This window comes from Pseudomonas sp. AAC, from assembly GCF_000725445.1.
GTDB classification, from domain to species: Bacteria; Pseudomonadota; Gammaproteobacteria; order Pseudomonadales; family Pseudomonadaceae; genus Pseudomonas; species Pseudomonas citronellolis.
The window spans coordinates 282,657-339,642 of the sequence record NZ_KL647095.1 but is presented as its reverse complement, the minus strand read 5'-3'; the positions used below and the strand labels follow the sequence as shown (position 1 = coordinate 339,642).

At 66.6% G+C, this 56,986-nt stretch carries 48 protein-coding genes, 1 pseudogene and 1 riboswitch (2 of these 50 only partly in view); of the genes and pseudogenes, 13 read left to right on the top strand and 36 right to left on the bottom strand.

Features of this window, described 5'->3' with window-relative positions; all coding sequences use genetic code 11:
- The 5 genes from FG99_RS07135 to FG99_RS07115 all read right to left on the bottom strand — a co-directional run.
- A protein-coding gene (locus FG99_RS07135; RefSeq protein WP_043268432.1) for an ABC transporter ATP-binding protein crosses the window boundary here: on the bottom strand, positions 1-519 show its 5' portion. The gene continues 258 nt to the left of window position 1, outside the view; the window shows 519 of its 777 coding nt (coding positions 1-519); the start codon lies at positions 517-519; its stop codon lies off the left edge, out of view.
- Positions 519-1,325: an ABC transporter permease gene (locus FG99_RS07130; protein WP_009613685.1), complete on the bottom strand. Its 807-nt coding sequence runs from the start codon at positions 1,323-1,325 to the stop codon at positions 519-521. The genes FG99_RS07135 and FG99_RS07130 overlap by 1 nt, the downstream gene beginning before the upstream one ends.
- A 58-nt stretch (positions 1,326-1,383) precedes the next feature.
- A complete protein-coding gene (locus FG99_RS07125; RefSeq protein ID WP_043268430.1) occupies positions 1,384-2,391 on the bottom strand; it encodes an ABC transporter substrate-binding protein in 1,008 nt (335 codons plus the stop codon).
- A 131-nt stretch (positions 2,392-2,522) separates the two neighbouring features.
- Complete coding sequence (locus FG99_RS07120) at positions 2,523-2,930, bottom strand: acyl-CoA thioesterase (RefSeq protein WP_009613689.1); 408 nt, start codon at positions 2,928-2,930, stop codon at positions 2,523-2,525.
- 117 nt (positions 2,931-3,047) lie between these two features.
- Positions 3,048-3,956, bottom strand: coding sequence for a LysR family transcriptional regulator (locus tag FG99_RS07115; RefSeq protein WP_043268428.1), 909 nt, complete (start codon positions 3,954-3,956; stop codon positions 3,048-3,050).
- Positions 3,957-4,170: 214 nt separating this feature from the next.
- Between FG99_RS07115 and FG99_RS07110 the strand changes: the two genes are divergently transcribed.
- The 6 genes from FG99_RS07110 (at position 4,171) to FG99_RS07085 (ending at position 12,663) form a co-directional block, all read left to right on the top strand.
- A complete protein-coding gene (locus tag FG99_RS07110) occupies positions 4,171-5,352 on the top strand; it encodes an acyl-CoA dehydrogenase (RefSeq protein WP_009613692.1) in 1,182 nt (393 codons plus the stop codon).
- Positions 5,353-5,448: 96 nt separating this feature from the next.
- Positions 5,449-6,672 (top strand): CaiB/BaiF CoA transferase family protein, encoded by a 1,224-nt coding sequence (locus FG99_RS07105; RefSeq protein ID WP_043268426.1) that lies wholly within the window; start codon positions 5,449-5,451, stop codon positions 6,670-6,672.
- Between the two features lie 149 nt (positions 6,673-6,821).
- Positions 6,822-6,925, top strand: a riboswitch (S-adenosyl-L-homocysteine riboswitch).
- 22 nt (positions 6,926-6,947) lie between these two features.
- Entirely contained in the window at positions 6,948-8,357 is a 1,410-nt protein-coding gene (ahcY, locus tag FG99_RS07100) for an adenosylhomocysteinase (RefSeq protein ID WP_009613696.1), read from the top strand.
- An 84-nt stretch (positions 8,358-8,441) separates the two neighbouring features.
- The gene (gene metF / locus FG99_RS07095; RefSeq protein ID WP_043268424.1) at positions 8,442-9,287 is read left to right on the top strand and encodes a methylenetetrahydrofolate reductase [NAD(P)H]; all 846 of its coding nucleotides are present in this window, start codon (positions 8,442-8,444) and stop codon (positions 9,285-9,287) included.
- A gap of 69 nt (positions 9,288-9,356) precedes the next feature.
- Positions 9,357-10,421, top strand: a complete 1,065-nt coding sequence (locus FG99_RS07090) for a hypothetical protein (RefSeq protein WP_043268422.1) — start codon at positions 9,357-9,359, stop codon at positions 10,419-10,421.
- A gap of 247 nt (positions 10,422-10,668) precedes the next feature.
- Complete coding sequence (locus FG99_RS07085; protein WP_043268420.1) at positions 10,669-12,663, top strand: RNA helicase RhlE2; 1,995 nt, start codon at positions 10,669-10,671, stop codon at positions 12,661-12,663.
- A gap of 63 nt (positions 12,664-12,726) precedes the next feature.
- Here the strand turns inward: FG99_RS07085 and FG99_RS07080 are convergent, their stop codons facing one another.
- The 8 genes from FG99_RS07080 to pip all read right to left on the bottom strand — a co-directional run bounded on the left by FG99_RS07080 (position 12,727) and on the right by pip (position 23,164).
- Complete coding sequence (locus FG99_RS07080) at positions 12,727-14,037, bottom strand: IS4 family transposase (RefSeq protein WP_043268243.1); 1,311 nt, start codon at positions 14,035-14,037, stop codon at positions 12,727-12,729.
- Between the two features lie 557 nt (positions 14,038-14,594).
- On the bottom strand, positions 14,595-15,329 hold the full coding sequence (locus FG99_RS07075; protein ID WP_043268418.1) for an amino acid ABC transporter ATP-binding protein: 735 nt from the start codon (positions 15,327-15,329) through the stop codon (positions 14,595-14,597).
- Positions 15,322-16,284 carry an amino acid ABC transporter permease gene (locus FG99_RS07070; protein WP_009613709.1) on the bottom strand — a complete coding sequence of 321 codons (963 nt, stop codon included), beginning with the start codon at positions 16,282-16,284 and terminating at the stop codon, positions 15,322-15,324. Before FG99_RS07070 ends, FG99_RS07075 begins: the two co-directional genes overlap by 8 nt.
- A 72-nt stretch (positions 16,285-16,356) precedes the next feature.
- The gene (locus tag FG99_RS07065) at positions 16,357-17,154 is read right to left on the bottom strand and encodes a transporter substrate-binding domain-containing protein (RefSeq protein ID WP_043268415.1); all 798 of its coding nucleotides are present in this window, start codon (positions 17,152-17,154) and stop codon (positions 16,357-16,359) included.
- Positions 17,155-17,390: 236 nt separating this feature from the next.
- Positions 17,391-19,976, bottom strand: a complete 2,586-nt coding sequence (mdoH, locus tag FG99_RS07060) for a glucans biosynthesis glucosyltransferase MdoH (protein WP_043268413.1) — start codon at positions 19,974-19,976, stop codon at positions 17,391-17,393.
- Positions 19,969-21,543, bottom strand: a complete 1,575-nt coding sequence (locus tag FG99_RS07055; protein WP_009613713.1) for a glucan biosynthesis protein G — start codon at positions 21,541-21,543, stop codon at positions 19,969-19,971. The genes mdoH and FG99_RS07055 overlap by 8 nt, the downstream gene beginning before the upstream one ends.
- A 215-nt stretch (positions 21,544-21,758) precedes the next feature.
- On the bottom strand, positions 21,759-22,196 hold the full coding sequence (gene dtd, locus FG99_RS07050; protein ID WP_043268411.1) for a D-aminoacyl-tRNA deacylase: 438 nt from the start codon (positions 22,194-22,196) through the stop codon (positions 21,759-21,761).
- Positions 22,193-23,164: a prolyl aminopeptidase gene (pip, locus tag FG99_RS07045; RefSeq protein WP_043268409.1), complete on the bottom strand. Its 972-nt coding sequence runs from the start codon at positions 23,162-23,164 to the stop codon at positions 22,193-22,195. Before pip ends, dtd begins: the two co-directional genes overlap by 4 nt.
- A gap of 111 nt (positions 23,165-23,275) precedes the next feature.
- On the opposite strand from pip, the gene FG99_RS07040 reads away from it, so the two are divergent.
- The 4 genes from FG99_RS07040 to FG99_RS07025 all read left to right on the top strand — a co-directional run bounded on the left by FG99_RS07040 (position 23,276) and on the right by FG99_RS07025 (position 25,211).
- Positions 23,276-23,710 carry a hypothetical protein gene (locus FG99_RS07040; RefSeq protein ID WP_043268407.1) on the top strand — a complete coding sequence of 145 codons (435 nt, stop codon included), beginning with the start codon at positions 23,276-23,278 and terminating at the stop codon, positions 23,708-23,710.
- Positions 23,707-24,180 (top strand): NUDIX domain-containing protein, encoded by a 474-nt coding sequence (locus FG99_RS07035; RefSeq protein ID WP_009613717.1) that lies wholly within the window; start codon positions 23,707-23,709, stop codon positions 24,178-24,180. The genes FG99_RS07040 and FG99_RS07035 overlap by 4 nt, the downstream gene beginning before the upstream one ends.
- Positions 24,177-24,686 (top strand): M23 family metallopeptidase, encoded by a 510-nt coding sequence (locus tag FG99_RS07030; RefSeq protein WP_009613719.1) that lies wholly within the window; start codon positions 24,177-24,179, stop codon positions 24,684-24,686. The genes FG99_RS07035 and FG99_RS07030 overlap by 4 nt, the downstream gene beginning before the upstream one ends.
- Before the next feature lie 93 nt (positions 24,687-24,779).
- Positions 24,780-25,211, top strand: a complete 432-nt coding sequence (locus tag FG99_RS07025) for a hypothetical protein (RefSeq protein ID WP_043268405.1) — start codon at positions 24,780-24,782, stop codon at positions 25,209-25,211.
- 893 nt (positions 25,212-26,104) lie between these two features.
- On the opposite strand, the gene hutG is transcribed toward FG99_RS07025, so the two are convergent.
- The 8 genes from hutG to hutU form a co-directional block, all read right to left on the bottom strand.
- Positions 26,105-26,908, bottom strand: coding sequence for an N-formylglutamate deformylase (gene hutG / locus FG99_RS07020; RefSeq protein ID WP_043268404.1), 804 nt, complete (start codon positions 26,906-26,908; stop codon positions 26,105-26,107).
- A complete protein-coding gene (gene hutI / locus FG99_RS07015) occupies positions 26,901-28,109 on the bottom strand; it encodes an imidazolonepropionase (protein WP_043268402.1) in 1,209 nt (402 codons plus the stop codon). Before hutI ends, hutG begins: the two co-directional genes overlap by 8 nt.
- Positions 28,106-29,638 (bottom strand): histidine ammonia-lyase, encoded by a 1,533-nt coding sequence (hutH, locus tag FG99_RS07010; protein ID WP_043268399.1) that lies wholly within the window; start codon positions 29,636-29,638, stop codon positions 28,106-28,108. The genes hutI and hutH (FG99_RS07010) overlap by 4 nt, the downstream gene beginning before the upstream one ends.
- Before the next feature lie 13 nt (positions 29,639-29,651).
- Entirely contained in the window at positions 29,652-30,467 is an 816-nt protein-coding gene (locus tag FG99_RS07005) for a quaternary amine ABC transporter ATP-binding protein (protein WP_051878578.1), read from the bottom strand.
- Positions 30,464-31,318 carry an ABC transporter permease gene (locus tag FG99_RS07000; RefSeq protein WP_043268397.1) on the bottom strand — a complete coding sequence of 285 codons (855 nt, stop codon included), beginning with the start codon at positions 31,316-31,318 and terminating at the stop codon, positions 30,464-30,466. The genes FG99_RS07005 and FG99_RS07000 overlap by 4 nt, the downstream gene beginning before the upstream one ends.
- 62 nt (positions 31,319-31,380) lie before the next feature.
- Positions 31,381-32,349, bottom strand: a complete 969-nt coding sequence (locus FG99_RS06995) for an ABC transporter substrate-binding protein (protein ID WP_043268395.1) — start codon at positions 32,347-32,349, stop codon at positions 31,381-31,383.
- 74 nt (positions 32,350-32,423) lie between these two features.
- Entirely contained in the window at positions 32,424-33,839 is a 1,416-nt protein-coding gene (locus FG99_RS06990; RefSeq protein ID WP_043268393.1) for a purine-cytosine permease family protein, read from the bottom strand.
- 137 nt (positions 33,840-33,976) lie between these two features.
- Positions 33,977-35,653 carry a urocanate hydratase gene (gene hutU, locus FG99_RS06985; protein ID WP_043268391.1) on the bottom strand — a complete coding sequence of 559 codons (1,677 nt, stop codon included), beginning with the start codon at positions 35,651-35,653 and terminating at the stop codon, positions 33,977-33,979.
- A gap of 535 nt (positions 35,654-36,188) precedes the next feature.
- Here hutU and hutH (FG99_RS06980) point away from each other — a divergent pair.
- A complete protein-coding gene (gene hutH, locus FG99_RS06980) occupies positions 36,189-37,718 on the top strand; it encodes a histidine ammonia-lyase (RefSeq protein WP_043268389.1) in 1,530 nt (509 codons plus the stop codon).
- A gap of 235 nt (positions 37,719-37,953) precedes the next feature.
- On the opposite strand, the gene FG99_RS06975 is transcribed toward hutH (FG99_RS06980), so the two are convergent.
- Positions 37,954-38,541 (bottom strand): HutD/Ves family protein, encoded by a 588-nt coding sequence (locus FG99_RS06975; protein ID WP_043268387.1) that lies wholly within the window; start codon positions 38,539-38,541, stop codon positions 37,954-37,956.
- Positions 38,538-39,248: a histidine utilization repressor gene (gene hutC, locus FG99_RS06970; RefSeq protein WP_051878704.1), complete on the bottom strand. Its 711-nt coding sequence runs from the start codon at positions 39,246-39,248 to the stop codon at positions 38,538-38,540. Before hutC ends, FG99_RS06975 begins: the two co-directional genes overlap by 4 nt.
- A 257-nt stretch (positions 39,249-39,505) precedes the next feature.
- On the opposite strand from hutC, the gene FG99_RS06965 reads away from it, so the two are divergent.
- A complete protein-coding gene (locus tag FG99_RS06965) occupies positions 39,506-40,870 on the top strand; it encodes a formimidoylglutamate deiminase (protein WP_043268384.1) in 1,365 nt (454 codons plus the stop codon).
- 279 nt (positions 40,871-41,149) lie between these two features.
- Here the strand turns inward: FG99_RS06965 and FG99_RS06960 are convergent, their stop codons facing one another.
- The 8 genes from FG99_RS06960 to FG99_RS32625 form a co-directional block, all read right to left on the bottom strand.
- The gene (locus tag FG99_RS06960; protein ID WP_043268382.1) at positions 41,150-41,710 is read right to left on the bottom strand and encodes a lipocalin family protein; all 561 of its coding nucleotides are present in this window, start codon (positions 41,708-41,710) and stop codon (positions 41,150-41,152) included.
- A 1-nt stretch (position 41,711) separates the two neighbouring features.
- A complete protein-coding gene (gene bamE, locus FG99_RS06955) occupies positions 41,712-41,966 on the bottom strand; it encodes an outer membrane protein assembly factor BamE domain-containing protein (protein WP_009613753.1) in 255 nt (84 codons plus the stop codon).
- Between the two features lie 69 nt (positions 41,967-42,035).
- On the bottom strand, positions 42,036-42,644 hold the full coding sequence (locus FG99_RS06950) for a DUF924 family protein (RefSeq protein ID WP_043268380.1): 609 nt from the start codon (positions 42,642-42,644) through the stop codon (positions 42,036-42,038).
- Positions 42,644-43,654, bottom strand: a complete 1,011-nt coding sequence (locus FG99_RS06945) for a class 1 fructose-bisphosphatase (RefSeq protein ID WP_043268378.1) — start codon at positions 43,652-43,654, stop codon at positions 42,644-42,646. Before FG99_RS06945 ends, FG99_RS06950 begins: the two co-directional genes overlap by 1 nt.
- A gap of 188 nt (positions 43,655-43,842) precedes the next feature.
- Entirely contained in the window at positions 43,843-45,756 is a 1,914-nt protein-coding gene (gene estP, locus FG99_RS06940) for an esterase EstP (protein WP_043268377.1), read from the bottom strand.
- Positions 45,757-45,890: 134 nt separating this feature from the next.
- Entirely contained in the window at positions 45,891-47,255 is a 1,365-nt protein-coding gene (locus FG99_RS06935) for a DUF3999 domain-containing protein (protein ID WP_043268375.1), read from the bottom strand.
- Positions 47,252-50,857: a DUF2339 domain-containing protein gene (locus FG99_RS06930; protein ID WP_043268374.1), complete on the bottom strand. Its 3,606-nt coding sequence runs from the start codon at positions 50,855-50,857 to the stop codon at positions 47,252-47,254. The genes FG99_RS06935 and FG99_RS06930 overlap by 4 nt, the downstream gene beginning before the upstream one ends.
- Positions 50,836-51,060, bottom strand: coding sequence for a hypothetical protein (locus FG99_RS32625; RefSeq protein ID WP_156060052.1), 225 nt, complete (start codon positions 51,058-51,060; stop codon positions 50,836-50,838). The genes FG99_RS06930 and FG99_RS32625 overlap by 22 nt, the downstream gene beginning before the upstream one ends.
- 324 nt (positions 51,061-51,384) lie before the next feature.
- Between FG99_RS32625 and FG99_RS06925 the strand changes: the two genes are divergently transcribed.
- The gene (locus FG99_RS06925) at positions 51,385-51,603 is read left to right on the top strand and encodes a hypothetical protein (RefSeq protein ID WP_043268372.1); all 219 of its coding nucleotides are present in this window, start codon (positions 51,385-51,387) and stop codon (positions 51,601-51,603) included.
- Positions 51,604-51,715: 112 nt separating this feature from the next.
- Here FG99_RS06925 and FG99_RS06920 read toward each other — a convergent pair whose 3' ends face one another.
- The 5 genes and pseudogenes from FG99_RS06920 to FG99_RS06915 form a co-directional block, all read right to left on the bottom strand.
- Entirely contained in the window at positions 51,716-52,108 is a 393-nt protein-coding gene (locus FG99_RS06920; protein WP_024128065.1) for a DUF2846 domain-containing protein, read from the bottom strand.
- A 356-nt stretch (positions 52,109-52,464) separates the two neighbouring features.
- The gene (locus FG99_RS31955; RefSeq protein WP_141766018.1) at positions 52,465-52,812 is read right to left on the bottom strand and encodes a hypothetical protein; all 348 of its coding nucleotides are present in this window, start codon (positions 52,810-52,812) and stop codon (positions 52,465-52,467) included.
- A 217-nt stretch (positions 52,813-53,029) separates the two neighbouring features.
- Positions 53,030-53,350, bottom strand: a complete 321-nt coding sequence (gene imm45 / locus FG99_RS31130) for an Imm45 family immunity protein (RefSeq protein ID WP_081884587.1) — start codon at positions 53,348-53,350, stop codon at positions 53,030-53,032.
- Positions 53,351-54,315: 965 nt separating this feature from the next.
- Complete coding sequence (locus FG99_RS31120) at positions 54,316-54,804, bottom strand: pentapeptide repeat-containing protein (RefSeq protein WP_081884585.1); 489 nt, start codon at positions 54,802-54,804, stop codon at positions 54,316-54,318.
- A gap of 977 nt (positions 54,805-55,781) precedes the next feature.
- Positions 55,782-56,986: pseudogene (locus tag FG99_RS06915) on the bottom strand (filamentous hemagglutinin N-terminal domain-containing protein) (its annotated part continues 5,740 nt past the right edge of the window); the annotation flags it as partial.

Here is a 56,986-nt window from a genome sequence, read left to right as displayed (position 1 = left end):
CATCTGGTGGCGGGTCATGGCGTCCAGGGCGCCGAAGGGCTCGTCCATCAGCAGGATCTTCGGCCGGTAGGACAGCGCCCGGGCGATCGCCACGCGCTGCTTCATGCCGCCGGAAAGCTCGGTGGGATAGGCGTCGGCGAACTTCTCCAGCTTCACCAGCTGCAGGTGCTCGGCGGCGATCTCGCGGCACTCGGCGCGGGAGCGGCCGGCGGCCTTGAGGGCGAACTCGACGTTCTGCCGCGCGGTCAGCCAGGGCAGCAGGGTGTAGGCCTGGAACACCACGCCGCGGTCCAGGCCGGGGCCGGCGATGGGCACGCCGTCGACCTTGACGCTGCCGCTGTCGAAGTCCTCGAGCCCCGCAGCGATGGACAGCAGGGTGCTCTTGCCGCAGCCAGAGGTGCCGACGATGGAGACGAACTCGTTGTCCGCCAGGGTCAGGTCGATGTTGCGCAGCACCTCGCGGCGCTCTCTGCCGACCGCGAAGCTCTTGTTCAGGCCGGAAATCTCCAGGGTCGCCATCAGCCGCGCCTCCGGTTGTAGCGGAACAGGACGCGCTCGGCGGCGCGCATGGCCTGGTCGGTGACCAGCCCCAGCAGGCCGAGCAGCAGGATGTAGCCGATGATGGTGTCGGTCTGGAAGAAGCGCTGCGACACCACGATGCGGTAGCCCAGGCCCGAGGTGGCGGCCACCAGCTCGGCCAGCACCAGCCAGGTCCAGGCCCAGCCGAGGCTGATGCGCAGGGCGTCCCAGATGCCCGGCAGGGCGCTGGGTAGGACGATCTTCAGGAGGATGCGCCGGTCGGGCATGCCCAGGGTCCGGCCGAGGCCGACGAAGTCCGGCGGCACGCGCTTGATGGCGTCCATCACCATCAGCACCTGCTGGAAGAAGGTGCCGATCCAGATGATGAGGAATTTCTGGAAGTCGCTGGTGCCGGCCCAGAGGATGCTCAGCGGCACGAAGGCCACCACCGGCATGTAGCGCACGAAGTCCACCAGCGGTTCGGTGGCGGCCTTCCAGAAGCCGTAGCAGCCGGCGAACACGCCGATGACGATGGACATCGCCGAGGAAATCGCGAAGGCCACCAGGATGCGGTAGACGCTGACCTTCAGGTCGGCCCAGAGGGTGCCGTCGGCGGCCAGCCTGAGCATGCGCGCCCAGACGTCGCCGGGCGCCGGCAGGAAGATCTTCGGCACCGCGCCGCTGGCGCCGGCCGCCCACCAGGCCAGGGCCAGCAGGACGAATACGCCGCCGCCGATCAGCAGCAGGTGGGTGCGCGCCAGCGGCTTGCCGATGACGAACAGCGGGGAGGGTTTACGGGCGTTCATGCGAGGCTCGGGGTAACGGGGAAAACGCGCCGACCCTGCGGCCGGCGCGCGGGGTGCGTCAGAGCGCCTCGGCGAAGCGCGTGTCGACGGCCTGCTCCGGTGTCACCGGCTGCTGGATGATGCCGGCTTCGCTGGCGGCCTTCTGGATGTGCGCGAAGGAGTCCTTGACGAAGGCGCCCTTCAGCTCGGCCTTGTTCTCGCCCAGGGAATAGAAGCGCACGCCGTCGAAGGCGCTCTGCAGCTCCGCCGGCTCGGCGCCGACGCCCTTGGCAATGGCCGCGCGGCCTTCGGCGGTGTGGGCCTGGTAGTGCTTCAGGCCGGCTTCCCAACTCTTGAGCAGGGCCAGCACCTGGCCGGGGCGCTGCTTGAGCACCTCGTCGCGGACCACGAACACGTCGCTGATGATGCCCGGGTCGTCCGAGCCCTTGTACAGCAGGTTGACCTTCGGGTTCTGCTGCCTGGCGGCGCTCAGGTAGGGCTCGTAGGTCACCGCCGCCGGCACCTGGCCTGCGATCAGCGCGGAACCGGCGTTGGCCGCCGGCATCGGCACCGGCTGCACATCGGCCAGGCTCAGGCCGGCCTTGCGCAGGGCGCTGTGCAGGAGGATGTCGCTGGTGGTGCCCTCTTCATAGGCGACCTGCTTGCCCTTGAGGTCCTTCAGCGTCTTGATCGAGGGGTCGACGATCAGCGCGTCGGCGCTGGTGCTCTGGTCCAGCAGCAGGACGATCTTCACCGGCAGGCCGGCGGCGACCATGGCCATGGCGGTGTGGGTGGCGAGGTTGCCGCCGTCGATCTGGCCGCTGGCCAGGGCGGCGTTCATGTCCTTGTCTTCGGTGAAGTTGACCAGCTCGACCTTGTCCAGGCCGTTGGCCTTGAAGGCCCCGGCCTGCTCGGCGACGTACCACTGGCCGTAGCCCAGCCAGGGCTGCATGCCCATCTTGAAGGTGCCGGCCTCGGGCTTGAGGTCGGCCTTGGGCTCGGCGGCCTGGGCGGCGCCGCCCAGCAGGACGGCGCAGCAGGTGGCCGCGACGAGGCGGCGCAGCGTGGATGCGATGGGCGCTTGCATGGTGTCTCCCCGGTCTTTTTCTGTGGTGGTACGACGGGGGAGCGGTGGCCCGCACCCGCCGTGGGCGGGCACAGGCTCACACGAAACCGCGCGGATGCAAAGCCTGGATGCGTCGCTGCGGGCCCGCAGGCTCAGGGCTCGAGGTCGTCCCCGTCCTTGAACTGGTCCTTGATGTAGGTGATCTCGGTCTTGCCGTGGGGCGCCGGCAGGCCGTCCGGGCCCATGTTGACGAAGACCATCTTGTCGATGGTGAGGATGCTCTTGCGGGTGATCTTGTTGCGCACGTGGCAGGTCAGGGTGATCGAGGTGCGGCCGAAGTCGGTGGCGGTGATGCCCATCTCGATGATGTCGCCGGTGCGCGCCGAGCTGACGAAGTTGATCTCGGAGATGAACTTGGTGACCACGCGCTGGTTGCCCAGCTGGACGATGGCGTAGATGGCCGCTTCTTCGTCTATCCACTTCAGCAGGCTGCCGCCGAACAGCGAGCCGTTGGGGTTGAGGTCTTCGGGTTTTACCCATTTGCGGGTGTGGAAATTCATGGTGACTCCTTGCTGGTTGCGCCTTGTGAGCGCGATGCCTTGTCGGCAAGTTGACGGGCCGAGCCCCGCCGGCTGCGCAATTATCGCGCGGATCGCCGCTGCGCGTCCTGCCTGGAGTCAGCCCAGGCCGGCCTCCTCGCGGTAGATGCGCGCCTGCTCCACCAGCCAGTCGCGGAAGGCGCGGACGATGGCGGATTCCACCTTGCGCTCGGGAATCATCAGGTAATAGGCATGCTCGCTCAAATAGGCATGTTGCATCGCCACGATCAGCCGGCCCTCGGCCAGCTCGCGCTGGATCAGCATCGGCGGGATCAGCGCCACACCCATGCCCTGCTCGGCCGCCTGGGCGAGCATGGAGAACAGCTCGTAGCGGGTGCCGCTCATGTCGTGGGCGACGCTCATGCCCAGGGAGCCGAACCACTGGCGCCAGGCATAGGGCCGGGTGGTCTGCTGCATCAGCGGCAGCGCGGCGATCGCCTCGGCGCTGAGGCTGGCGCGGCCTTCGAGCAGCTCGGGGCTGCACACCGGCACCGGGTTCTCGCGCATGAGGAAGTGCTTGACCGTGCCGGACCAGGCGCCGTCGCCGAAGTACAGCGCGCAGTCGAAGTCGGTGTCGGCGAAGAGGAAGGGCCGGGTGCGGTTGGTCAGGTTCACCGTGACTTCCGGGTACAGCCCCTTGAAGGCCTTGAGCCGCGGCAGCAGCCATTGGGTGGCGAAGGTCGGCACCACCGCCAGCTCGATGCTGCCGCCGCCCTGCTGGCCCATCACCGCCAGGGTGTCGCGCTCCACTGCGTCCAGCCGCGCGGCGATGCGCCGGCTGTAGCCCAGCCCCGCCTCGGTGAGCTTGACGCCGCGCCGCGAACGGCGGAACAGTTCGACGCCGAGGAACGCCTCCAGCCCGGCGATCTGCCGGCAGATGGCGCTCTGCGTCAGCGACAGTTCCTCGGCGGCCTTGGTGAAGCTCTCGTGGCGCGCCGCCGACTCGAAGCTGACCAGCGCCGCGGTGGTGGGGATCTTGCGCCGCATCGAATGCCTCTTGGGAATCTCGTGATCCGCGAAGCCCGGGAAACAGGCCATTCAAACATTCGTTTCATGGGGCCCGGGCGGTCACGGAGTGAGAAAATAGCACAACAGCGTGCGAATTAGTCGGTTGCCGCACCGGTCGGCGGCTGACTAGGATCGACCGCACTGCGTCCGCCTAAACTGGTCGGACACCCTGTCACTGCCCCGAGGTAACCCGATGGCCACCAAAGCAAGCTTCAACTGGGAAGACCCGCTGCTGCTGGATCAGCAACTCACCGAAGAAGAGCGCATGGTTCGCGACAGCGCCCAGCAGTTCGCCCAGGACAAGCTGGCCCCGCGCGTGCTGGAGGCCTTCCGCCATGAGCAGACCGACCCGGCGATCTTCCGCGAGATGGGCGAGACCGGCCTGCTCGGCGCGACCATCCCCGCCGAGTACGGCGGCAGCGGCCTGAACTACGTGTGCTACGGCCTGATCGCCCGCGAGGTCGAGCGCGTCGACTCCGGCTACCGCTCGATGATGAGCGTGCAGTCGTCCCTGGTCATGGTGCCGATCTACGAGTTCGGCAACGAAGCCACCAAGCAGAAGTACCTGCCGAAACTGGCCAGCGGCGAATACATCGGCTGCTTCGGCCTGACCGAGCCGAACCACGGCTCCGACCCGGGCTCGATGATCACCCGCGCCAAGAAGGTCGACGGCGGCTACCGCCTGTCCGGCGCCAAGATGTGGATCACCAACAGCCCGATCGCCGACGTCTTCGTGGTCTGGGCCAAGGACGACGAAGGCCAGATCCGCGGCTTCGTCCTGGAGAAAGGCTGGGAAGGCCTGAGCGCCCCGGCCATCCACGGCAAGGTCGGCCTGCGCGCCTCCATCACCGGCGAGATCGTGATGGACAACGTGTTCGTCCCCGAAGAGAACGCCTTCCCCGAAGTGCGCGGCCTGCGCGGCCCGTTCACCTGCCTGAACTCGGCCCGCTACGGCATCTCCTGGGGCGCCCTGGGCGCGGCCGAGGCCTGCTGGCACACCGCCCGCCAGTACACCCTGGACCGCAAGCAGTTCGGCCGCCCGCTGGCCGCCAACCAGCTGATCCAGAAGAAACTGGCCGACATGCAGACCGAAATCACCCTCGCCCTGCAAGGCTGCCTGCGCCTGGGCCGGATGAAGGACGAAGGCACCGCCGCGGTGGAAATCACCTCGATCATGAAGCGCAACAGCTGCGGCAAGGCCCTGGACATCGCCCGCATGGCCCGCGACATGCTCGGCGGCAACGGCATCTCCGACGAGTTCGGCGTGGCCCGCCACCTGGTCAACCTGGAAGTGGTGAACACCTATGAAGGTACCCACGACGTCCACGCGCTGATCCTCGGCCGCGCGCAGACTGGCATCCAGGCTTTCTTCTAAGACGAGCCATAAGCTGGAAGCCCGAAGCTGGAAGCCTCTCCGGCGCGGGCTTCCGGCTTCAAGCTTCCCGCTTCCAGCTCCTCTGCGAGGTCATCCATGTCCGGCGCCCTGTCCCATATCCGCGTTCTCGACCTTTCCCGCGTCCTGGCCGGCCCCTGGGCCGGGCAGATCCTCGCCGACCTCGGCGCCGAAGTGATCAAGATCGAACGCCCCGGCAGCGGCGACGACACCCGCGCCTGGGGCCCGCCGTTCCTCAAGGACGCCGAGGGCCGCGACACCAGCGAGGCGGCCTACTACCTGTCGGCCAACCGCAACAAGAAATCCCTCACCATCGATTTCACCCAGCCCGAAGGCCAGCGCCTGGTGCGCGAGCTGGCGGCCAAGGCCGACATCGTGCTGGAGAACTTCAAGGTCGGCGGGCTGAAAAGCTACGGGCTGGACTACGAGTCGCTCAAGCAGCTCAACCCGAAGCTGATCTACTGCTCCATCACCGGCTTCGGCCAGACCGGCCCCTACGCCAAGCGCGCCGGCTACGACTTCATGATCCAGGGCCTGGGCGGCCTGATGAGCATCACCGGGCGCTCCGACAGCGAAGAAGGCGCCGGCCCGGTGAAGGTCGGCGTGGCGCTGACCGACATCCTCACCGGCCTGTACTCGTCCACCGCCATCCTCGCCGCCCTCGCCCACCGCGACGTCAGCGGCATCGGCCAGCACATCGACATGGCCCTGCTCGACGTGCAGGTGGCCTGCCTGGCCAACCAGACGCTGAACTACCTGACCACCGGCATCCCGCCGCGCCGGCTGGGCAACGCCCACCCGAACATCGTGCCCTACCAGGACTTCCCCACCGCCGACGGCGACATGATCCTCACCGTCGGCAACGACGGGCAGTTCCGCAAGTTCTGCGAACTGGCCGGGCACCCGGAATGGGCCGACGACGAACGCTTCGCCAGCAACAAGGCGCGGGTCGCCCACCGCGACGTGCTGATCCCGCTGATCCGCCAGGCCACGGTGATGCGCACCACCGCGCAGTGGATCACCGCGCTGGAGCAGGCCGGCGTGCCCTGCGGGCCGATCAACGACCTGGCCCAGGTGTTCGCCGACCCGCAGGTGATCGCCCGCGGCCTGCGCGTGGACCTGCCGCACCCGCTGGCCGGCAGCGTGCCCCAGGTGGCCAGCCCGATCCGCCTGTCGCAGACCCCCGTCGAGTACCGCAACGCCCCACCGACCCTCGGCCAGCACACCGAGCAGATCCTCGAGAACGTGCTCGGCCTGGACGCCGCCGCCATCGGCAAGCTGCGCGAGCAGGGCGTGATCTGAACCCGTGCGCCGCCGCGCCAGGGTATTCACGGCCCCTGGCGCGGCGCGGGCGGGCCCGGCGGACGACGGAAAACCTTTGGCTTGCCGCCCGGCATCGCTATAATCCGCAGGCTTCACCGGCCGGCTCCGCTCCGGCCGTTCCCGCCACCCGTTCCGAGGGGCGCTGCAGCAAGCCAAGGCTTGTCAGGCTCGGACGGGGCGCGTCCCGGTCGGCGTCCGCCGGCCGTTAACGCATCAACGGCGCCCATTCGCAGACAACGAATGGAGAGTTACGCATGAGCGCTGTCATGACGCCTGCCGGTTTCACCGACTATAAAGTCGCCGACATTTCCCTGGCCGCCTGGGGCCGCCGCGAGCTGATCATCGCCGAGTCCGAGATGCCGGCACTGATGGGCCTGCGCCGCAAGTACGCCGCCAGCCAGCCGCTCAAGGGCGCCAAGATCCTCGGCTGCATCCACATGACCATCCAGACCGGCGTGCTCATCGAGACCCTGGTCGCCCTCGGCGCCGAAGTGCGCTGGTCGTCCTGCAACATCTTCTCCACCCAGGACCAGGCCGCCGCCGCCATCGCCGCCGCCGGCATCCCGGTGTTCGCCTGGAAGGGCGAGACCGAGCAGGAATACGAGTGGTGCATCGAGCAGACCATCCTCAAGGATGGCCAGCCGTGGGACGCCAACATGGTGCTGGATGACGGCGGTGACCTGACCGAGATCCTGCACAAGAAATACCCGGCGATGCTGGAGAAGATCCACGGCATCACCGAAGAGACCACCACCGGCGTGCACCGCCTGCTCGACATGCTCAAGGCCGGCACCCTGAAAGTCCCGGCGATCAACGTCAACGACTCGGTGACCAAGAGCAAGAACGACAACAAGTACGGCTGCCGCCACAGCCTCAACGACGCCATCAAGCGCGGCACCGACCACCTGCTGTCCGGCAAGCAGGCCCTGGTGATCGGCTACGGCGACGTGGGCAAGGGCTCGGCGCAATCGCTGCGCCAGGAAGGCATGATCGTCAAGGTCTCGGAAGTCGACCCGATCTGCGCCATGCAGGCCTGCATGGACGGCTTCGAAGTCGTCTCGCCCTACAAGAACGGCCTGAACGACGGCACCGAGGCCAGCGTCGACGCCGCCCTGCTGGGCAAGATCGACCTGATCGTCACCACCACCGGCAACGTCAACGTCTGTGACGCCGGCATGCTCAAGGCCCTGAAGAAGCGCGCCGTGGTCTGCAACATCGGCCACTTCGACAACGAGATCGACACCGCCTTCATGCGCAAGACCTGGGCCTGGGAAGAGGTCAAGCCGCAGGTGCACAAGATCCACCGCACCGGCAAGGACGGCTTCGATCCGCACAACGACGACTACCTGATCCTGCTCGCCGAGGGCCGCCTGGTGAACCTGGGCAACGCCACCGGCCACCCGAGCCGCATCATGGACGGTTCCTTCGCCAACCAGGTGCTGGCGCAGATCCACCTGTTCGAGCGCAAGTTCGCCGACCAGCCGGCCGCCGAGAAGGCCAAGCGCCTGACCGTCGAAGTGCTGCCGAAGAAGCTCGACGAGGAAGTCGCCCTGGAGATGGTCCGCGGCTTCGGCGGCGTGGTCACCCAACTGACGCCGAAACAGGCCGAGTACATCGGCGTGACCGTCGAAGGTCCGTTCAAGCCCGATACTTACCGCTACTAAGCCGAAAGCCGGAAGCTGGAAGCTGGAAGCCCTGGCGGCTCCGCTTCCAGCCTCAGGCTTCAAGCTTCAAGCTTGGAAAAAGCCATGTCCCAAGATCGCCGCTTCAGCTTCGAGTTCTTCCCCGCCAAGACCGAAGCCGGGCATGAAAAACTGCTGGCCACCGCGCGCCAGCTGGCCGGCTACAAGCCGGACTTCTTCTCCTGCACCTACGGCGCCGGCGGTTCCACCCGCGACCGCACCCTGGTCACCGTCCTGCAGCTGGACGGCGAGGTGAACGTCCCCACCGCGCCGCACCTGTCCTGCGTCGGCGACACCAAGGCCGAGCTGCACGCCCTGCTCGCCCACTACAAGGACGCCGGCATCCGCCGCATCGTCGCCCTGCGCGGCGACCTGCCCTCGGGCATGGGCATGGCCAGCGGCGAGCTGCGCTACGCCAACGAGCTGGTGGAGTTCATCCGCGCCGAGACCGGCGACCACTTCCACATCGAGGTCGCTGCCTACCCGGAAGTACATCCGCAGGCACGCAATTCCGAGCACGATCTGGCCAATTTCGTACGCAAGGTCAAGGCCGGTGCTGACAGTGCAATCACGCAGTATTTCTTCAACGCCGACAGCTATTTCCACTTCGTCGAGCGTGCACAGAAGTTGGGCGTCGACATCCCGATCGTCCCGGGCATCATGCCGATCACCAACTACTCTAAGCTGGCGCGTTTCTCGGACGCCTGTGGCGCCGAAATCCCCCGCTGGATCCGCAAGCAGCTGGAAGCCTATGGCGACGACATCGCCAGCATCCAGTCCTTCGGCGAGCAGGTGATCACCGAGATGTGCGAACGTCTGCTGGACGGCGGCGCCCCCGGGCTGCATTTCTACACGCTGAACCAGGCCGACCCCAGCCTGGCACTGTGGAAAAACCTGAAGCTGCCCCGCTAGCGCAACGGCGTTCCGCCGCCCGCCACGGGCGGCGGTTCACCGACCAGGACGCTAGAGGTTGCACATGGCATGGCACATGCCCCCTCTCTGATCTACCTCGTGTACGGTCGCCAGACCTACCATCAGGAAGCCCTGTTCAGCATCGCCAGCGCCATCGCCCGGGCACGGGAAACGCCGCAGCTGCGCCTGGACATCCAGGTCGTCACCGATGACGGCGCCCCCTACGCCGGGCTGCCGGTGCGGGTGCGCCACATCGACGCAGGCACCCTGGCCGGCTGGTACGGGCCGCACGGCTATCACTTCCGCGCCAAGCACGTGGCCCTGCGCCAGGCGCTCGACGAACTGCCCGCCGCCGTGCTGATCGACACCGACACCTTCTTCCGCGTATCGCCGGCCCGGCTGTTCGCCCAGGTGCGGCCCGGCGCCCTGCTGTGCAACGCCGTGCGGCACCGGCTTGGCGACTCGCAGGCGCCCGTCTACCGCCAGTTGATCGAGCCCCTGAAGGCCCGCGGGCTGGCCGACGAACGGACGCCGCTGATCAATTCCGGGGTGATCGGGCTGGCCCGCAAAGACGCCGCCGTACTCGACCGTTCGTTGGAATTGATGGATGACCTCTACCCAATTGCCCGCGCAGCCTATAATCTTGAAGAGTTCGTTCTGGCGATTGCGGCCTACAGACAACTGGAACCGGTCGGCTGTACCGACCTCATCCACCATTATTGGAGCCGCAAGCAGTTGTTCCGGGCGAAAGTCCAGGCCTGGCTGCACAAGCACCGAACGTCCCTTCTCAGCCCCCTGGCTCTCGACGACACCCAACTGGTGACCGACCGCCTGCCGCGTCCACCACGTGCCGCGCGCCTGTTGTACAAGCTGAGAACACTGCCGTTGCCGGTCCCGATGCGCCAGTTCAGCCTGGAGCTGTTCTACGGGTGCCACGACTACGACAACGAGTTCGACCGGGCCTGCGGCCCCGTCTGGTGGGAAAAGGCCGTGACCAATGTCATCGCGCGCCATCCCGACCAGCCGGTGCAAGAGCAGCTCGGTGAATGGCTGAACCAAAAGGTGTTGCGCCATCTCCTCGGCCCAAGGCTCGAGGAGATACGCCGGCACCTACGCCAGCAGGACCTGCTCTGAACGGCAGGCCAGCGCTGGCAGCGCCTCTGCCCTTCCGGGGCCGGGCGCAACCCCAGGCCGGCGGCCCTTGCCGCCGGCCCCCGGAGGAGCCCGCGAGGGCCCCTGCCAGTAGCTCGGCCATGGGTGCATACGCAGCGCCCCGCGCCGTCCCTCTTCCCGCCACGGGAACGAGGGTACAGAGGAGTTCGAAGAACTTGGTGACTTCACATTCGCCGGCCAGCCGCCGGCTCATATAGGAATACCCCGCATGTCCTTTTCCTCCCTCGGTCTCTCCGAGGCGCTGGCCCGCGCAGTAGAGGCGGCGGGCTACAGCCAGCCCACCCCTGTCCAGGAGCGGGCGATTCCCGCCGTATTGCAAGGTCGCGACCTGATGGTCGCGGCCCAGACCGGCACCGGCAAGACCGGTGGCTTCGCCCTTCCGGTGCTCGAGCGGCTGTTCCCCGAAGGCCATCCCGACCGTGAACACCGCCACGGCCCGCGCCAGGCGCGCGTGCTGGTGCTGACGCCGACCCGCGAGCTGGCCGCCCAGGTCCACGACAGCTTCAAGGTCTATGCCCGCGACCTGCCCCTGAAGAGCGCCTGCATCTTCGGCGGCGTCGGCATGAATCCCCAGGTCCAGGCCATGTCCAAGGGCGTCGACGTGCTGGTGGCCTGCCCCGGCCGCCTGCTCGACCTGATCGGCCAGGGCAGCGTCGACCTCTCCCGCGTGGAAATCCTGGTCCTCGACGAAGCCGACCGCATGCTCGACATGGGCTTCATCCACGACGTCAAGAAGGTCCTCGCCAAGCTGCCGCCCAAGCGCCAGAACCTGCTGTTCTCGGCGACCTTCTCGAAAGACATCACCGACCTCGCCAACAAGCTGCTGCACAACCCCGAGCGCATCGAGGTCACCCCGCCGAACACCACCGTCGAGCGCATCGAACAGCGCGTGTTCCGCATCCCCTCGGTACAGAAGCGCGCCCTGCTGGCGCACCTGGTGACCGTGGGCGCCTGGGAGCAGGTGCTGGTCTTCACTCGCACCAAGCACGGCGCCAACCGCCTCGCCGAATACCTGAGCAAACACGGCCTGCCGGCCGCCGCGATCCACGGCAACAAGAGCCAGAACGCGCGCACCAAGGCCCTGGCCGACTTCAAGACCAACGACGTGCGCATCCTGGTGGCCACCGACATCGCCGCCCGCGGCCTGGACATCGACCAGTTGCCCCACGTGGTCAACTACGAGCTGCCCAACGTCGAGGAAGACTACGTCCACCGCATCGGCCGCACCGGCCGTGCCGGGCGCAGCGGCGAGGCCATCTCGCTGGTGGCCCCGGACGAAGAGAAGCTGCTCAAGGCCATCGAGCGCCTGACCAGGCAACAGATTCCCGCCGGCGACACCCAGGGCTTCGACCCCGAGGCGGTGCTGCCGGAAGTGGCCCTGCCCGAGCCCAAGGAACAGCCCCAGCGCCAGCCACGCAAGGACAAGGCCAAGCGCGAGCGCAAGCCCAGGGACAAGGAGCCGCAGCAGGCGCAACCCGCCGCCGAGGCAGCCCATGCCGACGCCGGCGCCGAGCAGGGCGACAAGCCGGCCGGTAAGCGCCGCCGCCGTGGCGGTCGCGGCAAGAAGAAGGGCGAGGCCCAGGCCCAGGGCGAGCAGCAGGCCCCGCGCGGCGACGCCCAACCCAAGCAGCCCAGGCAACCCAAGCCGGCGGCGCAGGGCCAGAACCGCGATCCCGAGGAATTCCTCGACGACGACTACGACAACTTCGGCAACCGCGCCGACTACGTCAGCCCCTTCCCGGACAAGGACGTGCAACGCGGCCAACGCCGTCGCGGCGGCCAGCCCCAGGGCCAGGGCCAGGCGTCCCAGGGCCAGCGTGCCCGCGGCCAGGGCCAAGCTCAGGCTCAGGGCCAAGGCCAGAAGCAGGGCAAGCCGGGTCAGAAGGGCACCGGCCAGGGCGGCCAGGGCGCCCGCGGCAAGAACGCCAACGGCCAGGCCCGCGGCGGCCAGGGCGGCAACGCCCAGGGCAAGCAGCGCGCCGCCCGCAAGCGCGGCGGCAAGGGCCAACCCTCGCTGATGAGCGATGCGCCGCTGCGCGAGCCGAGCGAGTACGGCGCCGCCAAGCCGACCCGCCAGCCGGTGGTGATCAACAAGCGCGACCTGGTCCGCGGCGACCGCTTCCCCACCGCCGAGCAACTGGAAGAACTGGAACCGCGCCGCGACAAGGGCGAACGCCCGGCGCTGCTGACGCGCAATCGTTGAGTGCCAGTTGCTGAAGAAACCGCCCCTCGGGGTAATGCCAGTCAGTTAAGCTGACTGGCATTTTCATTTTCGTGTCGAATATTTTGCTGGTCGCTGCTTCACCGTTCTCGGGAACCAGCGATCAGGTCGCCGATGAGGTAGGACATACTGCGCCGCTGAGGCCTGCAAATCTGCCAGAAATCCTGGCAAGTTACCGGGATGGTTCAGCGACGTGCCATGCAGCAAGCCCAGGATTGCCCAACTGCAGGCGGTAAAACTCATTTCGCATGGGTATACCCCCGGGCACTGCCTCGACATCTGTACCATCTGATAACGTAACAGGTTGTAGCCCAGCAGCACGCCCCACAGTTCTTGCGCAATCATCTCCGGAGTCTTGCTTCTCAGGGTGTATTCGCCGCCCAAAAGTCCTTGCTTGATCTCCCGATAGCCCAGTTCGATTTCCCAGCGCTGACTGTAAAGATCGACGATCTCATCGCCAGGGAAACGCAGCGGATCGGTCATTGAGGTCAAGACGCTCACCACCTTTCCTTTGATCGTTTTGCTCAGCAACCTCGCTCGAATTTCCAACGGCAAGTCTGGCCATTGTTTGCGAGCCTGAGGCGATGTACGCAGAACGACCTGGGCATCATTGCGCCCAAGCTTGTGCTCTACCTCATACTGAGTGCCCTTTTTCAAAGGGATCAGCCAGTGTCGATGCTCGCCGTGCGATTGCCAGTGATGCAGCAAGCCCAACGAGTAGAAACCTTTGTCGAACAGGGTCAACGAATGATTCGGCGTGGTGGCGATCAGCTGTTCTGCCAGCTTCATTTCGCTACTGTGATAGCCCTCGAAAGTGCTGCTTATCAGTAGATGGCTGGTCAGCTCCATCTGACAGACCATCCGAACTTGAGGAAAGCTGCCGTCACCATGCTGGTTGGTCGCGCTGCCGTAGCACGCACGATTTTCTGCGGTATCAGGCGTATTCCAGACAACGCCGTCCACGCCAAGCAGCGTCAATCCCAACCACTGCGGATGTTTGGTTTCTTCGTGCCATCGCTGCTGGGTCAGCGTAAAGACTTCGCGTACAGCTTCGCTACCCAGCCGCTGCCGCCCTTGCACAACAGCGCTGGGCGCCACCAGCGGCCGCTTGCCCGGTAGCATGATGTCCATGTGGTTCACGACATCCCAAGCCGACATCCGGCGGAACAACGCCATGCCGATGATGCACCACACCAGGCTTTCAAGCGGAAGACGACGCTTGCGAATGGTCGAGACACCTGCAGTCTCGAAAGCCTGTTTCACGATGTCTGGATCGAGCAAAGCTCCCAGCCCCTCCAGCGCATGAGGCCGCGATGCCATTTCGTGAGTGAGGGACAGGGCTTGTGACAGGCGCATAAAAAATCCGATGCTCGTTTCCAAGCATCGGATTTTGCGGCCTGCAGACTAAAGGTCAATGTGTCAGCCTTAACTGACTGGCATTACCCCTCGGGGCGGTTTTTTCTTGGCTGTGCGCAGGGTCTGGTCCTGTAGGAGCGAGCTTGCTTGCGAATGGTGTTCGCGGCAGGCATTTGCTAAGAGCACCCTCTCCCCAGCCCTCTCCCTGAAGGGAGAGGGAGCTTGTCCGTGCCGAGAGAGGTCTTGGCGTCAATCGGAAACTTCGTAGCAGCCGGCTAACGCCGAAATACCCGAGCACACCGAACGGCCCCTCTCCCTTCAGGGAGAGGGGGGCTTGTCCGTGCCGAGAAAGGTTTTGGCGCCAATCGGAAACTTCGTGGTAGCCGGCTAACGCCGAAACACCCGAACACACCGAACGGTCCCCTCTCCCTTCAGGGAGAGGGTTAGGGAGAGGGAGCGGAGTTGAGCCGACACGCCGTCGCCAAAGGGAAACACGGTTCGCGACAGGCAACAAAAAAGCCGCCCCAAAGGGCGGCTTCGTGTCATTCACCAAGTACTCAAAGCACCTGCCGCAAAAAGCTCTGCGCCCGAGGATCGGCCGGCTGTTCGAAGAACTGCGCCGGCGGCGCGTCTTCCAACAACTTGCCGTGGTCAAAGAACAGCACGCGGTCGGCCACTTCGCGGGCGAAGCCCATTTCGTGGGTGACGCAGACCATGGTCATGCCTTCCACTGCCAGGGCCTTCATCACGTCGAGCACCTCGCCGACCATCTCCGGGTCGAGCGCCGAGGTCGGCTCGTCGAACAGCATCACCTTCGGCTCCATGCACAGCGCGCGGGCGATGGCCACGCGCTGCTGCTGGCCGCCGGACAGGCGCGAGGGGTACTCGTTGGCCTTCTGGCCGATACCGACCTTGGCCAGCAGCGCCTTCGCCTTCTCCTCGCGCTCGGCCTTGCCGCGCTTGCGCACCACCTTCTGCGCCAGGCACAGGTTCTCCAGCACGGTCATGTGCGGGAACAGGTTGAAGTGCTGGAACACCATGCCGACTTCGCGGCGGTAGGCGTTGATGTCGGTCTTCGGGTTGGCCAGGTCGACGCCGTCGATGCTCACCGAGCCGGAGTCGAACTCCTCCAGGCCGTTGAGGCAGCGCAGGAAGGTGGACTTGCCCGAGCCGGAGGGCCCGATCACCACCACCACCTCGCCCCTGTCCACGCGGGTGGTCACGTCGTCCACCGCGCGCACCACGTGGCCGCGGGTGTCGAACACCTTGGTCAGGTTGCGGACTTCAATCACTTTGTCCGAGCCTCCGTTCCAGCCGGCTCGCCATATGCGACAGCGGCAGGTTGATGACGAGGTAGAGCGCGGCCACGCAGAACCAGATCTCGAAGGTGGAGAACGAGGTGGTGATGGCCTCGCGGCCGCTCTTGGTCAGTTCGGTGATGGCGATCACCGAGACCAGCGAGGTGTCCTTGACCAGGCTGATGAACTGCCCGGCCAACGGCGGCAGCACGCGCTTGAAGGCCTGCGGCAGGATCACGTGGCGCATCGACTGCGCCGCGCTCAGGCCCAGGGAGCGCGCCGCCTCGTCCTGGCCGCGGGCGATGGACTGTACGCCGGCGCGGACGATCTCGGCCACGTAGGCGCCGGTGAACAGCGCCAGCGCGGCCACCCCGGCGAACTCGCGGGACAGGTTGAGCACGGTGCCGATGAAGAAATAGAAGATGAAGATCTGCACCAGCAGCGGCGTGCCGCGCACCAGCTCGACGTAGAGCGTCGAGAGGTCGTGCAGCGTGGGGTTCTTCGACAGCCGGCAGAGGCCGGTGAACAGGCCGATGGCCAGGCCGATCGCGCCGGAGACGAAGGAGATCCACAGCGTGGTCCACAGGCCCCAGGCCAACGGGCCCGCGGCCCAGTGGCGCTGCACGCCGACCACGTCGCCTTCGCCGACGTCGTCGTTCTCGGAGAACTGCAGGCTGTCGCCGGCCACGTTCAGCACCTGCTGTTTGCCGTCGTCGTCGACCAGGGTGACGCGGGCCTCGCGGCCGGAATCCTCGATCTTCTCCACCCGCGAGACGGCGTCCGCACGTTGCGGTTCCTCCGCCTGGTAGGCGAAGTACTGGGGAACGCGGTTCCAGCGCCACTCGTAGGAAATCAGCGAGGTGGAATACCAGATGGCCAGGCCGATCAGCAGGAGGATCAGCGCGGTCAGCCCATGCCAGGGCCAGGTGGGGCGTTTGCTTCTAGTCACGTATCTTTACCGTGAAAATGCGAACGCGCAGGCCGGGGCCTGCGCGTCGGGTCGAACAGCGTCGGACGCGGATTACTCCATGTCCTTCAGCCAGTCGGTGCTCTTGAACCACTTATCGTGCAGACGATCGTAGGTCCCGTCCTCGTGGATCTGCTTGAGGAAGTTGTTGATCCAGTTGATCGAGTCGTAGTCGCCCTTCTTCAGGCCGAAGGCCAGCGGTTCGTAGGTGAACGGCTGGTCGAGGAACACCAGCTTGCCGGCGCCGAACTTGCCGACCGCGACCACGTTGTAGGGCGAGTCGTAGATGAAGGCGTCGGCCTTGCCGTTGACCACGTCCATGACCGCCTCGGGCTCGTTGTCGAAGCCGTGGTACTGGGCCTTGGACAGCTGCTTCTTGGCGACGAACTCGCCGGTGGTGCCGATCTTCGAGGTGATGCGGTACTTGGCGTCGTTCAGGTCCTTGTAGGACTTGATGGTGCCTTCCAGCTCCTTGCGGATCAGCAGGGTCTGGCCGACCACGATGAAGGGATCGGAGAAGTTGACCCGCAGGTTGCGTTCCTGGGTCAGGGTCATGCCCGAGCCGATCATGTCGAACTTGTCGGTCAGCAGCGCCGGGATGATGCCGTCGTAGCTGGTGGAGACCAGCTCCAGCTTGACGCCCATGGCCTTGGCCATGGCCTTGAGCAGGTCGACTTCGAAGCCGACGATCTGGCCACGCTTGTTGGTCATCTCGAACGGCATGTAGGTCGGGTCCATGCCCACCCGCAGGCTGCCGCGCTTGACCGCTTCGTCGATGGCGCCGGCTTGCGCCGCGTTCACGCCGACCAGGGCGCAGACGCCCAGCAGCAGCGATGCCAGATACTTTTTCATTCCCCACACTCCCAGACAGTCGAAATTGAGTCGTGCGCACGTCGGCACGGCATCCAGCTGCGGTCTTTATGCCGCGCGAAGCCTCGCCGGGCGCTGAAGGGTGCGAATCCTACCCTCTGTCGCCGTCCGTCGGGAGTCTTTCTGGATCGATGGCGCAGGTTAGCAGCAGTAAAGCGCCGGGAAAACCGTTGCAAGGCGTTGCCACTCCCCGCCTGGCGACGGGGAGCGGCTCGCGGTCAGGACTGCGCGGCGGGCAGGCCCACGCCGGCGCCGGCCGGCGGCGCCAGCGGCAATGCCGGGCTGTGCGCGTCGGCCTGCACCGACTTGCGCCAAGGCTCCAGCCAGTTCTCGTGGCCGCCTTCCCACACCTGCAGGTGCAGGCGCGAGAGCGCCACCGGGTCGCTCAGCAGGGCCAGGCGGGCCTCGCCGACGACGGCCTGCGGGCCGCCTTCCAGGGCCTGCTGCACGCGCCGCTGGCGCGCCGCCTCGATGGCCTCGGAGCGCGCGTGGCGCGCGGTGCCCATGGCGCAGGCCAGGGCGTTGAGCAGCGGGTCGGAAACGCTGCGGACGAAGCCGTCCTTCAGCGCCTGCCAGCGGTTCTGGTAGGTGTACTCGTCGGTGGAACGCAGCTCGCGCGGGGTGTCGTATTCCTCGGGGATGAGGAACAGCTTCTCGTCGCGCGAGGCCAGGCCCAGGTTGACGCGGCTGGTGATCACCGACACCGGGATGGACAGCATCAGCGAACCGACGATGGGCGACAGCCACCACAAAAAGCGCGGGTTCAGCCACACCACCAGCAGCGCCCAGGCCAGGCCCAGCAGGGTCTGCATGCCGTGGCGGCGCAGCGCCTCGCTCCACGGCGTGGCGTCGTCGTCACGCTGCGGCGACTTCCACTGCGCTTCCCAGCCGAGGAACGCGGCCAGCACGAAGCGGGTGTGGAAGAGCATGCGCACCGGCGCCAGCAGCACAGAGAAGAGCATCTCCAGGAGCATGCTCAGGGTGACCTTGACCACGCCACCGAAGGCCTTGGCGCCCTTGGCCCAGATCAGCATGACGCTGAGCAGCTTGGGCAGGAACAGCAGGGTCAGGGTGGTGGAGAACAGCGCGATGGCCTTCTCCGGGTGCCACTGCGGCCAGATCGGGAACAGCTGGCGCGGCTCCAGGAAGTACTGTGGCTCCATCAGCTGGTGCACCGCCAGCAGCGCGGTGGACAGCACCAGGAAGAAGAACCACAGCGGCGCCGACAGGTAGGACATCACCCCGGTGAGGAACACCGCGCGGTGCACCGGGTGCATGCCCTTGACCAGGAACAGGCGGAAGTTCATCAGGTTGCCGTGGCACCAGCGGCGGTCGCGCTTGAGCTCGTCCAGCAGGTTCGGCGGCAATTCCTCGTAGCTGCCCTCCAGGTCGTAGGCGATCCATACGCCCCAGCCGGCGCGGCGCATCAGCGCGGCCTCGACGAAGTCGTGGGAGAGGATGGCCCCGGAGAACGAGCCCTTGCCCGGCAGCGGCGCCAGGGCGCAGTGCTCGATGAAGGGCTTCATGCGGATGATCGCGTTGTGGCCCCAGTAGTGCGACTCGCCCAGCTGCCAGAAGTGCAGGCCGGCGGTGAACAGCGGGCCGTACACGCGGGTGGCGAACTGCTGCATGCGCGCATAGAGGGTGTCCATGCCCGAGGCCTTGGGCGCGGTCTGGATGATCCCCGCCTCCGGGTTGGCTTCCATCAGCCGCACCAGCTTGGCCAGGCAGTCGCCGCTCATTACGCTGTCGGCGTCCATCACCACCATGTACTTGTACTGGCTGCCCCAGCGCCGGCAGAAGTCGTCGATGTTGCCGCTCTTGCGCTTCACCCGGCGACGGCGGCGGCGGTAGAACAGCTTGCCGAAGCCCTTGGTCTCCTGGCACAGCTCGATCCAGGCCTGCTCCTCGGCCACGGCGATGTCGGCCTGGTAGGTGTCGCTGAGGACGAAGAAGTCGAAGTGCTCCAGCTCGCCGCTGGCCGCCACCGACTCGAAGGTGGCGCGCAGGCCGGCGAAGACCCGCGGCACGTCCTCGTTGCAGATCGGCATGACGATGGCGGTGCGCGCGTCGGCCGCGATCGGCTCGTTGCCGGCGCTGCTGCCGGAGATGCGGTAGCGGTCGCGGCCGCTGAGCAGCTCCCAGAAGCCCATCAGCGCGGTCCAGAAACCGGCCGAGACCCAGCAGAAGAGGATGGCGAAGAGCAGCAGCACGCCGAACTGGATCAGGTACGGCAGCACCTGCTGCAGGGTCTGCAGCCAGGTCTGGCGGTTGATCTCTTCCAGGTCGATCAGCGCCCAGCCCTGGTACGGCAGGATGCCCTTCATGTAGTAGGTGGCGATGCTGGTCTGGCCGAGCATCAGCAGCAGCAGGATCATCCGGCGCAGCGAGCCGACCCGCTGCCAGCGCGCCTTGGGCAGGTCGCGCACGGGCTTGGACGGGTTGCCGCGGCCGAGCAGGCGGCGCCAGCCGCGCACCAACACGTTGGTCCGCCAGGGTTCGGGCAGCACCTTGGTGCGCTGGATCGGCGGCGCCGCCTTGAGGTAGGCGCGGCCGTTGTCGTCCAGGCCGAGCATGCCGGTTTCCTGCAGCTCCTGGCCGTAGCCGAGCAGCAGGCGCGGGCCGATGGAGCCCAGCGCCGCATCGTCGGTGGCGACCGGCGCGGTGCCGGCCTCCTCCGCCAGGCGCTGGTGCAGGTCACTGAAGGAAGCGCTGCGCGCCAGGCGCTCGCGCCCTTCCGCGGTCAGCGGAAGGTACTCGAGGTATTCGCCCAGCGGAGCCTTGTGGGTGGTCGTGTTATTCATCGGCAGGCAGCTGGTAGCTCCAGGTTTCGGACAGGGTCTGTCCATCTTTGACCAGGGCCGCACGCATTTCGGTCGGCTTCTTCGGATCCTTCACCTTGATCCGCAGGGTCAGGCGCCAGCCCTGGGTCACAGGGTTGTAGCGCAGGTTGTTTTCCTTGACCTCGGCGTTGTCGTCGGTGCTCACCTGGGTGGTCACCGCGGCGTCGGCCGGCAGGACCTTGAGGTTGGCGCCCTCGAAGTCCACCACCAGGGCGGTGCTGCCGTCGGGCTGGCGGATCAGGTTGGCCTGCTTGACGTCACCCACCGAGCGCAGGGTCTGCTTGACCTGGGCGACCTTCTGCGAATGCAGGGCGTCCTCGTCCATGGTCCAGTGCATGCGGTAGGCGTATTCCAGCGGCTGGCCGGCCTCCGGGCGCTTCTCCGGGTTGAAGAAGGCGACGATGTTGTCGTTGGTCTCGTCCGGGGTGGGGATCTCGACCAGCTCGACGCTGCCCTTGCCCCAGTCGCCGCGCGGCTCGATCCACAGGCTCGGGCGCAGGTCGTAGCGGTCGTCCAGGTCTTCGTAGCGGCTGAACTCGCGGCCGCGCTGGAGCAGGCCGAAGCCTTTCGGGTTCTCCACGGCGTAGCTGCTTACCGACAGGTGCTTGGGATTGTTCAGCGGGCGCCAGATCCACTCGTCGTTGCCGGCATGGATCTGCAGGCCGGTGGAGTCATGCAGCTCCGGACGGAAGTTGTGCTGCTCCGAGGGCTGGTTGGAGCCGAACAGGAACATGCTGGTCAGCGGCGCCAGGCCGAGCTTGGTGACCTTGTCGCGCAGGAACACCTTGGCCTGCACGTCGACCACGGTGTCCTTGCCGGGGCGCAGGACCAGGCGGTAGGCGCCGGTGGCGCGCGGCGAGTCGAGCAGGGCGTAGATCACCAGGTGCTTGTCCTGGGGCTTGGGCTTCTCGATCCAGAACTCGCGGAAGCGCGGGAACTCCTCGCCGGAGGGCAGCGCGGTGTCCAGCGCCAGGCCGCGGGCGGAGAGGCCGTAGACGTGACCCTTGCCGACCACGCGGAAGTAGCTGGCGCCGAGGAAGGTGGCGATCTCGTCGAGCTTGTCGGCCTTGTTGATCGGGTAGAGCACGCGGAACCCGGCGTAGCCGAGGTCCTTGGTGGCATTGGCGTCGAACTGCAGCGTACCGAAGTCGAAACGCGCGGGATCGTACTTGATCTCCTTGACGCTGGTGGCCGTCACCTCGTTGATCTTCACCGGGGTGTCGAAGTGCATGCCCTGGTGATAGAAGCTGAGCTTGAACGGCTCCTTCTCGTCGGCCCAGTAGGCCTTGTCCATGCGGAAGCGGATCTGCTGGTAGTCGGCGAATTTCATCTCGCTGAATACCGACGGCAGGTTGCTGGTCGGCGCGCTGTACTTCTCGCTGGCCAGCTTCTTCGCCTCGCCGGCGACGTCATCGATGGTGAAAGCCCAGGCGTGAGAAGCGCCCAGGGCCAGGAAAGCGGAGCCGACCAGCATCAGGTCGCGCAGGAAATTACGGGAAGCGGTGTGTTGAACGGAACGAAAAATCACGAGTCCCCCTCGTCCGTGAACTTGAAAAAACCAAGGCCGACCCTGGCAATGCCAAAGTGCCGGCGATTGAATTCCGACCCCGGTGAGCCCGAATGATTCCCCGCGATTGCGAAGAACCCTTGCCCGGCCTTGTGGCCTGGGCTTCCGGGGAGCCATTGTTCTAGTCGCATGCGAGTTGCCATCATCCTGCGGCCCGATTACGGACTGCCGCCTGTTCACGCCTCCAGAAGAAAGGTCACCGGCCCGTCGTTGACCAGGTGGACCTGCATGTTGGCGCCGAACCGGCCGGTAGCGACCAGCGGATGACGGGCTCGTGCCTGATCCACGAGATGTTCGAACAACTCGGCGCCCCGGGCTGGCGGCGCCGCGCTGGAAAAGCTCGGCCGCAGGCCCTTGCGGGTGTCGGCAGCCAGGGTGAACTGCGAGACCAGCAGCAGGCCGCCGCCGACATCGCCCAGAGAAAGGTTCATCTTACCTTCAATATCGGCGAACACTCGATAGTTAAGCAGCTTGTGCAGCAGCCGCTGGGCGCTCGCCTCGTCGTCCTGGGGCTCCACACCGACCAGCGCCAGCAGGCCCTGGTCGATGGCGCCGACGATTTCCCCGTCGACTTCCACCCGCGCGGCGCTCACGCGCTGGATCAGCGCCTTCATTCGGCCTCCGGGGGCATGTTCAGCAGGCGCCGGCCGATTTCGTTGGTGGCGCGCACCAGGGCATCGGCGATGCCCGGCTCGCTGGCCGCGTGGCCGGCGTCGCGGACGATCTGCAATTCGCTGTTCGGCCAGGCCTTGTGCAGCGCCCAGGCGTTGTCCAGCGGGCAGACCACGTCGTAGCGGCCGTGCACGATGACGCCGGGCAGGTGGGCGATGCGGTGCATGTCGCGCAGCAGCTGGTCCGGCTCGAGGAAGGCGGCGTTGACGAAGTAGTGGTTCTCGATGCGGGCGATGGACAGCGCGCGGTGCGGATCGCTGAAGCGGTCGACTACCGCCGGGTTGGGCCGCAGCGTCGCGGTGCGCCCTTCCCAGGTGGACCAGGCGCGCGCGGCGTGCATTTGGGCGATCTGGTCGCTGCCCACCAGGCGCTTGCGGAAGGCCTGCATGAGGTCGCCGCGCTCGTCCACCGGGATCGGCGCCAGGTAGTCCTCCCAGTAGTCGGGGAACAGCTGGCTGGCGCCTTCCTGGTAGAACCAGCGCAGATCCTGCGGGCGGCACAGGAAGATGCCGCGCAGGACCAGGGCGTGGACGCGCTCGGGGTGCGTCTGGGCGTAGGCCAGCGACAGCGTCGAGCCCCAGGAGCCGCCGAACAGCACCCATTTCTCGATGCCCAGGTGCTGGCGGATGCGCTCCATGTCGGCCACCAGGTGCCAGGTGGTGTTGTCGTCCAGGCTGGCGAAGGGCGTGGAGCGCCCGCAGCCGCGCTGGTCGAAGGTGACGATGCGGTACAGGTTGGGGTCGAAGAAGCGCCTGGACAGGGCGTCGCAACCGGCACCCGGGCCGCCGTGCACAAAAAGCACCGGCAGGCCGTCCGGTATGCCGCTTTCATCCACGTAGAGGACGTGCGGTTCATCGACGGCCAGCTGGTGCCGGGCGTAAGGCTTGATTTCCGGATACAAAAGCTGCATGGCGCACTCCTGAATCTTTACGTACGGTCCGTCCCTCGACCGGATACCATCCCTTGCGTGTCCGGCATGATACCTGTGCCCGCGCAAAACCGATAAAGGAGTTCACTCGGGATGCCGAGGAAGTTGTATCTTTGCCTGCTGTGCGTCATTTGTCTGCTGGGCGGGTGCAGCAGCGACTCCTCCCAGGACCAGCTGAACGACGCGGTGCGCCAGCTGCAGCGCAACCTCGACGAGCGCGCCACCAGCGCCGTGCTGGCGCAGTTGCACGAAGATTTCCGCGCCCAGGGCGAGTACGACCGCGACTGGGTGCGCCGGACCCTGGCGCAGGTGTTCGTCCAGCAGCCGCGGGTGCGCTTCATCACCCTGGGCCGCAGCAGCCGCGTCGACCGCAACTATGCCGACGTCGGCCATACCCGGGCGGAACTGGCGCTGACCGGCGGCGACGACCTGCTGCCCGAGCGCAGGCGCAACCGCCCCTACAGCGTAAGCCTGGAATGGCGACGCGACGGTGACACCTGGAAGCTGGCGAGGCTCGACTGGCGATGAACCCACTGCAACACCGCATCCGCGCCGCCGGCCTGCTGGTCCGCGAGCAGAGCATCCTGCTGGTGCGCCACGAGGTCGACGGCGACGTCTACTGGATTCCCCCGGGCGGCGGCTTCGAGTCGCACAGCGACCGATCGACGCGCGACACCGTGAAGCGCGAATGCCGCGAGGAAACCGGGCTGGAAGTGGAGGTCGGGCCGCTGGTGTACGTCCGCGAGTTCGCCGAGCCGCTGGCCGGGCGCTTCCACATGGAGCTGTTCTACCGCGTCGACGCCTGGCGCGGCGACCTGAGCCTGGACAACCTGCGCGGCCTGGGCGGCGACGAGTTCGCCATCCACGAGGTGGCCTGGGTGCCGCGCGCCGACCTGACCGCCCTGCCCTCCTTCTATCCCGCCGAACTGCTCGACGACGTCTGGGAACGCCTGGCCGCGCCGGCGCCGCTGATCCGCCACCTGGGCCTGCAGGTATGAAACGCCGCTGGCTTCTGCTGCTCGCGGCGCTGCTGGTCCTGCCGATGCTATTGCCGGAACGCCCGGTCATCCCGGTGCAGGGCGCCAGCCAGCGCGACTGGAACCGCCGTTCGTTCTGGTACGAACCCTGGGGCATTTCCGGGGTGCACAAGGGCATCGACATCTTCGCCGACGCCGGTGCCCCGGCGCTGTCGCCGGTGCCGGGGCTGGTGCTGTACCGCGGCGAGATCGACCTGGGCGGCAAGGTGGTACTGATCCTCGGGCCGAAATGGCGCCTGCACTACCTGGCGCACCTGCAGGCCTGGAACGTGGCGCCGCTGCAGCCGGTGGGCCGCGGCCAGGTGGTCGGCGCGGTGGGCAGTTCGGGCAACGCCGCCGGCAAGCCGCCGCACCTGCACTACGCGGTGCTGTCGCTGCTGCCGCGGCCCTGGGCGGCCACCGACGAGACCCAGGGCTGGAAGAAGATGTTCTTCGTCGACCCCGGGCAGTTCCTCCTGGCGCGCTGAACGGCGAACTTTGGAAACACTCCCGGCGTGGCCGCGGGGCGCGCGTCTGCGCTACGGTGCCGGGCTCACCTTCATTCCGAAAAGGAGTTCGACATGCTGGCCAGGCCCCTCGCCCTGCCCCTGCTGCTGTGCCTCGCCCTGCTCGCCGGCTGCGGCAAGGACGACCCGCAAGCCGCCCTGGAAGCCGCCGTGCAGCAATTGCAGGCGAACATCGAAGCGAAGAAGACCGGCGCAGTGCTCGACCAGTTGGCCGACGACTTCCGTGCCCAGCAGGTCAACGACCGCGACTGGGCCCGGCGCACCATGGCGGTGCTGTTCCTCCGCCACCAGAAAGTTGGCGTGCTAGCCCCGGCGAAGAACAGCTGGATCGACCCGGCGGTCTCGCGCCGCGGCTACACCGAGGCCAAGGTCGGCCTGACCGGCGCCGAGGGACTGATCCCCGACAGCGCGCGCCTGTATGACGTGAAGCTGGAGTGGTGGCTGGACGACGGCGAGTGGAAGCTGGCCCGGCTGGATTGGGAATGACCGCGCGCCCCGCGCCGAGGTGCTCTTCGTAGTAGGACCTTGTCCGCGATAGCCGGACATATCGGCGCGATTCGCGGATGAGATCCGCTCCTACGCCGCCCCACCCACATCGACCCCATGTAGGAGCGCGCCCTGCGCGCGATTCGCGGGCAGGGCCCGCTCCTACAGGTTGTGGGGAAGCACGGTATTCCTCCCCCCGTAGGAGCGGACCTTGTCCGCGATAGCCGGACGAACCGGCGCGATTCGCGGATGAGATCCGCTCCTACGCTGCCCCACCCACGCCATTCCCCTGTAGGAGCGCGCCCTGCGCGCGATTGGGGGGCAGGCCCCGCTCCTACAGGTTGTCGGGAAGCACGGTATTCCTCCCCCGTAGGAGCGGACCTTGTCCGCGATAGCCGGACGAACCGGCGCGATTCGCGGATGAGATCCGCTACGCCGGCCCCCCCACGCCATTCCCCTGTAGGAGCGCGCCCTGCGCGCGAATCGCGGGCAGGGCCCGCTCCTACAGGTTGTCGGGAAGCACGGTATTCCTCCCCCGTAGGAGCGGACCTTGTCCGCGATAGCCGGAGGTTCCGGCGCGGTTCGCGGATGAGATCCGCTACGCCGCCCCACCCACGCCATTCCCCTGTAGGAGCGCGCCCTGCGCGCGAATCGCGGGCAGGGCCCGCTCCTACAGGTTGTGGGGAAGCACGGTATTCCTCCCCCTGTAGGAGCGGACCTTGTCCGCGATAGCCGGACATATCGACGCGATTCGCGGATGAGATCCGCTTACGCCGCCCCACCCACAGCGTCCCCATGTAAGAGCGCGCCCTGCGCGCGATTCGCGGGCAGGGCCCGCTCCTACGCCCATCCTACGAAAAGCATCTCGGCAAGCGCCGTGCGCGGGCGTTTCGTCAACGGCCGTAGCGCTCCCGGCCCCAGGCCAGGAAGGTCTCCAGCATCTTGCGCAGCACCTCGGCGGTCGGGGCGGCCAGGTCTTCGCGGTAGGCGAAGGGCGCCTGTTCATCCATGTAGTTGCACTGCGCGAGCTCCAGTTGTACCGCGTGCACGTGCTGCCCGGGCTGGCCGTAGTGGCGGGTGATGTGGCCGCCCTTGAAGCGCCCGTTCAGTACGTGGCTGTAGCCCTCGGCTTCGGCGCACACCGCCTGCAGGCGCTCGGCGAGGTCCGCCGGGCAGCTGTTGCCGGAGTTGGTGCCGATGTTGAAGTCCGGCAGCTTGCCGTCGAACAGGTGCGGGATGTGCGAACGGATCGAGTGCGCGTCCCACAGCAGGGCGTAGCCGAACTCGGCCTTCAGCCGCGCCAGCTCCTCGGCCAGCGTGCGGTGGTACGGCGTCCAGACTTCCGCCAGGTAGCGCGCGCGCTCCTCGGCCGAGGGCGCCTGGCCTTCGTGGAACAGCGGGCGGCCGTCGAACAGGGTGTCCGGGTAGAGGCCGGTGGTGGCGGTGCTGTACAGCGGCTTGTCGTCGGCCGGGCGATTCAGGTCGATGACGTAGCGCGAGTAGTTCGCCGCCAGGGTGCTGGCGCCCAGTTCGCGGGCGAAGTCGTACAGGCGCGGGATGTGCCAGTCGGTGTCGGCCAGTTCCTTCGCCTCGTCCACCAGGCCGGCTTCCACGGCCGGGGTCAGGCGGGTGCCGGGGTGCGGCATGCTCACCAGCAGCGGCACGCGGCCGCGGCTGAAGCTCAGTACGTTATCCACAGGAGACTTCCTCTGCGTGACGGATGATGCGCTTGGGCAGGTCGCCGCCGAGCCAGTAGGCCAGCTCGGCCGGGCGCTGGATGTCCCAGGCGACGAAGTCGGCGAGCTTGCCCGCCTCCAGGCTGCCGTGGTCGGCTTCCAGGCCCAGGGCGCGGGCGGCGTGCAGGGTGACGCCGGCCAGCGCTTCTTCCGGGGTCAGGCGGAAGGCGGTGCAGCCCATGTTCAGCATCAGGCGCAGCGACAGCGTCGGCGAGGTGCCGGGGTTGAGGTCGCTGGCCAGGGCGATGGCCACGCCGTGCTTGCGCAGCGCGTCCATCGGCGGCAGCTGGGTTTCGCGCAGGACGAAGAAGGCGCCCGGCAGCAGCACCGCGACGGTGCCGGCCCTGGCCATGGCGATGGCGTCTTCCTCGGTCATGAATTCCAGGTGGTCGGCGGACAGTGCCTGGTAGCGCGCGGCCAGGCTGGAGCCATGCAGCGACGACAGCTGCTCGGCGTGCAGCTTCACCGGCAGACCCAGCGCCTTGGCGGCCTGGAACACCCGCTCGACCTGCGCCGGGGAGAACGCCAGGTGCTCGCAGAAGGCGTCCACCGCATCCACCAGCCCTTCCTGCGCCAGCGCCGGGAGGATTTCCGCGCAGATCAGCTCGATGTAGTCGTCGGCACGATTGGCGTATTCCGGCGGCAGGGCATGGGCCGACAGGCAGGTGGCGCGCACCGTCACCGGCAGCACCTCGCCCAGGCGCCGCGCCACGCGCAGCATCTTGCGCTCGCTGGGCAGGTCCAGGCCGTAGCCGGATTTCACTTCCAGCACGGTCACACCGTCGGCCAGCAGCGGCCGCGCGCGCTTGATGGCGCTGGCCAGCAGTTCTTCCTCGCTGGCCTCGCGGGTGGCGCGCACGGTGCTGGCAATGCCGCCGCCGGCGGCGGCGATCTCCGCATAGCTGGCGCCCTGCAGGCGCAGCTCGAATTCGGCGCTGCGGTCGCCACCGAACACCAGGTGGGTGTGGCAGTCGATCAGCCCCGGGGTCAGCCAGGCGCCGCCCAGGTCGTGGCTGCGCTGCACCTCGTGCAGCGGCAGCTCGGCGTGGGGACCGATCCAGTGGATGCGCGCGCCCTCGGTAAGAATCGCCGCGTCCTCGATGATCGAGTACTTGCCGCCGGCCATGGTGGCGGCGTGGCAGTTGTGCCAGAGCTGTTTCATTGCAGTCTCCCGATGCTCGCGCCGACGTTCTGCAGCGCCCGGCGGTCGGCCAGCAGCGCGGCGGCGCGGGCGATGTCCGGGGCCAGCCAGCGGTCGGCGTCGTAGGCCGGCACCTGCTCGCGCAGCAGTTCCCAGGCGCGCTGGGTGCCGGCGCCGAAGCGTTGTTCCTTGAGGAATTCGAAGGCCTGGGCGGCCAGCAGGTATTCGATGGCGAGAATCTGCTGGCAGTTGCCGATGCAGCGCCCGAGCTTGAGCGCGGCGCTGGTGCCCAGGCTCAGGTGGTCTTCCTGCAGGCCGGAGGTGACGTAGTTGTCGACCACCGCCGGCTGCGCCAGTTGGCGGTTCTCGCCGGCCAGGGCGGCGGCCACGTACTGCACGATCATCATCCCCGAGTTGACCCCCGGCTGGCTCACCAGGAACGCCGGCAGGCCGCTGACCAGCGGGTTGATCAGGCGGTCCAGGCGGCGCTCGGCGACGCCGCCCAGCTCGGCCACGGCGATGCACAGCAGGTCGGCGGCCATGGCCACGGACTCGCCGTGGGGGTTGGCCTGGGACACTACCCGGTAGTGCTCGGGCGTGCCCAGCACCAGCGGGTTGTCGTTGGCCGAGTTGAGTTCGATCTCCACCTGGCGCGCGGCGTGGGCCAGCTGGTCGCGGCAGGCGCCGTGGATCTGCGGCATGGAGCGCATGCTCAGGGCGTCCTGGGTGCGGATGCCGCGGCTGCTGGCGAGCACTTCGCTGCCGTCGAGCAGCGCGCGCAGGTTCTCGCCCACCAGCTGCGCGCCGGGGTGCGGCTTGAGCGCGAGGATTTCCGCGTCGAAGGCGTCGGTCTGCCCGCGCAAGGCCTCGAAGCTCATGGCGCCGATGACGTCGGCCCAGTGCGCCAGGCGCGTCGCGTCTTCCAGGGCCAGGCAGCACAGGCCGGTCATGCAGGGCGTGCCGTTGACCAGGCTGAGCCCGTCCTTGGCGCCCAGCTCCACCGGCGCCAGGCCCTCGGCGGCCAGCGCTTCGGCGGCGCTGACGATGCGCCCCTGGTAGCTCACCTCGCCGACGCCCAGCAGGGCCACGCCGACGTGGGCCATGTGCGTCAGGTAGCCCACCGAGCCCTGGGCCGGCACCCGCGGGGTGATGCCGCGGTTGAGCAGTTCCAGCAGGGCCTGCACCACGCGGCGGTGCAGGCCGGACTTGCCGAGGCTGTAGTTGGCGATGGCGACGCAGATGATCGCGCGGGTCTGCTCGTCCTTCAGTGCTTCGCCGACGCCGCAGGCGTGGCTGAGCAGGGTGTTGCGCGACAGCTGGGCCAGTTGCTCGCCTTCGAGCACCACGTTGCACAGGGCGCCGAGGCCAGTGCTGATGCCGTAGGCGCGCTCGCCGCGTTCGACGATGCGCTCGACGATGCCGCGGGCGTTGTCGATGCGCGCCCAGGCCGCCGCCGAAAGCTCCAGGCGCGCGCCATGGCGGGCCACGGCGACCACGTCCTGCCAGTGCAGGGGCGCGTCGCCGAAGGTGATGATGGAAGCGGAGGACATCGAAACTCCCGGACTACAGGTTGGCCACGCGGCGCTGGACGAAGCGGTCGACGTACTCGTCGGCCGGCTGGTGGAGGATTTCCCGCGGGGCGCCGACCTGGATCAGCTGGCCGTCCTTGAGGATGGCGATGCGGTTGCCGATGCGCACCGCCTCGTCGAGGTCGTGGGTGATGAAGACGATGGTCTTGTGCAGGGTCTTCTGCAGTTCCAGCAGTTGGTCCTGCATGTCCGCGCGGATCAACGGGTCGAGGGCGCTGAACGCCTCGTCCATGAGGATCACGTCGGTGTCGGCGGCCAGCGCGCGGGCTAGGCCGACGCGCTGGCGCATGCCGCCGGAGAGCTGGTGCGGGTAGGACTTCTCGTAGCCCTTCAGGCCCACGGTGGCGATCCAGTGCAGCGCGCGCTCCTGGCACAGCGCCTTGCTCTCGCCGCGGACCTTGAGGCCGTAGGCGACGTTGTCGAGCACGCTCTTGTGCGGCAGCAGGCCGAAGCTCTGGAACACCATGCTGATCTTGCGCCGGCGGAAGTTCTCCAGCTGGCGCGAGTCGTAGCGCAGGATGTCTTCGCCGTCGACCAGGATCTCGCCGCTGGTGGGGTCGATCAGGCGGTTGAAGTGGCGCACCAGGGTCGACTTGCCGGAGCCGGACAGGCCCATGATCACGAAGATTTCACCCGCCTCGATGGACAGCGACAGGTCGTTCACCCCGACCACGCAGTCGGTGGCGGCCAGCACCTCGGCCTTGCTCTTGCCCTGGCGGATCATCGCCAGCGCGGCGTCGGCGCGGGCGCCGAAGATCTTGTAGACGTTCTTGACCTGGATCTTGCTCATTTGCTGGCCTCGTGGTGACGCGAGCGGCCGTAGGCCTGGGTGATGCGGTCGATGACCACGGCGAGGATGACGATCGCAAGACCCGCCTCCAGGCCCTTGCCGACGTTGAGCGTCTGGATGCCCACCAGCACGTCTTCGCCCAGGCCGCGGGCGCCGATCATCGAGGCGATCACCACCATCGACAGGGCCATCATGGTGGTCTGGTTGATGCCCGCCATGATGCTCGGCAGGGCCAGCGGCAGCTGCACGCCGAACAGTTGCTGGCGGCGGTTGGCGCCGAAGGCGGTGACCGCTTCCATCACCTCGCGGTCGACCTGGCGGATGCCCAGGTCGGTGAGGCGGATCAGCGGCGGCGCGGCGTAGATCACGGTGGCGAAGATCGCCGGCACCTTGCCCAGACCGAACAGCATCAGCACCGGGATCAGGTACACGAAGCTGGGCATGGTCTGCATGATGTCCAGCAGCGGCAGCAGGATGGCGCGCAGGCGGTCGCTGCGGGCGGCGAGGATGCCCAGGGGGATGCCGATCAGCACCGAGATGATCGTCGCCACCATCATCAGCGCGAGGGTCTGCATGAGCTTGTCCCACAGGCCCACCGCGCCGACCAGGAACAGCAGGCCGGTGATCACCAGGGTCGGCACCAGGCGCCGGGTGGCGTGCCAGGCGATGCCGGCGACTACGGCCAGCATCAGCCACCAGGGCGTGGCGCGCAGCAGGCTTTCGAGGTTGACGATGGCCCACAGCAGGGTGTCGGAAATGTGCCGGAAGACGTCGCCGTAGTTGGTCACCAGGGCGTCTACCCAGCCGTTGACCACGTCGGCGATGGAGAAGGTGAAGCGTTCAGGGAACATGGCTCGTACTCGCAAGGATTAGGCATCGCCGGGGAGGCCTGGCCTCCCCGGCTCGGGCAGCGTCAGAGCGCGGCCTGGATCTTCTTCGCGGCGTCCTCGCTGACCCAGGCGGTCCACACCTCAGGGTGCTCCTTGAGGAAAGCCTTGGCCAGTTGTTCGGAGGACAGTTTCTCCTTGGCCATCTTCGCCAGGTTCTGGTTCAGCAGGTCGATGGGCAGGTTGACCTTCTCCAGCACCGCGACCAGCTCCGGCGCCTGGTCATGGAAGCTGCGCGACAGGCCGACCTGGATCTTCACGTCCTTGTTCACCCCCGGCTCGTCCAGCTTGACCAGGTCGGCCTGGCCCATCAGCGGCGTCGGCGACCAGTAGTAGAAGAGGATCGGCTCCTTGCGCTTGTAGCTGGACAGCACCGCGGCATCCAGCGCCGGGCCGGTGCCCGGGCGGAAGTTGGTGTACTTGTCCTCCAGGCCGTACTTCTTGAGCATCTCGGAGTTTTCCAGCTCGCAGGTCCAGCCAGCCGGGCAGTTGTAGAAGCGGCCCTTGCCCGGTTCTTCCGGGTCGCGGAACAGCTCGGCGTACTGGCCCAGGTCGGTGACCGCCTTGAGGTTCGGCGCCTTGGCCTCGATGCCGCGGGCCTTGTCGCCCTCGATCACGAAGCGCGGCACGTACCAGCCCTCGGTGGCGCCGACGATGGGCGCGCCCACGCCGACCACCTTGTTGGCGGCGGCGGCCTTGTTCCAGGCGTCGCTGCGGCCGATCCACTCCTCGCTGAAGATCTGGATGTCGTTGTTGGCCAGGGCCTGCTCCATGGTGATGGAGTTGCCCGGCAGGCTGTCGGTCTCGCAGCCGTAGCCGTTCTTCAGGATGAACTGCATGACGTCGGTGAGCAGCATGCCGCTCTCCCAGTTCAGCCCGGCGAACTTCACCGGCTTGCCGCTCTCGCACCAGCCCGCGGCCTGGGCCGATGCCATGGAACCCAGCAACCCGGCGCAAAGGATCAGGCCCAGCAGCGTCTTCTTGGAATTGTTCATCTGATGCTCCTAAAAGTGGAAAGGGAGTTGGGCAGTACAAGGGCCACGCCCGTGCGGGGCGCGGCCGGGCCGGTTCAGGTACGGGCCGGCAGGATCAGCCGGTCCGGCACCGCCCGGCTGCTGCGCCGGGCGACCAGGTAATAGAGGACGGCGGGCACCACCAGGCCGATGATCCAGGAGATGTCCACGCCGCCCAGGTAGTCCACCAGCGGGCCGGTGTAGAACTTGGTGGCGATGAACGGCAGCTGGACCAGCACGCCGATCACGTACACGCTGATCCCCGGCAGGTTCCAGCGGCCGTAGCGGCCGTCCGGGTCGGCCAGCGCCGGCACGTCGTAGCGCTCGCGGGTGATCAGGTAGTAGTCCACCAGGTTGACCGCGCTCCACGGGGTGAAGAAGGCCAGCAGGAACAGGATGAAGGACTTGAACGCGCCGAGGAACGAATGCTGGCCGAGCAGCGCGACCAGGGTGGCGGCGCCGACGATCAGCAGCACGAACACCAGGCGCTGCCGGGGCGTGACTTCGACGTGGCCGCGGAAGCCGCTGATGATGGTGGCGATGCACATGAAGCTGCCGTAGGAGTTCAGCGTGGAGATGGTCACCTTGCCGAAGGCGATGCTGAAGTACAGCAGCGCCGCGGTGGCGCCGCTGCCGCCCAGGCCGACGATGTAGGCGACCTCGCGGCCGGCGAACTGACCGTTGGCCATGGCCGCGGCGAACACCCCGAGGACCATCGCCACCTGCGCGCCTATCACCGAACCGGCGCCGACGGCGAGGAAGGTCTTCACCGACGAGGTCTTGCTCGGCAGGTAGCGCGAGTAGTCGGCCACGTAGGGGCCGAAGGCGATCTGCCAGGACGCGGCCAGGGACACCGCGAGCAGGAAGCTGCTCCAGCTGAAATGACGGATCTGCAGCAGCGCGCCGACGTCGGTCTGGGTCATCAGGCGGCTGAACAGGTAGACGAAGGCGATCACCCCGATGACGCTGGCGAGGCGGCCGATGAAGTGGATCACCCGATAGCCGAGCACGGTCGCCAGGACGATGACGCTGGCGAAGATCAGGATGCCGGCGCTATCGCTGACGCCGAACAGCTGGCCCAGCGCCTGCCCGGAAAGCACCGTGCCGGTGGCGGTGAAGCCCAGGTACATGAGGCACACCAGCACGATCGGGATGGCCGCGCCGTAGACGCCGAACTGCACCCGGCTGGAGATCATCTGCGGCAGGCCCAGCTTGGGCCCCTGGGCCGCGTGCAGGGCCATGACCCCGCCGCCGAGCAACTGGCCGATGAGCAGGCCGATCAGCGACCAGAACACGTCGCCGCCCAGCACCACGGCCAGGGCCCCGGTGACGATGGCGGTGATCTGCAGGTTGGCGCCCAGCCACAGGGTGAACTGGCTGTAGAGCTTGCCGTGGCGCTCGGCCTCGGGGATGTAGTTGATCGAGCGCCGCTCGATCAGCGGCTTGCTGGAGTTCTCACTGGCCTGGGACATCGCTTTTCTTCTCCACCCCGGCGCCGGGCCGGGGTTCTTGTTGTGTCAGAGGACGGATTCCGCTCGGCCCGACCGCCGCGCCCCCACCCGCGCGGCGGTTCCTCCCTGGCCCGGGGCGGCGGAGCCGCCCCTGTGCCTCACTTGCCGGTGATCATCGGCAGGTTCAGGCCCTGTTCCTTGGCGCAGTCGATGGCGATCTGGTAGCCGGCGTCGGCATGGCGCATCACGCCGGTGCCCGGGTCGTTGGTCAGCACGCGGGCGATGCGCGCTGCGGCTTCGTCGGTGCCGTCGCAGACGATCACCATCCCCGAGTGCTGCGAGAAGCCCATGCCCACGCCGCCGCCGTGGTGCAGCGACACCCAGGTGGCGCCGCTGGCGGTGTTCAGCAGGGCGTTGAGCAGCGGCCAGTCGGACACGGCGTCGGAGCCGTCCTGCATGGCCTCGGTCTCGCGGTTCGGGCTGGACACCGAGCCGGAATCCAGGTGGTCGCGGCCGATCACCACCGGCGCCTTCAGCTCGCCGCTGCGGACCATCTCGTTGAACGCCAGGCCGAGCTTGGCACGCTGGCCCAGGCCGACCCAGCAGATGCGCGCCGGCAGGCCCTGGAAGCTGATGCGCTCCTTGGCCATGTCCAGCCAGCGGTGCAGGTGGGCGTCGTCGGGGATCAGCTCCTTGACCTTGGCGTCGGTCTTGTAGATGTCCTCGGCGTCGCCCGACAGCGCAGCCCAGCGGAACGGGCCGATGCCACGGCAGAACAGCGGGCGGATGTAGGCCGGGACGAAGCCGGGGAAGTCGAAGGCGTTGGCCACGCCCTCTTCCTTGGCCATCTGGCGGATGTTGTTGCCGTAGTCGAAGGTCGGCACGCCCTGCTTCTGGAACTCGAGCATGGCTTTGACGTGCACGGCCATGGACTGCTTGGCGGCCTTGACCACGGCGGCCGGCTCGGTCTGCGCGCGGTCGCGGTACTGCTCCCAGGTCCAGCCGGCCGGCAGGTAGCCGTTGAGCGGGTCGTGGGCGCTGGTCTGGTCGGTGACCATGTCCGGGCGCACGCCGCGGCGTACCAGCTCCGGGAGGATTTCGGCGGCGTTGCCCAGCAGGGCGATGGAGATGGCCTTGCCTTCGGCGGTGTACTTGGCGATGCGCGCCAGGGCGTCGTCCAGGTCCTTGGCCTGTTCGTCGACGTAGCGGCTGCGCAGGCGGAAGTCGATGCGGCTCTGCTGGCACTCGATGTTCAGCGAGCAGGCGCCGGCCAGGGTCGCGGCCAGCGGCTGGGCGCCGCCCATGCCGCCCAGGCCCGCGGTCAGCACCCAGCGGCCCTTGAGGTTGCCGTCATAGTGCTGGCGGCCGGCTTCGACGAAGGTTTCGTAGGTGCCCTGGACGATGCCCTGGCTGCCGATGTAGATCCAGCTGCCGGCGGTCATCTGGCCGTACATGGCCAGGCCCTTGGCGTCCAGTTCGTTGAAGTGTTCCCAGGTGGCCCAGTGCGGCACCAGGTTGGAGTTGGCGATCAGCACGCGCGGGGCGTTGGCGTGGGTCTTGAACACGCCGACCGGCTTGCCGGACTGCACCAGCAGGGTCTCGTCGTCGTTCAGCTCTTTAAGGGTGGCGACGATTTTGTCGTAGCACTCCCAGTTGCGCGCGGCGCGGCCGATGCCGCCGTACACCACCAGTTCCTTGGGGTTCTCCGCGACTTCCGGGTCGAGGTTGTTCATCAGCATGCGCAGCGGGGCTTCGGTCAGCCAGCTCTTGGCGTTCAGCTGGGTGCCGCGCGGGGCGCGGATTTCGACGTCGCGGAATTTGCTGGATTCGGTCACGGCAGGCTCCTTCAAGGCAGTCTTGGGCTCGGATGCGAAAGCCGGGGCGTTCGGCTTCCGGCAACGGGATTCGGGTTGGGCATCGGTGCAGGAAGCGTCGCCTCCTGTCACGTATATGCTTGTACATACAAGTATAAGCAAAGGAAAGGCCAAGTCCCTCGCCGGGCACTTCGGGCATGCTGGAAATAGAACTCAACCTATTGATTTAAAAAGTATTAATAGATGAATTCGTACAGCCGGGCGGGTCCAGGAAGGCAGCTACATCTGTCGGTCATACGCACCAGAACGGTGATCGCCTGCTCCATTTCGTAGCATCCGGTAACGCCTCGCCGTTACAGCTCGCCTCATTTCCCGGGGGCGCCGCTGCCCTTCCTTATTTCCTACAGAGGGACGCCGCGCCCCGCTCGCGCACGCAGGCATGGCGTCGGCGCAATCCGGCCCGGCGGAATGGCTCGCTTATTGCTCATACTTGTATATACAGGAATAGATAGTCTCGCCGCCGAGCGCGGTAACACTCCGGAACACGGGAGCCGTCATGTCCGAAACCCTGCAGATCACCCCCGGCCAGTTTTCCCTCGACCAGCTGCGCGCCATCCACCAGCGGCAACCCGAGCTGCAACTGGATGCAGCCTGCCGCGCGAACATCGAGAACAGCGCCCGCACGGTCAGCCAGATCATCGCCGACCAGCGCACCGTCTATGGCATCAACACCGGCTTCGGCCTGCTGGCGCGCACTTCCATCCCCGAGGATTCGCTGGTCACCCTGCAGCGCAACCTGATCCTCTCGCACTGCACCGGCACCGGCCCGCTGCTGGACGACGCCAGCGTGGCGCTGATCATGGCGCTGAAGATCGGTTCCCTGGCCCGCGGCTTCTCCGGCGTGGGCATGGCGGTCATCGACACCCTGCTCAAGCTCTACCAGGCGCGCGTCTACCCGTGCATCCCGTCCCAGGGCTCGGTGGGCGCCTCCGGCGACCTGGCGCCGCTGGCGCACATGTCCTCGGCGCTCATCGGCGTCGGCCAGGTGCGCCACCAGGGCCGCGTCATGGAGGCCAGCGAAGGCCTGGCCATCGCCGGCTGCCAGCCGCTGGTGCTGGGGCCCAAGGAGGGCCTGGCGCTGATCAACGGCACCCAGGTGTCCACCGCCCTGGCCCTGCGCGGGCTGTTCGCGGCGGAGAAGCTGTTCGTCTCGGCGGTGGTCGCCGGCAGCCTGACGGTGGAAGCGCTCAAGGGCTCCTACGTGCCCTTCGACGCGCGCATCCAGGCGGTCCGCGGCCAGCCCGGGCAGATCGACGTGGCGGCCTTCTACCGCGAGCTGCTGCACGACAGCCAGATCAACCAGTCGCACATCGACTGCAAGCGCGTGCAGGACCCCTACTCGCTGCGCTGCCAGCCCCAGGTGATGGGCGCCTGCCTCGATCACCTGCGCTTCGCCGCCGGGGTGTTCCTGCGCGAGGCCAACGCGGTGTCGGACAACCCGCTGGTGTTCAGCGCCGACGGCGACGTGCTCTCCGGCGGCAACTTCCACGCCGAGCCGGTGGCCATGGCCGCCGACGTGCTGGCCCTGGCCATCGCCGAGATCGGCGCCCTGTCGGAACGGCGCATCGCCCAACTGGTGGACCCGGCGCTGTCCGGCCTGCCGGCGTTCCTGGTCAGGGAAGGCGGGCTCAACTCCGGCTTCATGATCGCCCAGGTGACCTCGGCGGCCCTGGCCTCGGAGAACAAGACCCTCGCCCACCCGGCCTCGGTGGACAGCCTGCCGACCTCGGCCAACCAGGAAGACCACGTGTCCATGGCCACCTTCGCCGCGCGCCGCCTGCAGGACATGGCCGGCAACAGCTCGGCGGTGGTCGCCATCGAGCTGCTGGCCGCCGCCCAGGGCGTGGAATTCCACGCGCCGCTGCAAAGCTCGCCACAGTTGCAGGAAGTGCTGAAGATGATCCGCGCCCAGGTCCCGGCCTACGAGCAGGACCGCTACTTCGCCCCGGACATCGCCGCGGCCCGCGCCTGGGTGGAGGAAGGCGCGCTTAGCCGCTGGCTGGATTACTCGCGGCTGTACGGCTGATCGGACGACGGTGGCGTTCTACGCCACCGCAGACGTGGCCCGCGCCTACACCGCCTTGCCGAGGCGCTCTTCGCAGGATGGGCTGAGCCTGCGATACCCATCGCGCCATGGTGATGGGTATCGCTTCGCTCAACCCATCCTACGGGGTGTCGTGTTTGCTGGGCCATGCCCGCGAAAGCACCTGCAAGGCGCTTCTCCCACTAACGAAAAAGGGCTCCCCCGGCAGTCTTTTCCCTCAGCGTGATTCGAGTTCGATCACGCAGATGTCGGCGCTTCCCGCCACGCTCAGCCGCCACTCCCGCAGCCGCTCCTCGCCCTCGGCAAGCAGCGTGTCATGCAGCCCCAGCACAGCAGCGGCCCCGCCATCCTGGCTGACGTGAACCCCCTCGCCCGCGCTGAACAGCAGCACGGTCGAAGCGCTGCTGAAGAAGTGCGCCTCACCGCCCACCCGCAGCCACTGCAGGCGTGCGCGGTAACGCGCGGGCGCATAGATCAGGTTGAAGTCGCGGATGGCGCCGCCGAGCAGCTCGCAGTCCACCGCGCTGGCGCCATCGAAGGCGAAGGCGTCCAGGGCGCGCAGCTCGCGGGACTGCTCGCCGTCGACGGTCAGGCGCATGCCCTCGCCTTCCAGCACGGTGATCACCCGCTGGTAACCGCTGAAGGCAGAGAACGGCCCCGGTGCGCCGACGTCGGCGATGGACAGGCGCCAGCCGAAGCCCTCCAGGCCGTCGCCGGCGTCGCGGAGGATTTCGCGGGTGCTGCCCGCGCCGTTCTTCCAGGGCATCACCGGGTAGTCGGCGGCCCGCAGCAGGCGATGGTTCATGACGAGAAGCGTCCTTCCAGGCGGTAGCGCGAGCCCGGGTAGAGCAGGCGCGCGCTGGTCACGGTGTTGCGCCCCGACCAGGTGCGCCGGCGGATCATCAGGCAGGGCTCGTGGCGGTCGATGTTCAGCAGCCTGCATTCCTCGGCATCGGGCAGCACCGCCTCGACCACGTGCTCGCCCTCGCTGAGCGGAGCCACCTGGGTGAGGTAGGCGAAGGGCGTCTGCCCGGTGAAGTCCTGCTTGAGGTAGTCCGGCGCCACGGCGGCGTTGACGTAGCGGTCCTCGATCTGCACCGGCACGTCGTTCTCGAAGTGCACGATCAGCGAATGGAACACCCGCTGGCCTTCACGCACGTCCAGCGTCAGGGCGCGCTCGGCGCTGGCCTTCTCCTCTTCCAGGCGCACCACCACGCAATGGTGGCGATGGCCGCGGGCCTGGATTTCCTCGGCTATGTTCTGCACCTGGAACAACGCCGACTGGCCCTTGGGCTCGGCGACAAAGGTGCCGACGCCCTGCATGCGCACCAGCAGGCCGTCGTTGGTCAGCTCGCGCAGGGCGCGGTTGATGGTCATGCGGCTGACGCCCAGCTCGCTGACCAGCTCGCTCTCCGAGGGCACCCGGTGGTGCGGCGGCCAGGCGCCGGACTGGATCTGCTGGACGATCATCTGCTTCACCCGCGCGTACAGCGGGGCGGGCAGCTCGCCCATCTGCGAGGCCAGCGAGGAGCCCTCCGCGGGCGGGTTGGGCGGGGACGATGCGGGCACGGGGGTACTCCTTGTCGGGGCGACGGTGGGCAGTGGCGGGAAGGCAGCGGCGCAATGCGCTCTTGTCCTCCGGCATGTACCGGAATCGACCGGTGCATACAAGTCCCGCGGCGACCGCCGGGCGCATCACCTAGTTTACGGCCATCCTAAACGTCTGTATATGTATATACAAATTCGAAGAGCCCTGCGAGGACCCCAGCATGCCTGCCCTGTTCGCCGAACACGCCCTGCTCCCCAGCGGCTGGGCCCGCGATGTCCGTTTCGAGGTTGCCGCCGACGGCCTGCTGGCGCGGGTCGAGGCCAATGCCAGCGCCGAGGGCGCCGAGCGCCTGCGCGGGCCGGTGCTGCCGGGCATGCCCAACCTGCACTCGCACGCCTTCCAGCGCGCCATGGCGGGCCTGGCCGAGGTGGCCGGCAACCCCAACGACAGCTTCTGGACCTGGCGCGAGCTGATGTACCGCCTGGTCGGCCGCATCACCCCGGAGCAGTTGCAGGTCATCGCCCGCCAGCTGTACATCGAGATGCTCAAGGCCGGCTACACCGGCGTCGCCGAATTCCACTACGTGCACCACGACCTGGATGGCCAGCGCTACGCCGAGCCGGCCGAGCTGGCGCTGCGCGTCAGCCAGGCCGCGCGCGAGGCCGGCATCGGCCTGACGCTGCTGCCGGTGCTCTACAGCCATTCCGGCTTCGGCGGCCAGCCGCCCAGCGAGGGCCAGCGCCGCTTCATCAACGGCACCGACGCCTACCTCGAACTGATCCACGGCCTGCAGCCGCGCCTGGCGGCGCAACCGGCGCAGCGCGTCGGCCTGTGCTTCCACTCGCTGCGCGCGGTGACGCCGCAGCAGATCACCGAGGTGCTGGAGTCCGACAGCAGCGAAGGGCCCATCCATATCCACATCGCCGAGCAGCAGAAGGAAGTCGACGACTGCCTGGCCTGGAGTCAGCGCCGGCCGCTGCAGTGGCTGTACGACAACATCGAGGTGGACGAGCGCTGGTGCCTGGTCCACGCCACCCACGCCGAGCCCGACGAAGTCGCCGCCATGGCCGCCAGCGGCGCGGTGGCCGGCCTGTGCCTGACCACCGAGGCCAACCTCGGCGACGGCATCTTCCCGGCGGTGGACTACCTGGCCCGCGGCGGGCGCCTGGGCATCGGCTCGGACAGCCACGTGTCGCTGAGCGTGGTGGAAGAACTGCGCTGGCTGGAATACGGCCAGCGTCTGCGCGACCAGAAGCGCAACCGCCTGTACCGCAGCGACCAGCCCAACATCGGCCAGACGCTCTACGAAGCGGCCCTGACGGGCGGCGCCCAGGCCCTGGGCCAGCCGGTGGGCGAACTGGCCGCGGGCCGCCGCGCCGACCTGCTGGTGCTCGACGGCAACGATCCCTACCTGGCCACCGCCAAGCCCGACACCCTGCTCAACCGCTGGCTGTTCGCCGGCGGCGACCGCCAGGTGCGCGATGTGATGGTCAACGGACAGTGGGTGGTGCGGGAGCGCCGGCATGCGCTGGAAGAGCAGAGCGCCGGGGAGTTCGCGGGGGTGTTGCGGGAGTTGTTGGGGTGATGGGGGCAGCCGGTGGCTTCGTCGTCTAGACCAACCTTCTTTCCCTCTCCCCAGCCCTCGGCTGCGCGCCCCGCCCTGAAGGGAGAGGGGGCTAGTCCGTGCCGAGAGATGGAAGGGTTTCAGCCGGACACCTCCGGCGTCGCCGGCTGACTCTAAAACACCCAGCCCTGCCCAACGGTCCCCTCTCCCTTCAGGGAGAGGGTTAGGGAGAGGGAGCGGAGGTGAAGTAGCGCGCCTGCGTTACCGGCAGACACCACCACCCCACAAAACATCCATCCCTCAATTCCCCGCTATCGCGCTGTCCTTGCTCCGCCAGATCAGATCGCTCGTGTCATACCCCTTGCGATTGGCCTCGGCCAACAAACGACGCAACGTCGCCTCCGGCAGGCTGGTCTGCCGCGCCAGCAGCCACAGGTGGTCGCGGTCGCGGTTGCCGACCAGTGCGGTCTGGTAGTCCTCGTCGACGTAGAGCACCCGGTAGTCGCCGCGCACCACGCCGGGGAGCAGCCGCGACGCCCAGTTATCGAAGCGCACCCAGAAGGCATCGGTGCTGCCCGGCGTCTGCGGGGTGGCCGTGCCGGTCACCTGCTTCCAGCTGCCGTCGGCGGTGCGGCAGCGGTTGAGCAGGCCGATGCTGCCGTCGGCGCGCACGCTGTAGTGGGCCTCGGACTGCAGGCAGGCGCGCTGGAAGAACATTGGCTTGCGCGCCAGCTCGTACCAGGTGCCGGCGTAGCGCTGCGGGTCGACCTGCATCGTTTGCGGCCGCTCCTCGGCGTGCCCGGCGCAGCCGCCGATGCCGGCCAGCGCGACGGCGGCGAGCACCCGCAGCGCGGCGTTCATCTCACTTCAGGCCCTGGCCGGAGAACATCAGCACCTTGTCGCCGGCGTACTGCACGCTGATGAAGGTCTTGTCGTCGCCCCAGGTGCAGCTGGACACGCCCAGCGCGCCGGAACACTCGGTCGGCTTGCCAAGCAGGGCCTCCACCTCGGCCTTGTCCATGCCGGCCTTGAGCTTGGAATAGTTTTCCTGGTTGAGCTTGCTGCAGGCGGCCATGGCGATGCAGACGGCGATCAGGGCGATACGGCGGAAGGACATGGGCAACTCCATTGTCGGATGGTCCATTGGACAAGCGTGGCACAGGCCACGCGAAACGCACCCTTGGAGTCAGAAACGCGAGCCGGGTTCCTTGAGGAAGGCGACTTCCTCGGCGCTGGACTCGCGGCCAAGGATGGCGTTGCGATGGGGGAAGCGGCCGAAGCGCGCGACCACTGCGCGGTGGCGCTCGGCGTAGTCGAGGAAATCGGCGAACAGCGCCTTGTCGTCCTCGGCGGCCTGCTCGTGCAGTTCGGCGAAATGCTTCACCGCCTGCTCCTGCTGCGCCAGGTCCTCGGCGTGCTCAAGCACCAGGTAGACGAAGACCCGCTCGATGGGCTGCAACTGGCGATCCAGCCCGGCCGCAAGTCCGCGGCGCACCAGCGCCTGGGCGCGGGCGTCGCCGTCGTAGGCGCGCGGCGTGTCGCGGAAGATCATCCGCGGCAACTGATCCAGCAGCAGGATCAGCGCCAGCCAGCCCTGGGCCGAGCCGGCCCAGTCGGCCAGCCCGCCGTCCAGGGCCTGGCGCACCAGGCCGCCGAAGCGGTTGTCCGAAGCCGTGTCCTCGCAGGCGCTCTTGCCGAACCACAGGCCGTTGCGCTGGGCGGCGACGTCGCTGGCGCGCAGGGCGTCGCCGAACCACCAGTCCAGCAAAGCCTGCCAGGCGGGTACCGCGCTCATCAGGCCTGGTGGTAGCCGGTGACGCGCTCGACCTCTTCCTTCGAACCGAGGAACACGGCCACGCGCTGGTGCAGCGAATCCGGCTGGATGTCGAGGATGCGCTGGGTGCCGTTGGTGGCGGCGCCGCCGGCCTGCTCGATGATGAAGGACATCGGGTTGGCCTCGTACATCAGCCGCAGCTTGCCGGGCTTCTCCGGCTCACGGGCATCGCGCGGGTACATGAAGATGCCGCCGCGGGTCAGGATGCGGTGCACGTCGGCCACCATGGAGGCGATCCAGCGCATGTTGTAGTTCTTGCCCAGCGGGCCTTCCTTGCCGGCCAGCAGTTCGCTGACGTAGCGCTGCACCGGGGCTTCCCAGTGGCGCTGGTTGGACATGTTGATGGCGAACTCGGCGGTGCTTTCCGGCACGCGGATGTTGTCGTGGGTGAGCACGAAGCTGCCCAGCTCGCGGTCCAGGGTGAAGCCCTTGACGCCGTCGCCGAGGGTCAGCATCAGCATGGTCTGCGGGCCGTAGATGGCGTAGCCGGCGGCGACCTGCTTGGTACCCGGCTGGAGGAAGGCCTGCTCGTTGAGGCTGTCGTTCTGGCTCAGGTGCTGCTCGGGGCAGCGCAGCACCGAGAAGATGGTGCCGACCGAAACGTTGACGTCGATGTTGCTGGAGCCGTCCAGCGGGTCGAACACCAGCAGGTAGGCGCCCTTGGGGTACTTGCCGGGAATCTGGTAGGCGTTGTCCATCTCCTCGGAGGCCATGCCGGCCAGGTGGCCGCCCCACTCGTTGGCTTCCAGGAGGATTTCGTTGGACATCACGTCCAGCTTCTTCTGCACCTCGCCCTGCACGTTCTCGGTGCCCATGCTGCCCAGCACGCCGCCCAGGGCGCCCTTGGACACGGCATGGCTGATTTCCTTGCACGCACGCGCCACCACCTCGATGAGGAAGCGCAGGTCGGCCGGGGTGTTGTGGCTGCGGGTCTGCTCGATGAGGTAGCGGCTGAGGGTAACGCGGGACATGGAAGGGCTCCGGGGGAGAGGTAGGAAAAAAACTGCGCGCATTCTAGCGTGGAATCGGCCACGCCGCCTCCCGTACGGCGCGTCCGTCCTGAGGTTGGAGCGCGCCGCCGGTGGTCGGTTCCCTCGTCGCTGCGGCCGTCAGTCGCGGCGGCTTGCCGGCGTGCCGGGCCAGGGCCCGGCATGCGGCCTTAGAAGTCCAGGCTCAGCGCCAGGCTCACGCCCTGCTGCAGGTCGTCGTCGCTGCGGTGCGCGCTGTAGCCGCCACGCAGCGAGAGTTCCGGGGTCAGCTTCCGGGCGAAGCCCAGGGTCGCGCGCTGCAGGTGGCTCTGCGGGGTGTAGCCCTGCAGGGTGAAGCCGTTGGCCGGCAGGCTGGTGAAGGCCATCCCGATGTTCTGGGTGTCGTCGGCGTATTCACGCTCCACCGCCACTTCGCCGAACAGCTGGGTCTGCTCGCTGAGCGCGTACTTGCCCTGCAGGCCCGCGCCGAGACGGCGGGAGTAGCGCTTCTGCTCGTCGAACGACAGCGAGGTGGAAGCGTTGCCCTCGTCGTAGCCGTCCACCTTCACCCGCGCCCAGTCGGCGCTGACGAAGGGCGACAGGTGCCAGGCCTCGCCGCCCTGGGCGATGTCGTAGCCGATCCGGCCGCTGAAGGCGAGCAGGTTGCCGTTGGTGTCGCCCTTCTCCTCGACGGTGCGCGGGCCGATGGCGAACTTGCGGTTGGCCTCGTCGTAGTCGAGGTAGCCGCCGGTCACCGCGGCGTCGCCCCACCAGCGATCCTGCTGGTACTGCACGAAGAGGCTGCCCAGGTAGCTGTTGAGCTTGTAGTCGGAATCCTCGGCGCCGGCCTCCAGTTTCTGCCGGTAGAAGCCGGCGGCGATGCCGGCGCGCCAGGCGTCGTCCAGGCGCAGCGAGCCGCCCAGGGTCAGGTTGTAGCCGAAGCCGTCGCCGCTGGCGGCGCTGTCCTGGTCGTCGTAGTCCAGGTGCTGGCCGCCGCCGGTGACGAAGCCACGCCACTGGCCGACGCCCTGCCAGTTCTCCCAGTCGGCCAGCCACTGGCTGCGCAGTTCGTCCTGGTAGGCGCGCAGGGTGCCGTGGGCCATTTCCGGCAGCAGGGTGGCTTCCCAGGGCGCGGACAGCACCGAGTAGGCGTAATCGGCGATCAGCGTCTGGCCGGCGATGGTCGGGTGCACGCCATCGTTGAAGATCAGCTTGGTCGGGTCGGGGCTGCTGCCGTGGCGGCCGTAGACCGGGTTTTCCGGGCAGCTGTTGCCACTGAAGCAGGTGCCCACCAGGTTCTGTCCGGTGGCCAGGCCATAGGCGCCGGGGTCGGCCAGCACTTCCTGGAGCATCAGCGGGATGTTCAGCGGGATCACGTTGGCGCCGCTGCTGGCCAACTGGCTGACCAGCTCCTCGTTGAAAATGCCGCTGAGCTGGGTGCCGAAGCTCTGCAGGACGGTGCCGTTGGTGGCCGGGGTAAGGCCCAGGTCGGGCAGCAGCCAGACCATGATGTAGCGCGCGCCGGCCTGGCTCAGGGCCTGGGCGCTGTCCACCAGGCGCCCGGCGGCGGCGCGGGCGGAGGGATCGTCGGTGATGCGGAACTGCAGGAAGTCGTTGCCGCCGCCGGTGAGGTAGTAGAGCGCGTTGGGGTCGGCGAGGCGGCCGACCAGGTAGCCGTCGCGGGTGCGCGTCTGGCCGTTGGCGCTGACCACCGAACCGCCCGCGGCGGTGATGGAGTCGTAGATCTGGTCGGTGCGGTAGCCGCCCACCGCCCAGTTGTTGCCATCCGGCAGGCCTTCGGCGGCGTTCACCAGCGAGGTCGAGGGGCCGAGGTCGCCGGCGGCGACGCCCAGCTTGCCGCCGAGGATCATCGCCGCGGTGGGCCCGAAGACCTCGCCGCTGCCGTCCAGATAGGTCGGGCCCACGCGGTTGGTGAAGCGGGTGGAGGCGCCGGCGGGGCCGTCGGCGTCGGGGAACTGGCCGGCGTCGCTGAGGCTATCGCCGAACACCACCAGGGTCGAATACGGGGAAGGTGACGCCAGGGCCTGACCGGCGATGCCGAGCAGGCAGGCGGCGGCCAGGGGTGAAAGCACCTGTTTGATCATACGGCTGACTCCATGCTTTTTCTTATAGGTAGAGTGCAACGCCGTTAACAGTATCAGAACAATCGCGCAGAGTAGCGTTCTTGACGCATTTCCCTACATAAGCTGGCGTAATTTCTCCATTTCGCGGTATTTGCTCATTGGCCGGCGCGCTGCCCGCGCAGCAGGCTGAAGGCCATGCCGCCCAGCAGCAGCACCCCGCCCAGCAATACGGCCCACAGGCCGATGCGCTTCCAACTGCCGTCGCCGGCGCTGGCGGCTTCCGCCGGAGCGGCCTGCAGGGCACCGTCCAGGCTGGCCTGGCCGACCTGGGCCGGCTTGTCCGGCTGGTAGCCGGGGATCAGCACGCTCAGCGGCAGGCTGGCGGAGGTGGCGTCGCGCTTGCCGAGGGCCAGTTGGTAGGGTGCGCTGCCGCGCACCAGGAACACCAGCTCGCGGGCACGCATGGCCACCCGCAGGCTCGGCGCCGTGTCGCCCAGGCCGGTGCCGCGCGCGTCGGTGACCAGGCGCAGCTGGCGCACCGGCTGGCCGGCCAGCAGCAGTTCGTCCTGGCGCACCTGGCGGCCGTCCACCGGCAGGTCGTAGAGCACCCCGCGGGCCAGCGGGTACCAGTCGTCCCGGCTGCCCTGCCCGGTTGCCTTGCGCGCGGACAGCGCCACCGGCGCCATCAGGTGCTGCGCCGCAGTGCCCAGCTCGAAGCGCACCCGCTCCAGCGGCAGCGCCTGAGGCAGGTCCCAGCGGTAGCTGCCGTCTACCTCGCGGCGCCCGGCGATGGGCTCGGACCACACCAGCGGCGTGCTCGCGGCCTGGTCGGTGCGGCCCAGCAGGCGCGCGCCCTTGAGCGTCACCGCCGCGTTGCCGGCCGGCCACGACAGGCGCAGGTAGCGCGCCTTCTGCCCGGGCAGGGCCACCTCGCTGACGTCCATGCGCTCGCCGTTGAAGCTCAGGCGGGCGAGCTGGCCGTCGCCCCAGTTGCGCCAGTGCTGCAGGTCGTCGCTGGCCTCGATGCGGAAATGCTGGAAGCCCTCGGCCTCGCTGCTCCAGTCCAGGGCCAGGCGCTCGAAGGGGAAGTCGGCGTCGCCGGCGTCCAGCAGCCAGCCGCTGCGCCGCTCGCCCGTTGGCGCGGGCGCCGCGTCGGGCAGCACTTCCACCAGGGTGCCGGTGGTGTTGCGCTGGATGCGCAGGCCGGGCTGGCGGCCGGGGTCGGCTTCGGCGCCGTACAGCGGGAACAACCGGGCCGCGGACTCATGGGCGGTGCTGCTGCCCTGCGCCGCCACCGCGCTCAGCGCGTAGGGCAGCGCCTCGCCCTCCTTGTCGAACACCCGCAGGTCGCGCAGGTCGGCATGGGCGGCGGCCAGTTGCACGCTCATCGGCACCTGCAGGCGGTACCAGGGGCCTTCGCCCTGCAGGCGCAGGGGCACCTGCTGCGGGTAGTCGGCGGGGGTTTCCGCGGCCTGGGCCAGCCCGGCGGCCAGGCAGAGGATGAGGGAAGCCAGCTTCATGCGGGGGGTTGCTCCTGTTGCCCGGCCACCCGGTGCGGCGGCAGCGGGGCGAAATAGCCGACGACCAGCAGCAGCACGCCGACGCCGATGAAGGAAACGATGCGCTCCAGGCTGCCGCTGTTGCCCAGCTCGACGAAGAACAGCTTGACCACCACCACGCCGATCAGCGCCGCGCCGACCATCCACAGGTCGCGCCGCCCGCGCAGGTGGCCGCCGACCATCAGGCCCAGGGCGATCAGCGTCCAGACGATGGACAACCCGGCCTGCACCAGCATCGACTCGCGCAGCGGCTCCAGGGCGAAGGGCACGCCACCCCAGTGGTGCGCGGTGCGGCACACGGCCAGGGTCAGCAGGGCGAACAGCGAGGCGCCCAGCAGCACCTGGGCCGGCAGGCGCACCTGTTCGCCGGCAAGGCCCAGTTGCGGCAGGCCCTCGCGGCTCCACTGGAAGACCGCCGCCAGCACGATCAGCATGCCCAGCTCCAACGGGTTGAGCAGCGGCAGGTAGGGCAACGGTTGTGCCGCGCCGTCGCTGACCAGGTTGACCAGCCAGAACCAGCCGAGCAGCGCCAGCGCCACCGGCGCCGCGGCCAGGGCGCGGTATTCGCGAGGGAAGGCCGCCACCGGCCAGGGCAGCGTGCGGCGCGCGCCCATGAGGATCAGGTAGAGGCTCGGCACCAGCGCCCAGCCCAGCCAGCGCCAGGCGTTGTAGTGCTCGGCCAGGGCGAGGAACAGGTAGCGCAGCTGCAGCGCCAGCACCGCGAGCAACAGCCAGCAGCCGAGCACGTGGGCGCCGCGCAGGGGCAGCGCCGGCAGCACCGGTTCCAGGCGTTTGAGCGACCAGAAGTGCGCCACGAACAGCGCGCCCCAGCCCAGCCAGCCGAGTTCACCCAGCGGCTGGTACTCCGGCTGCCATGCACTGGCCAGCGCCAATACGCCCGCCGGCGCCAGGGCCAGGCAGGCAAGCGCCAGGGCCCGCCACTGCTCGCGGCGGGCGACGAAGGCCCAGAGCACCACGCTGACGGCCGCCACCAGCAGGGCGACGTGCTCGCGCCGCGGCGCCGGGACGAAGCGGGCGATCTCGCACAGCGCGGTCAGCGCCCACCAGCCAGCGCCCCAGGCCAGCAGCAACTGCGACAGCCGTTCCAGGGTCAGCGCCCCCAGTTGCAGCGCCTGCCCGCCCTGCCCCGCCCGGTGCAGGCGCCAGGCGCCGACCAGCGCCGCCAGGGCCAGCACCGCCGGGCACCAGAAGCCGCTGTGGGCCAGGGGCGTCAGGCCCTCGCCGGAGAGCCCGGCGAACAATGACGAGCCGCCGAACAGCAGCGCCGCGCCGCCCAGCACCTGCAGCAGCAGGCCGAACACGAAGCTCGCGCGCTGCTGCAAGGCCAGGCTCAACCAGAGGATCAGCAGGCCGCTGCCGGCCCATACCGCCGCGGCGCTGCGCCAGGGCAGGACGAACAGCACCGCCAGGTTGACGAAGGCCAGGCCGGCCAGCAGCACCGCGCTAAGGCCGAGCATCAGCCGGCGGTCGTCGCGCACCAGCGGGTCGCGCGCGGCGAGGATCATCCCGGCGATCAGCGCCAGGCCGATCAGGCTGGCGCCGAACAGGCCGGTCCAGCCGCTGCCGAGCACCCCGGCGCCGCCGTCGGCCGCCCGCAGGTCGGCGAGGAACAGCGCGCCACCGAGCAACTGCACGGCGAAGGCGCAGAACAGGAAGGTCCGCGAACCCAGGCGCAGCCCGGCGAATACCGTGGCCAGGCCGGCCAGGGCCCAAGCCATGGCGGTGCCCGGCACGGCGAAGCACAGCGGCGCGATCAGATAGAGGAAGGCCAGGCCGCAGGCCGCCAGCAGCGGCTGGCAGCGCGGTTCCCAGGGCCAGAGGCCGGCGTCGCCGTGGCGGCGCAGCTGCCAGTAGCTGAACAGCAGCGCCACGCCGAGCATCAACGCCCCCAGCGGCGCGCCGTCCAGCAGCTTATCCACACCCGGCTGCAAGCCCATCAGGAAGGCGATGGCCGCGCCCACCTGCAGCAGCAGCGCGAACATCCGCGCCAGCCGCCGCCCCTGGCACAGGCCCAGCCAGTAGATGCCGGCGCCCTCCACGGCCCAGGCCGCCGAGGTCCAGCGCGCGTCCAGGCCCAGCGGGATGGCCAGGCTGCCGAACACCACGCCCAGCGCCAGGCAGGCTTCCACCAGCAGCAGGGCGCGGCCGGCGGTGCGCCCGGCCAGCAGGCGCGCCAGGCCCATGTAGAACAGCCCCAGCGCCAGCGCGCTGAACGCCGGGCCGAACTCCAGATGGCGGATCAGCGCGTATTGCAGGCCGAAGCCGATCAGCGGCGCACCGAACAGCACGGTGCCGTCGACGTAGTCGGTCTGCCGCAGCGACCAGCGCAGCGTCTCGTCGCGCCCGGCGCCCTCCTCCAGGCCTGCGGCCTCGCGCAGGCGGCGGCGGGCGAAGAGCAGGCCGATGGCCACGTACATCAGGAAGAACAGCAGCAGGAACGGCTCGGTGCTGGCGAACAGCTCCGGCGTGTAGGAACGCAGTCCCCAGGCGAAACCGATGCCGAAGGTGCCGAAGAAGCCGATCAGGTTGAGCAGGCGCCAGGCGCGGAACCAGGCGATGGCGAAGATGCCGGCGTTGAGCAGGGCGAAGTAGCTGAACAGGGCGACGTGGTTGCCGGCGCCGGTGGAAGTCAGGATGGGCGCGGCGAAACCGCCCAGGGCCGCTGCGGCGGCAAGGCCGAGGGCGTCCTGCAGTACCGCCAGCACGGCGGAGAACACCGTCACCGCCACCAGCAGCCCAAGGGCCTGGCCGGGCGTCAGCAGTGGATGCAGGCGCATGGCGGCGAATACCGTCAGATACAGCACCGCGATGCCGGTGCCCTGCAGCAGCAGGCCGTAGGTCGCGCGCTTGTGCCTCAGCCACCAGCCCAGGGCCAGCAGGGCGATGGCGGCGGCGGCCACGCCCATGTAGCGCAGCTCGACGGGAACGACCACGCGCTCAGAGGCGTAGCGCAGCAGGAAGGCCAGGCCGAGGAACAGCAGCAGCACGCCGACGCGCAGCACGGTATTGCCGCCGAACAGCCAGTCGCGCGCGGCGCCGAAGGCACGGTCGAACCAGGAAGGACCGGATGGAGCGGCCGGTTCGGCTTCCCAGGCAGAGGCTTCGCGCGCCGCGGGGGCTTCGACGACGGGCGGGATCGGTGCCGGCGGCGGCTCCTGGGGCTGCAACGACCAGTCAGGCGCAACTGTGCTCGCAGCCGGCGCTTCGGGCAGCTCGATCTCCCATTCCAGCTCGGGCTCAGGCTCGGCGACGGCTTCCGGCGCAACGACGGGCTCCGCCGGCTCGGCGGGCGGCACAGGCGCCGCAGCCCCGCCCTGCTCCAGGCGCAGCAGGCGCTGGTATAACGCCTCGGTACCCGCCTCGAACCGCTCGGCGAACTGCTCCAGCTGCCGGCGCAGCGCCGCGTTCTGCCGCTGCAGGCCATGCAGCGCCAGCGCCTGGCCGAACAGCAGCCCCAGCCCGGCGCCCACCAGGCCATCGGTGATCGACTCGTCCCAGGCGGTGCCCAGCACCAGGCCGATCAGCATGAAGATCCATTGCATGCATTCACATCCTTGAAGGGGAAACGCACCCATCCAGCGGCGCGCAAGGCTCCGAGTATATAGCCCCGCGCGGCGCAGGCACCCTGATTCCACAGGATATGACGCCAGCGCCGGGACGCCAGCCACAAAGCACAAGGAACGGCAGGCACCGGCAGTATCGGCTGGGCGCGAGCGTCGAGCCCGAGCAGATCGGCAAGGGTCATGAAGCGCCTCCTTGTCCGAGACGCGTGTCTCCTGCCGATACGGCTCCCCCGCTTTATTGCCGCCTCCGATTGACAGCCTTGGGGTAGCGCCCTAACGTGGCTCGGCCGCTCAACAGGGCGGCTCGGGATTGGCGTCCCGATGGACAAGAGAAGGCGCATGGGCATCCGCTCGGCGTCGTGCATGGCTGCACCTGCGTTATGGGCGGGCCGTGCGGGGCATCTTCGGATGCGCCGGTTTCCTTGTCCCGGTACGCCAACCTGTACGGTCCGCCCTCCCTGATTGGCGTCAGGAGGCGGAAACCCCATCGACAAGAGGCCCACTCCATGAACCTTGCAGCCCAAGTGCTACCCCATCCCCTGACAAGCACCGCCCCATCGGAGCTCTACGACGCCGCGCAATCCCGCCAGGCGGCCCTGGTCAACCTGCTGCGCCTGCTGGCCGGCGCGCCGGACCTGGGCGCGCCCACCGAGGAAGTGCTGGACGGCACCTTCAGCGCGCTGGAATACCTGGCGGCCGACGCCGAGCAACGCACCCGACCGTAGGGCGCATAACGCGAAGCGTTATCCGCCGTTGGCGGATGACGCTTCGCTCCGCGACCCACGCAGTTTCGGATCTAGAGCAGAAAGATGAATCCGTCTCTCTGCTCCCTGCTGGTCATTTACGTTCCTTGGCCACGCTACCCAAACTGGCATCCTTGACCAGGTAACGGCCCTCGGTATCGCCAAGCAGCACCAGGTTGTTGCGCGCCATCAGCATCCCGACTTCCACTTCCTGCTTGATGAACACCACTTCGCCGGCCCGCACCTCGAAAGACAGGTCCGCCCAGTTTTCCGCCTTGGAACTGATGGTGTGCTTGCCTGGCTCGACGTAGAAATAGATGTACTGATTGCCACGGTTGTAGCCCATCTCCGAGGCGTCTTCGCGGTCATCCAGGAACACGTTGAAGCGCACCAGGCCACCAGCGTTACTCGGCCGCACCACATAGACCAGCCCCTGGTCGGCAGTGGCAGCCTTGGGCAACTCGTACCCGGCAACTTCCGCCTGCATTTTCTCCATCGACGGCGCCGAGGCGCAGCCATAGATAAGCGCGATGCTGGCCAGCGCAAGCAGTTTGAGCATTCTCACAACGACTTCTCCCTTTCCATATGGTTGTAGCCGCCGCCCTTTCTTCCAGAGGCAACGGCAGTGCCTGCCCTTGCCAATGCCGGCGCGTCGAAAGATCGACTCGGCAGTGATGGCAAAAGGCCAAAAACTTTACCCTGAATGCCGTCTGGAAGGCCATCTGAAAGACTTGATCGGATTCTTAATTAAGTAAAAAGGGAAAGATTTATTTTTCTATTCTAATCCTGTTCAGTGGAGCATAAGAAATAAATTCATACCTTATTTCGTCGACACTTCGCCACTTAACCCTCTTTCCTTTCGCGCCACCAATTCTCAACCTTTTCTTTCTCTCTTGCGAAAATTTTCAAATCACTCTTCCCACGTTCCAACACACCAACATAATGAGCAAAATCTTCGGCAAGCGTTTTATAACCACAAATCAGCCAAATACCAAATTCATCCAGCAGCTGGCTATAAGATGGATCGTTCACCGTAAGATTCAAGACCCAATCCGGGGGAATCTCTCTATTCTTGACCTTGAAGAGGAAACCTGGGGCCCACAAAACAGCTCCAGAAGCATATACAAGATAATCAATACGATTATGAACACAAGCAAACCCATAGACTAAATACTCTTCGCCAACAACCAATGGGGAGTATTCCGTGTCATCGAACTCTCCCCAATACCGATACTCACAGGGAATCTCCTTCCCTTTTATAGAGACGCACCTCAAGTACAAAAAAGCCTCCACTTAAGTTCAAAATCATCAGCCTTCGATTTGAAGAAACTCCCCTATCCTCCCATCCAAAACATTCGTTCTCTTGCTTTATCTCCCCTCAAGACTCTCAGTTACTTTACAGGCCGAGTTAACCCACTACATACCTATCCAAAAGACATACATCGGCCACACTACAGTCTGGATATATCCATTTACTCCAGTTTTCCACTACCCAACCCTTATCTAATCCACCTGCGGGATGAGAACTTTCGCCAGGCAAATAGACTAGTATCAATCCAGCCTTGTACCCAGACGTCACCATTAGTCCATAAGGACTCTCCTCAGAGAGAGTCTCAAAGACCATGAAATCAACACACTCTTCATATGGATACTTTCCCTTAACCCGAAAAACATTCCCACGCCAGATAGCAGCATCCTTCGAGTCAATAAGCTTAACAGGCTCTTTCATATCACCGCATCTTCAAATCATGGCTGCCATTTTTATCGGCGGGTTTTGTTTTATTGAAGTCAAAATCAAACTCCCCAAGATGCCTTCCATTTTTTGGATTAACCATTTCAAATCTTCCATGTTGAGTATCCAAGAGCAAACAAATACCCGTTCTTTTCCTTGTATACGTCACGACCATTCATCTTGGACAAACTACTATCTTTCACCATCCCACTTGCTGCCGCCACGCTAACTGCAGCCATCTTAACTTGAACAACTTTTCTCCCTGCGGGAGCTTAACCAAACTTTTTCAAACTCAGCAGCAGATTTTCCTCTTATAAAAGAGCCTTTGCAGAGCTGCCGGCAATTGCCATTCTTAGCAAATTCCCTATATCGGAAAGCGGTCCGACACTGTTCCCAAGAAAAATAAAAACCTCTCAATCCAATTGCTCTACAACATACATCAGAATACACTTACCGCTCTTCTTCCCAATCAAACTAATAGGCCGAGAGGTGGCCCCGCCATCCAAGGACAGCTCAACAGCAAGCTCCCTATCTTCAAACGATTCCAATTCAGATATTAGTTCGGAGATGCTCTTTCCTCGACAAACCCAATCCTTACTCTCATTCATCTTTTTCATTCAAGTCAAGCCATTTGAAAACTGCCCCTAAAATTCAACCTATTCTTTTACTGTTTTCAAAAAGATTCATTTCTCACACCCTAATCCTGTCCAGTCAGCCAGCTTTAGAGCAGGAAAAATAAATCTTTTTCGGTCCCGAGAAGGCTAATAACCCTCCAACCCCCCCCTGCTCTTTAAGCTGAAAAAGCTCACCCCCTCCTTCCACTCCCCATACACCGCTATCACTGGAGAGCCTAAGACCATTCACAACTATACGTTTCATACCCTAGCTACATCCCTTCTCGCGGTCCCCTTTTCGAACTCAAGACCGTGAAGACTCCATTCTTGCCTCTCACTTTCTCTTCGTCATTTCACTAATACTTTAATAGCGCCATGAGACTGTGGATCAAAACCAATCGGCCAAATAGTTCTTTCATCATAGATCGCACCAGAAAAGTCAGCCTCACCTATTCTTTTCACATCGACATTGGCGCCAGACAAATCAGTTCCCTTAAAGCAAGCGCCTCCCACATCAGCACCCTTTAAACTTGACATAGTAAGATTTGCCTTAGTAAAGCTTGCGCCAACTGCAACTGCACCTGACATATCCACACCCACCATTTTTGCATGATCAAATGTTGCATTCATAAGTGCCGCCCTGGTCATTTTTGCTCTATTCAAAATAGAATAATCAAAAACAGAATTCCTTAAATTTGCCTTGGAAAAATCAGCATTAGTCGCATCCAACCTCTCGAATATTGCTCGATGCAAAGCACTTTTACTGAAGTCTGCCCCAACAAAACTATCAAAAGGAAACTCAACGACATCACCCGTCTCGAACCTCACACTAATCATTTATTTCCCCAATCTACCAGATCAATTTTTATATCACCAACAGGCTTAACTTGATTAGCTTTGCTTGACGATAAAACTCCAGGAGTCACCGCCGGCTCACGCCCAAGTATCTTTGCCGCAATATATCTATGATTCCCGTCAACTATTACATTCCCATCCATTTTAATAGCTGGGGCCACCTCACCAGCAAGAAGACGATCAACATACCGCTGAATCGCGGGCAGTGACACGAAATTCTGTGCACTAATAGCTGTATCGCCTTGTAGAGCCTTCTGAATTACTTCGGGCGTTACATCAGAGCCCTTCGTGACCAACGGAACTTTAGAAGTATTAGCTCCTTTTACAGAGCCAGCCCCAATTGCGGCCCCAATCAATTCACCAATCTGAGAAATGACACCAGCGCTGACGCCACTCTCTTCAGTTTTTACCGCCTTGGCAATGAGCCCCTGCGCCGCCTGATTGCTTTGGGGAATTGTCCATCCCACAGTCAATGCGGCGCCGCTCTCACCTTGATCTCTCAGCTGCTGAGACAGTTCCTGCAGCTTAGGAGCATCTTGGATCAACTGAGCAGATAGCAACGTGCAAGCCTTGACGTCCCGGCTACACAGGCTGTCCAGTTCTTCGTTGCGTTGCTGGTCAAGCTCGGCGTAACGCTTCTGCACACCAAGACGACATTCGGCGTCAGCACATGCTGCCCTTTCCGCCAACATCTGCTCGACTTCGTGATAACGCAGGTAGTTGTAGACAGTGCCTTGCTGAGCTACCCAGCCGGCCTTTTCCTGTTCTTTCTCACTGCCACCGGCCATGGCCGCAACGGTCATCCCGACCAACTGGGATGTCATGGCGAGTACGCGATCATGGGCTTCGCCGGGGAAAATCTCGCTCCCTACCAACTCGATCAGAGCCTTGTTCGCCCCCGCAGCCAGAGCCCCGGTTTCGAAGCTGCCACCGGCAGCTTCTGCAATCAGCCCCCCTACGATGGCGTGCACGGCAACTTTGGTCGGGAGTCCCGTCCCGACCAGTTCTGCTCCCACGTTCTGGTAGATGTATCCAGACAGCGCGTTGGCTGCGAGGCTGACAGCGGCCTGTGCCAGATTGTCCTTGAAGCTACCGCCTTGCAGGACGGTCTTCATGGCGGAGTTGACTGCCAGTTGCAGTCCGACATTGGCGTTTGCGATGCCACCGCTGACCCCGGCAATGGCATAGCCCTTCAGGCTGTCGCTTGAAGTGACATCCCTGGCAACCGCGCCCAGATTACCTTTGTTGTTGATGGTGCTGATTGCGGCGTTGCTGGCCACAGCAGCCGCTACCGAGTTCGCGGCCACACCTGCAGCACTTTTGGCGGCAACGCCCAGCGCCGAATTCCCAGTGCCCCAGGTCAGGTAGGTAACCATGATGGCGATGGCCAGCTGCGCCCCCACGCCCAGCCCCGAGCTGCTGTAGCTGAAGGAGTCGTGCACCTCCTTGACGCGGTTCCAGTCCACGTCCCCGCGCTGTTCGGCCTCCTTCAACCAAGCCAGATTCGGATCGGCCTGCACCATGGCGTCGATGGTCTGCCCGACGCTCTGCTGGTCGATGTGCTTGATATCGATCTTCAGGCCTTCCACGGCCTTGATCGCCAGTTCGCCCTGGGCGATCAGCTGGCTCTGGCGCAGGGTTTCGTCGGTCTGGCCCTTGCCCTTGGCGGACTGCCAGGCGAGGTTGCCCTTGCTCTTTTCGTGGCTTTCCTGGTGCAGGTCCTTGACCGCTTCGAAGGTCACGCTGCCGCCGCTGACGATGGCGATGTCGTTGCCGCTTTCGAGCTTCGCGCCCTGGTATTTCTGGTCGCCGCCGCTGAGCAGGGTGATGTCGCCGCCGGCGCTGATCTGGCTGCCCACCGCCTTCACGTCGGTGACTTCGTCGCGCTGGGTCTTCTTGCTGCCGAAGCCGCCCTTTTTCTCCTCGCTGTACAGGGCGTAGTCGCTGTCGTAGCCCGCCAGCAGTTCCAGTTTGTCGCCGGCCACCAGGTAGGCTTCGTTGCCCGCGCTGATCTGGCTGGCCACCAGGGTGAGGTTCTGCCCCGCGCTGACGACCACGTCGCCGCCCGCGCTCAGGCTGGCGCCCTGCTGCCGCACCTGGTCGTCCTGCTGCTCGACCTTCTTGCCGCCGCCCTTGTACTTCGTCTGGCTGTGCTCTTCGTTCG

Bases quoted from the DNA above. Each gene is read 5' to 3' on its own strand.
- FG99_RS07130 (WP_009613685.1), bottom strand. From the start codon at position 1,325: ATGAACGCCCGTAAACCCTCCCCGCTGTTCGTCATCGGCAAGCCGCTG.
- FG99_RS07125 (WP_043268430.1), bottom strand. From the start codon at position 2,391: ATGCAAGCGCCCATCGCATCCACGCTGCGCCGCCTCGTCGCGGCCACC.
- FG99_RS07120 (WP_009613689.1), bottom strand. From the start codon at position 2,930: ATGAATTTCCACACCCGCAAATGGGTAAAACCCGAAGACCTCAACCCC.
- FG99_RS07115 (WP_043268428.1), bottom strand. From the start codon at position 3,956: ATGCGGCGCAAGATCCCCACCACCGCGGCGCTGGTCAGCTTCGAGTCG.
- FG99_RS07110 (WP_009613692.1), top strand. From the start codon at position 4,171: ATGGCCACCAAAGCAAGCTTCAACTGGGAAGACCCGCTGCTGCTGGAT.
- FG99_RS07105 (WP_043268426.1), top strand. From the start codon at position 5,449: ATGTCCGGCGCCCTGTCCCATATCCGCGTTCTCGACCTTTCCCGCGTC.
- ahcY (WP_009613696.1), top strand. From the start codon at position 6,948: ATGAGCGCTGTCATGACGCCTGCCGGTTTCACCGACTATAAAGTCGCC.
- metF (WP_043268424.1), top strand. From the start codon at position 8,442: ATGTCCCAAGATCGCCGCTTCAGCTTCGAGTTCTTCCCCGCCAAGACC.
- FG99_RS07090 (WP_043268422.1), top strand. From the start codon at position 9,357: ATGGCACATGCCCCCTCTCTGATCTACCTCGTGTACGGTCGCCAGACC.
- FG99_RS07085 (WP_043268420.1), top strand. From the start codon at position 10,669: ATGTCCTTTTCCTCCCTCGGTCTCTCCGAGGCGCTGGCCCGCGCAGTA.
- FG99_RS07080 (WP_043268243.1), bottom strand. From the start codon at position 14,037: ATGCGCCTGTCACAAGCCCTGTCCCTCACTCACGAAATGGCATCGCGG.
- FG99_RS07065 (WP_043268415.1), bottom strand. From the start codon at position 17,154: ATGAAAAAGTATCTGGCATCGCTGCTGCTGGGCGTCTGCGCCCTGGTC.
- mdoH (WP_043268413.1), bottom strand. From the start codon at position 19,976: ATGAATAACACGACCACCCACAAGGCTCCGCTGGGCGAATACCTCGAG.
- dtd (WP_043268411.1), bottom strand. From the start codon at position 22,196: ATGAAGGCGCTGATCCAGCGCGTGAGCGCCGCGCGGGTGGAAGTCGAC.
- pip (WP_043268409.1), bottom strand. From the start codon at position 23,164: ATGCAGCTTTTGTATCCGGAAATCAAGCCTTACGCCCGGCACCAGCTG.
- FG99_RS07040 (WP_043268407.1), top strand. From the start codon at position 23,276: ATGCCGAGGAAGTTGTATCTTTGCCTGCTGTGCGTCATTTGTCTGCTG.
- FG99_RS07035 (WP_009613717.1), top strand. From the start codon at position 23,707: ATGAACCCACTGCAACACCGCATCCGCGCCGCCGGCCTGCTGGTCCGC.
- FG99_RS07030 (WP_009613719.1), top strand. From the start codon at position 24,177: ATGAAACGCCGCTGGCTTCTGCTGCTCGCGGCGCTGCTGGTCCTGCCG.
- FG99_RS07025 (WP_043268405.1), top strand. From the start codon at position 24,780: ATGCTGGCCAGGCCCCTCGCCCTGCCCCTGCTGCTGTGCCTCGCCCTG.
- hutI (WP_043268402.1), bottom strand. From the start codon at position 28,109: ATGAAACAGCTCTGGCACAACTGCCACGCCGCCACCATGGCCGGCGGC.
- hutH (WP_043268399.1), bottom strand. From the start codon at position 29,638: ATGTCCTCCGCTTCCATCATCACCTTCGGCGACGCGCCCCTGCACTGG.
- FG99_RS07005 (WP_051878578.1), bottom strand. From the start codon at position 30,467: ATGAGCAAGATCCAGGTCAAGAACGTCTACAAGATCTTCGGCGCCCGC.
- FG99_RS07000 (WP_043268397.1), bottom strand. From the start codon at position 31,318: ATGTTCCCTGAACGCTTCACCTTCTCCATCGCCGACGTGGTCAACGGC.
- FG99_RS06995 (WP_043268395.1), bottom strand. From the start codon at position 32,349: ATGAACAATTCCAAGAAGACGCTGCTGGGCCTGATCCTTTGCGCCGGG.
- FG99_RS06990 (WP_043268393.1), bottom strand. From the start codon at position 33,839: ATGTCCCAGGCCAGTGAGAACTCCAGCAAGCCGCTGATCGAGCGGCGC.
- hutH (WP_043268389.1), top strand. From the start codon at position 36,189: ATGTCCGAAACCCTGCAGATCACCCCCGGCCAGTTTTCCCTCGACCAG.
- FG99_RS06975 (WP_043268387.1), bottom strand. From the start codon at position 38,541: ATGAACCATCGCCTGCTGCGGGCCGCCGACTACCCGGTGATGCCCTGG.
- hutC (WP_051878704.1), bottom strand. From the start codon at position 39,248: ATGGGCGAGCTGCCCGCCCCGCTGTACGCGCGGGTGAAGCAGATGATC.
- FG99_RS06965 (WP_043268384.1), top strand. From the start codon at position 39,506: ATGCCTGCCCTGTTCGCCGAACACGCCCTGCTCCCCAGCGGCTGGGCC.
- FG99_RS06960 (WP_043268382.1), bottom strand. From the start codon at position 41,710: ATGAACGCCGCGCTGCGGGTGCTCGCCGCCGTCGCGCTGGCCGGCATC.
- bamE (WP_009613753.1), bottom strand. From the start codon at position 41,966: ATGTCCTTCCGCCGTATCGCCCTGATCGCCGTCTGCATCGCCATGGCC.
- FG99_RS06950 (WP_043268380.1), bottom strand. From the start codon at position 42,644: ATGAGCGCGGTACCCGCCTGGCAGGCTTTGCTGGACTGGTGGTTCGGC.
- FG99_RS06945 (WP_043268378.1), bottom strand. From the start codon at position 43,654: ATGTCCCGCGTTACCCTCAGCCGCTACCTCATCGAGCAGACCCGCAGC.
- estP (WP_043268377.1), bottom strand. From the start codon at position 45,756: ATGATCAAACAGGTGCTTTCACCCCTGGCCGCCGCCTGCCTGCTCGGC.
- FG99_RS06935 (WP_043268375.1), bottom strand. From the start codon at position 47,255: ATGAAGCTGGCTTCCCTCATCCTCTGCCTGGCCGCCGGGCTGGCCCAG.
- FG99_RS06930 (WP_043268374.1), bottom strand. From the start codon at position 50,857: ATGCAATGGATCTTCATGCTGATCGGCCTGGTGCTGGGCACCGCCTGG.
- FG99_RS32625 (WP_156060052.1), bottom strand. From the start codon at position 51,060: ATGACCCTTGCCGATCTGCTCGGGCTCGACGCTCGCGCCCAGCCGATA.
- FG99_RS06925 (WP_043268372.1), top strand. From the start codon at position 51,385: ATGAACCTTGCAGCCCAAGTGCTACCCCATCCCCTGACAAGCACCGCC.
- FG99_RS06920 (WP_024128065.1), bottom strand. From the start codon at position 52,108: ATGCAGGCGGAAGTTGCCGGGTACGAGTTGCCCAAGGCTGCCACTGCC.
- imm45 (WP_081884587.1), bottom strand. From the start codon at position 53,350: ATGAAAGAGCCTGTTAAGCTTATTGACTCGAAGGATGCTGCTATCTGG.
- FG99_RS31120 (WP_081884585.1), bottom strand. From the start codon at position 54,804: ATGATTAGTGTGAGGTTCGAGACGGGTGATGTCGTTGAGTTTCCTTTT.